Origin of the sequence: Psychrobacillus psychrodurans, from assembly GCF_050209195.1 — a bacterium.
Classification (GTDB): Bacteria; Bacillota; Bacilli; order Bacillales_A; family Planococcaceae; genus Psychrobacillus; species Psychrobacillus psychrodurans.
The window spans coordinates 3,400,150-3,457,820 of record NZ_CP189791.1 but is presented as its reverse complement, the minus strand read 5'-3'; the positions used below and the strand labels follow the sequence as shown (position 1 = coordinate 3,457,820).

Annotated in this window: 62 protein-coding genes (2 of these 62 only partly in view); 41 read left to right on the top strand and 21 right to left on the bottom strand. The window is 36.2% G+C overall.

The window, feature by feature from the left end:
• The 4 genes from trhA to ACQCPR_RS17060 all read left to right on the top strand — a co-directional run.
• Window positions 1-507: the 3' portion of a PAQR family membrane homeostasis protein TrhA gene (gene trhA, locus ACQCPR_RS17075; RefSeq protein WP_090568695.1), read on the top strand. It extends 132 nt beyond the left edge of the window; 507 of the gene's 639 nt are visible here — the last part of the coding sequence; its start codon lies beyond the left edge, outside the window; the stop codon is at window positions 505-507.
• A 134-nt stretch (window positions 508-641) separates the two neighbouring features.
• Window positions 642-1,709 (top strand): 23S rRNA (adenine(2503)-C(2))-methyltransferase RlmN, encoded by a 1,068-nt coding sequence (gene rlmN / locus ACQCPR_RS17070; protein ID WP_090569160.1) that lies wholly within the window; start codon window positions 642-644, stop codon window positions 1,707-1,709.
• Window positions 1,710-1,946: 237 nt separating this feature from the next.
• Entirely contained in the window at window positions 1,947-2,558 is a 612-nt protein-coding gene (locus ACQCPR_RS17065; RefSeq protein ID WP_427137651.1) for an NUDIX hydrolase, read from the top strand.
• A gap of 475 nt (window positions 2,559-3,033) precedes the next feature.
• Window positions 3,034-4,140, top strand: a complete 1,107-nt coding sequence (locus ACQCPR_RS17060) for an HD-GYP domain-containing protein (protein WP_427137650.1) — start codon at window positions 3,034-3,036, stop codon at window positions 4,138-4,140.
• A 76-nt stretch (window positions 4,141-4,216) separates the two neighbouring features.
• Here ACQCPR_RS17060 and ACQCPR_RS17055 read toward each other — a convergent pair whose 3' ends face one another.
• Window positions 4,217-5,185 (bottom strand): sugar phosphate isomerase/epimerase family protein, encoded by a 969-nt coding sequence (locus ACQCPR_RS17055; protein WP_427137649.1) that lies wholly within the window; start codon window positions 5,183-5,185, stop codon window positions 4,217-4,219.
• A 199-nt stretch (window positions 5,186-5,384) separates the two neighbouring features.
• Here ACQCPR_RS17055 and ACQCPR_RS17050 point away from each other — a divergent pair, with 199 nt between their 5' ends.
• From ACQCPR_RS17050 to ACQCPR_RS17030, 5 genes are all read left to right on the top strand, one after another.
• Window positions 5,385-6,368: a LacI family DNA-binding transcriptional regulator gene (locus ACQCPR_RS17050; RefSeq protein WP_093495904.1), complete on the top strand. Its 984-nt coding sequence runs from the start codon at window positions 5,385-5,387 to the stop codon at window positions 6,366-6,368.
• A 124-nt stretch (window positions 6,369-6,492) separates the two neighbouring features.
• Complete coding sequence (locus ACQCPR_RS17045; RefSeq protein WP_427137648.1) at window positions 6,493-7,458, top strand: substrate-binding domain-containing protein; 966 nt, start codon at window positions 6,493-6,495, stop codon at window positions 7,456-7,458.
• Window positions 7,459-7,536: 78 nt separating this feature from the next.
• Complete coding sequence (locus ACQCPR_RS17040; RefSeq protein WP_090568712.1) at window positions 7,537-9,051, top strand: sugar ABC transporter ATP-binding protein; 1,515 nt, start codon at window positions 7,537-7,539, stop codon at window positions 9,049-9,051.
• Entirely contained in the window at window positions 9,044-10,018 is a 975-nt protein-coding gene (locus tag ACQCPR_RS17035) for an ABC transporter permease (protein ID WP_427137647.1), read from the top strand. Before ACQCPR_RS17040 ends, ACQCPR_RS17035 begins: the two co-directional genes overlap by 8 nt.
• 10 nt (window positions 10,019-10,028) lie before the next feature.
• The gene (locus ACQCPR_RS17030) at window positions 10,029-11,063 is read left to right on the top strand and encodes a Gfo/Idh/MocA family protein (RefSeq protein ID WP_427137646.1); all 1,035 of its coding nucleotides are present in this window, start codon (window positions 10,029-10,031) and stop codon (window positions 11,061-11,063) included.
• 97 nt (window positions 11,064-11,160) lie between these two features.
• Here the strand turns inward: ACQCPR_RS17030 and ACQCPR_RS17025 are convergent, their stop codons facing one another.
• Window positions 11,161-11,904, bottom strand: coding sequence for an SDR family NAD(P)-dependent oxidoreductase (locus tag ACQCPR_RS17025; protein WP_427137645.1), 744 nt, complete (start codon window positions 11,902-11,904; stop codon window positions 11,161-11,163).
• Between the two features lie 458 nt (window positions 11,905-12,362).
• Here ACQCPR_RS17025 and ACQCPR_RS17020 point away from each other — a divergent pair, with 458 nt between their 5' ends.
• Genes ACQCPR_RS17020 through ACQCPR_RS17005 form a run of 4 tightly spaced genes read left to right on the top strand, consistent with a single transcriptional unit; the run spans window position 12,363 to window position 14,371 of the window.
• Window positions 12,363-13,505, top strand: coding sequence for a GTP-binding protein (locus ACQCPR_RS17020; protein WP_427137644.1), 1,143 nt, complete (start codon window positions 12,363-12,365; stop codon window positions 13,503-13,505).
• Complete coding sequence (rpmG, locus tag ACQCPR_RS17015) at window positions 13,502-13,651, top strand: 50S ribosomal protein L33 (protein WP_090568728.1); 150 nt, start codon at window positions 13,502-13,504, stop codon at window positions 13,649-13,651. Before ACQCPR_RS17020 ends, rpmG begins: the two co-directional genes overlap by 4 nt.
• 54 nt (window positions 13,652-13,705) lie before the next feature.
• A complete protein-coding gene (rpsN, locus tag ACQCPR_RS17010; protein WP_090568730.1) occupies window positions 13,706-13,975 on the top strand; it encodes a 30S ribosomal protein S14 in 270 nt (89 codons plus the stop codon).
• Between the two features lie 42 nt (window positions 13,976-14,017).
• Complete coding sequence (locus ACQCPR_RS17005; protein WP_427137643.1) at window positions 14,018-14,371, top strand: hypothetical protein; 354 nt, start codon at window positions 14,018-14,020, stop codon at window positions 14,369-14,371.
• 166 nt (window positions 14,372-14,537) lie between these two features.
• Here the strand turns inward: ACQCPR_RS17005 and ACQCPR_RS17000 are convergent, their stop codons facing one another.
• Window positions 14,538-14,969: a MarR family winged helix-turn-helix transcriptional regulator gene (locus tag ACQCPR_RS17000; RefSeq protein WP_090568738.1), complete on the bottom strand. Its 432-nt coding sequence runs from the start codon at window positions 14,967-14,969 to the stop codon at window positions 14,538-14,540.
• Between the two features lie 117 nt (window positions 14,970-15,086).
• On the opposite strand from ACQCPR_RS17000, the gene ACQCPR_RS16995 reads away from it, so the two are divergent.
• Window positions 15,087-15,710 (top strand): NAD(P)H-dependent oxidoreductase, encoded by a 624-nt coding sequence (locus tag ACQCPR_RS16995; RefSeq protein WP_427137642.1) that lies wholly within the window; start codon window positions 15,087-15,089, stop codon window positions 15,708-15,710.
• A gap of 100 nt (window positions 15,711-15,810) precedes the next feature.
• Here the strand turns inward: ACQCPR_RS16995 and ACQCPR_RS16990 are convergent, their stop codons facing one another.
• Window positions 15,811-16,203 carry a rhodanese-like domain-containing protein gene (locus tag ACQCPR_RS16990; RefSeq protein WP_427137641.1) on the bottom strand — a complete coding sequence of 131 codons (393 nt, stop codon included), beginning with the start codon at window positions 16,201-16,203 and terminating at the stop codon, window positions 15,811-15,813.
• Window positions 16,204-16,223: 20 nt separating this feature from the next.
• The gene (locus ACQCPR_RS16985; RefSeq protein WP_090568747.1) at window positions 16,224-16,643 is read right to left on the bottom strand and encodes a MarR family transcriptional regulator; all 420 of its coding nucleotides are present in this window, start codon (window positions 16,641-16,643) and stop codon (window positions 16,224-16,226) included.
• A gap of 207 nt (window positions 16,644-16,850) precedes the next feature.
• Between ACQCPR_RS16985 and ACQCPR_RS16980 the strand changes: the two genes are divergently transcribed.
• Window positions 16,851-17,093, top strand: coding sequence for a hypothetical protein (locus ACQCPR_RS16980; RefSeq protein ID WP_427137640.1), 243 nt, complete (start codon window positions 16,851-16,853; stop codon window positions 17,091-17,093).
• A gap of 34 nt (window positions 17,094-17,127) precedes the next feature.
• On the opposite strand, the gene ACQCPR_RS16975 is transcribed toward ACQCPR_RS16980, so the two are convergent.
• Window positions 17,128-17,661 carry a dihydrofolate reductase family protein gene (locus ACQCPR_RS16975; protein ID WP_090568752.1) on the bottom strand — a complete coding sequence of 178 codons (534 nt, stop codon included), beginning with the start codon at window positions 17,659-17,661 and terminating at the stop codon, window positions 17,128-17,130.
• Window positions 17,662-18,066: 405 nt separating this feature from the next.
• On the opposite strand from ACQCPR_RS16975, the gene ACQCPR_RS16970 reads away from it, so the two are divergent.
• Both ACQCPR_RS16970 and ACQCPR_RS16965 read left to right on the top strand, forming a co-directional pair.
• Window positions 18,067-18,225, top strand: a complete 159-nt coding sequence (locus ACQCPR_RS16970; protein WP_427137639.1) for a hypothetical protein — start codon at window positions 18,067-18,069, stop codon at window positions 18,223-18,225.
• Between the two features lie 551 nt (window positions 18,226-18,776).
• Complete coding sequence (locus tag ACQCPR_RS16965) at window positions 18,777-18,947, top strand: hypothetical protein (protein WP_427137638.1); 171 nt, start codon at window positions 18,777-18,779, stop codon at window positions 18,945-18,947.
• A 71-nt stretch (window positions 18,948-19,018) separates the two neighbouring features.
• Here the strand turns inward: ACQCPR_RS16965 and ACQCPR_RS16960 are convergent, their stop codons facing one another.
• The 3 genes from ACQCPR_RS16960 to ACQCPR_RS16950 form a co-directional block, all read right to left on the bottom strand.
• Window positions 19,019-19,198 (bottom strand): DUF4357 domain-containing protein, encoded by a 180-nt coding sequence (locus ACQCPR_RS16960; RefSeq protein WP_427137637.1) that lies wholly within the window; start codon window positions 19,196-19,198, stop codon window positions 19,019-19,021.
• On the bottom strand, window positions 19,180-19,908 hold the full coding sequence (locus tag ACQCPR_RS16955; RefSeq protein WP_427137636.1) for a GIY-YIG nuclease family protein: 729 nt from the start codon (window positions 19,906-19,908) through the stop codon (window positions 19,180-19,182). The genes ACQCPR_RS16960 and ACQCPR_RS16955 overlap by 19 nt, the downstream gene beginning before the upstream one ends.
• Before the next feature lie 101 nt (window positions 19,909-20,009).
• Window positions 20,010-20,336 carry a nucleoside triphosphate pyrophosphohydrolase gene (locus ACQCPR_RS16950; protein ID WP_090568775.1) on the bottom strand — a complete coding sequence of 109 codons (327 nt, stop codon included), beginning with the start codon at window positions 20,334-20,336 and terminating at the stop codon, window positions 20,010-20,012.
• Between the two features lie 264 nt (window positions 20,337-20,600).
• Here ACQCPR_RS16950 and ACQCPR_RS16945 point away from each other — a divergent pair, with 264 nt between their 5' ends.
• The 5 genes from ACQCPR_RS16945 (at window position 20,601) to splB (ending at window position 25,621) form a co-directional block, all read left to right on the top strand.
• Window positions 20,601-21,041, top strand: a complete 441-nt coding sequence (locus ACQCPR_RS16945; protein WP_090568778.1) for an Lrp/AsnC family transcriptional regulator — start codon at window positions 20,601-20,603, stop codon at window positions 21,039-21,041.
• Between the two features lie 11 nt (window positions 21,042-21,052).
• The gene (locus tag ACQCPR_RS16940) at window positions 21,053-21,664 is read left to right on the top strand and encodes a LysE family translocator (RefSeq protein WP_427137635.1); all 612 of its coding nucleotides are present in this window, start codon (window positions 21,053-21,055) and stop codon (window positions 21,662-21,664) included.
• Window positions 21,665-21,746: 82 nt separating this feature from the next.
• Window positions 21,747-22,907 (top strand): TerD family protein, encoded by a 1,161-nt coding sequence (locus ACQCPR_RS16935; RefSeq protein WP_427137634.1) that lies wholly within the window; start codon window positions 21,747-21,749, stop codon window positions 22,905-22,907.
• A gap of 38 nt (window positions 22,908-22,945) precedes the next feature.
• Window positions 22,946-23,677 carry an MBL fold metallo-hydrolase gene (locus tag ACQCPR_RS16930; protein ID WP_427137633.1) on the top strand — a complete coding sequence of 244 codons (732 nt, stop codon included), beginning with the start codon at window positions 22,946-22,948 and terminating at the stop codon, window positions 23,675-23,677.
• Window positions 23,678-24,592: 915 nt separating this feature from the next.
• A complete protein-coding gene (splB, locus tag ACQCPR_RS16925) occupies window positions 24,593-25,621 on the top strand; it encodes a spore photoproduct lyase (RefSeq protein ID WP_427137632.1) in 1,029 nt (342 codons plus the stop codon).
• 123 nt (window positions 25,622-25,744) lie between these two features.
• On the opposite strand, the gene ACQCPR_RS16920 is transcribed toward splB, so the two are convergent.
• A complete protein-coding gene (locus tag ACQCPR_RS16920) occupies window positions 25,745-26,638 on the bottom strand; it encodes a LysR family transcriptional regulator (RefSeq protein ID WP_090568793.1) in 894 nt (297 codons plus the stop codon).
• Between the two features lie 119 nt (window positions 26,639-26,757).
• Between ACQCPR_RS16920 and hutG the strand changes: the two genes are divergently transcribed.
• Entirely contained in the window at window positions 26,758-27,741 is a 984-nt protein-coding gene (gene hutG, locus ACQCPR_RS16915) for a formimidoylglutamase (protein ID WP_090568796.1), read from the top strand.
• A complete protein-coding gene (gene gltS / locus ACQCPR_RS16910; RefSeq protein ID WP_090568799.1) occupies window positions 27,725-28,918 on the top strand; it encodes a sodium/glutamate symporter in 1,194 nt (397 codons plus the stop codon). The genes hutG and gltS overlap by 17 nt, the downstream gene beginning before the upstream one ends.
• A gap of 101 nt (window positions 28,919-29,019) precedes the next feature.
• On the opposite strand, the gene ACQCPR_RS16905 is transcribed toward gltS, so the two are convergent.
• Entirely contained in the window at window positions 29,020-29,433 is a 414-nt protein-coding gene (locus ACQCPR_RS16905) for a pyrimidine dimer DNA glycosylase/endonuclease V (protein ID WP_427137631.1), read from the bottom strand.
• A 438-nt stretch (window positions 29,434-29,871) separates the two neighbouring features.
• On the opposite strand from ACQCPR_RS16905, the gene ACQCPR_RS16900 reads away from it, so the two are divergent.
• Window positions 29,872-30,576, top strand: a complete 705-nt coding sequence (locus ACQCPR_RS16900) for a DUF421 domain-containing protein (protein ID WP_090568804.1) — start codon at window positions 29,872-29,874, stop codon at window positions 30,574-30,576.
• Window positions 30,577-30,800: 224 nt separating this feature from the next.
• Here ACQCPR_RS16900 and ACQCPR_RS16895 read toward each other — a convergent pair whose 3' ends face one another.
• Complete coding sequence (locus ACQCPR_RS16895; protein ID WP_427137630.1) at window positions 30,801-31,709, bottom strand: LysR substrate-binding domain-containing protein; 909 nt, start codon at window positions 31,707-31,709, stop codon at window positions 30,801-30,803.
• A gap of 157 nt (window positions 31,710-31,866) precedes the next feature.
• Between ACQCPR_RS16895 and ACQCPR_RS16890 the strand changes: the two genes are divergently transcribed.
• The 6 genes from ACQCPR_RS16890 to ACQCPR_RS16865 all read left to right on the top strand — a co-directional run bounded on the left by ACQCPR_RS16890 (window position 31,867) and on the right by ACQCPR_RS16865 (window position 38,101).
• Complete coding sequence (locus tag ACQCPR_RS16890) at window positions 31,867-32,943, top strand: extracellular solute-binding protein (protein WP_427137629.1); 1,077 nt, start codon at window positions 31,867-31,869, stop codon at window positions 32,941-32,943.
• Between the two features lie 39 nt (window positions 32,944-32,982).
• Window positions 32,983-34,743: an ABC transporter permease gene (locus tag ACQCPR_RS16885; protein ID WP_427137628.1), complete on the top strand. Its 1,761-nt coding sequence runs from the start codon at window positions 32,983-32,985 to the stop codon at window positions 34,741-34,743.
• On the top strand, window positions 34,706-35,794 hold the full coding sequence (locus ACQCPR_RS16880) for an ABC transporter ATP-binding protein (protein ID WP_427137627.1): 1,089 nt from the start codon (window positions 34,706-34,708) through the stop codon (window positions 35,792-35,794). The genes ACQCPR_RS16885 and ACQCPR_RS16880 overlap by 38 nt, the downstream gene beginning before the upstream one ends.
• 9 nt (window positions 35,795-35,803) lie before the next feature.
• Window positions 35,804-36,421: a metallophosphoesterase gene (locus ACQCPR_RS16875; protein WP_427137626.1), complete on the top strand. Its 618-nt coding sequence runs from the start codon at window positions 35,804-35,806 to the stop codon at window positions 36,419-36,421.
• Window positions 36,422-36,811: 390 nt separating this feature from the next.
• On the top strand, window positions 36,812-37,327 hold the full coding sequence (locus tag ACQCPR_RS16870) for a DinB family protein (RefSeq protein WP_427137625.1): 516 nt from the start codon (window positions 36,812-36,814) through the stop codon (window positions 37,325-37,327).
• Between the two features lie 99 nt (window positions 37,328-37,426).
• Window positions 37,427-38,101 carry an AlkZ-related protein gene (locus ACQCPR_RS16865; protein WP_427137624.1) on the top strand — a complete coding sequence of 225 codons (675 nt, stop codon included), beginning with the start codon at window positions 37,427-37,429 and terminating at the stop codon, window positions 38,099-38,101.
• Window positions 38,102-38,159: 58 nt separating this feature from the next.
• Here the strand turns inward: ACQCPR_RS16865 and ACQCPR_RS16860 are convergent, their stop codons facing one another.
• The 3 genes from ACQCPR_RS16860 to ACQCPR_RS16850 all read right to left on the bottom strand — a co-directional run bounded on the left by ACQCPR_RS16860 (window position 38,160) and on the right by ACQCPR_RS16850 (window position 41,725).
• Entirely contained in the window at window positions 38,160-39,011 is an 852-nt protein-coding gene (locus tag ACQCPR_RS16860; RefSeq protein ID WP_427137623.1) for an alpha/beta fold hydrolase, read from the bottom strand.
• A gap of 109 nt (window positions 39,012-39,120) precedes the next feature.
• Window positions 39,121-40,929 carry a sensor histidine kinase gene (locus ACQCPR_RS16855; protein WP_427137622.1) on the bottom strand — a complete coding sequence of 603 codons (1,809 nt, stop codon included), beginning with the start codon at window positions 40,927-40,929 and terminating at the stop codon, window positions 39,121-39,123.
• Between the two features lie 4 nt (window positions 40,930-40,933).
• Window positions 40,934-41,725 (bottom strand): response regulator transcription factor, encoded by a 792-nt coding sequence (locus tag ACQCPR_RS16850; protein WP_427137621.1) that lies wholly within the window; start codon window positions 41,723-41,725, stop codon window positions 40,934-40,936.
• Between the two features lie 275 nt (window positions 41,726-42,000).
• Here ACQCPR_RS16850 and ACQCPR_RS16845 point away from each other — a divergent pair, with 275 nt between their 5' ends.
• The 6 genes from ACQCPR_RS16845 to ACQCPR_RS16820 all read left to right on the top strand — a co-directional run bounded on the left by ACQCPR_RS16845 (window position 42,001) and on the right by ACQCPR_RS16820 (window position 47,829).
• A complete protein-coding gene (locus tag ACQCPR_RS16845; RefSeq protein ID WP_427137620.1) occupies window positions 42,001-43,377 on the top strand; it encodes an ABC transporter substrate-binding protein in 1,377 nt (458 codons plus the stop codon).
• A gap of 111 nt (window positions 43,378-43,488) precedes the next feature.
• A complete protein-coding gene (locus tag ACQCPR_RS16840; RefSeq protein ID WP_427137619.1) occupies window positions 43,489-44,385 on the top strand; it encodes a carbohydrate ABC transporter permease in 897 nt (298 codons plus the stop codon).
• Between the two features lie 14 nt (window positions 44,386-44,399).
• Complete coding sequence (locus tag ACQCPR_RS16835; protein WP_427137618.1) at window positions 44,400-45,281, top strand: carbohydrate ABC transporter permease; 882 nt, start codon at window positions 44,400-44,402, stop codon at window positions 45,279-45,281.
• 14 nt (window positions 45,282-45,295) lie between these two features.
• Window positions 45,296-46,210 carry a dihydrodipicolinate synthase family protein gene (locus ACQCPR_RS16830; RefSeq protein ID WP_427137617.1) on the top strand — a complete coding sequence of 305 codons (915 nt, stop codon included), beginning with the start codon at window positions 45,296-45,298 and terminating at the stop codon, window positions 46,208-46,210.
• A gap of 18 nt (window positions 46,211-46,228) precedes the next feature.
• Window positions 46,229-46,927 carry an N-acetylmannosamine-6-phosphate 2-epimerase gene (locus ACQCPR_RS16825; protein ID WP_427137616.1) on the top strand — a complete coding sequence of 233 codons (699 nt, stop codon included), beginning with the start codon at window positions 46,229-46,231 and terminating at the stop codon, window positions 46,925-46,927.
• A gap of 11 nt (window positions 46,928-46,938) precedes the next feature.
• Window positions 46,939-47,829 carry an ROK family protein gene (locus ACQCPR_RS16820; RefSeq protein WP_427137615.1) on the top strand — a complete coding sequence of 297 codons (891 nt, stop codon included), beginning with the start codon at window positions 46,939-46,941 and terminating at the stop codon, window positions 47,827-47,829.
• Between the two features lie 167 nt (window positions 47,830-47,996).
• Here the strand turns inward: ACQCPR_RS16820 and ACQCPR_RS16815 are convergent, their stop codons facing one another.
• Together ACQCPR_RS16815 and ACQCPR_RS16810 are read right to left on the bottom strand one after the other, a co-directional pair.
• Complete coding sequence (locus ACQCPR_RS16815; RefSeq protein WP_427137614.1) at window positions 47,997-48,140, bottom strand: hypothetical protein; 144 nt, start codon at window positions 48,138-48,140, stop codon at window positions 47,997-47,999.
• 170 nt (window positions 48,141-48,310) lie between these two features.
• Window positions 48,311-48,853 (bottom strand): NADPH-dependent FMN reductase, encoded by a 543-nt coding sequence (locus ACQCPR_RS16810; protein WP_093495936.1) that lies wholly within the window; start codon window positions 48,851-48,853, stop codon window positions 48,311-48,313.
• A gap of 688 nt (window positions 48,854-49,541) precedes the next feature.
• Between ACQCPR_RS16810 and ACQCPR_RS16805 the strand changes: the two genes are divergently transcribed.
• Complete coding sequence (locus tag ACQCPR_RS16805) at window positions 49,542-50,177, top strand: 3D domain-containing protein (protein ID WP_269915805.1); 636 nt, start codon at window positions 49,542-49,544, stop codon at window positions 50,175-50,177.
• Window positions 50,178-50,347: 170 nt separating this feature from the next.
• The gene (locus ACQCPR_RS16800) at window positions 50,348-51,103 is read left to right on the top strand and encodes a 3D domain-containing protein (protein WP_427137613.1); all 756 of its coding nucleotides are present in this window, start codon (window positions 50,348-50,350) and stop codon (window positions 51,101-51,103) included.
• Window positions 51,104-51,231: 128 nt separating this feature from the next.
• Here the strand turns inward: ACQCPR_RS16800 and ACQCPR_RS16795 are convergent, their stop codons facing one another.
• Both ACQCPR_RS16795 and ACQCPR_RS16790 read right to left on the bottom strand, forming a co-directional pair.
• Window positions 51,232-52,257: a FecCD family ABC transporter permease gene (locus ACQCPR_RS16795; RefSeq protein ID WP_090568878.1), complete on the bottom strand. Its 1,026-nt coding sequence runs from the start codon at window positions 52,255-52,257 to the stop codon at window positions 51,232-51,234.
• Window positions 52,257-53,297, bottom strand: a complete 1,041-nt coding sequence (locus tag ACQCPR_RS16790; RefSeq protein ID WP_427137612.1) for a FecCD family ABC transporter permease — start codon at window positions 53,295-53,297, stop codon at window positions 52,257-52,259. Before ACQCPR_RS16790 ends, ACQCPR_RS16795 begins: the two co-directional genes overlap by 1 nt.
• A gap of 122 nt (window positions 53,298-53,419) precedes the next feature.
• Here ACQCPR_RS16790 and ACQCPR_RS16785 point away from each other — a divergent pair, with 122 nt between their 5' ends.
• Window positions 53,420-54,412, top strand: a complete 993-nt coding sequence (locus tag ACQCPR_RS16785) for an ABC transporter substrate-binding protein (protein ID WP_090568884.1) — start codon at window positions 53,420-53,422, stop codon at window positions 54,410-54,412.
• Between the two features lie 39 nt (window positions 54,413-54,451).
• On the opposite strand, the gene ACQCPR_RS16780 is transcribed toward ACQCPR_RS16785, so the two are convergent.
• The gene (locus ACQCPR_RS16780) at window positions 54,452-54,955 is read right to left on the bottom strand and encodes a hypothetical protein (RefSeq protein ID WP_427137611.1); all 504 of its coding nucleotides are present in this window, start codon (window positions 54,953-54,955) and stop codon (window positions 54,452-54,454) included.
• Window positions 54,956-55,097: 142 nt separating this feature from the next.
• Between ACQCPR_RS16780 and purU the strand changes: the two genes are divergently transcribed.
• Window positions 55,098-56,006, top strand: coding sequence for a formyltetrahydrofolate deformylase (gene purU, locus ACQCPR_RS16775; RefSeq protein WP_427137610.1), 909 nt, complete (start codon window positions 55,098-55,100; stop codon window positions 56,004-56,006).
• A 639-nt stretch (window positions 56,007-56,645) separates the two neighbouring features.
• Here the strand turns inward: purU and ACQCPR_RS16770 are convergent.
• Window positions 56,646-57,671 carry the 3' portion of an acyltransferase family protein gene (locus ACQCPR_RS16770; RefSeq protein WP_427137609.1) on the bottom strand. Its footprint extends 21 nt past the window's final position, so only the last 1,026 of its 1,047 coding nucleotides appear in the window; its start codon lies beyond the right edge, outside the window — the gene reads right to left on this strand; the stop codon is at window positions 56,646-56,648.

The window sequence follows — 57,671 nt, the reverse complement described above, 5'->3', positions numbered from 1 at the left end:
CATGTTGTAAGTTTTACATTGTTTGGTTCTTCGATGATCCTTTTATATTTGTCATCTACACTTGTCCACGGTTTTCCAGCAGGACGCGTAAAAGATTTCTTTGAGATCATGGATCACTCAGCTATCTACTTTTTTATAGCAGGTACTTATACACCGTTCTTATTTCTTGCTATTAAAGGTACATTAGGTTGGACATTGTTTGGTATAGTGTGGGGGCTTGCAATTGCGGGTACTGTGTTTAAAGCTTTTTTTGTGAAACGTTTTTTGCATACTTCTACCTTATTATACGTCGTTATGGGCTGGTTATTGGTATTTGGATGGAAACCACTTTTGGAGAATGTATCTTCCCAAGGGATTATACTTCTAGCAATTGGGGGAATCCTGTATACAGTAGGAGCTGTTTTCTACGTGTGGCGTGGATTTACCTACCATCACGCAGTTTGGCATGTATTTGTTCTTGCAGCATCTATACTGCATTTCTTTGCTGTCATGACATTGCTACCATAAAGTAGTAAGCGTTTAGACAATGGGTTTGTAGAGAGTTGTTTCAGCAAATGTTATAATAGTATCTAAATGTCTGGCACCAGGATTAGTACTGGATGGCCTTTAAAGTTAGTATGAGGGAAGAGATGAGGATAGTTATGAACAAAAAATCTATATATGGATTAACATTAAATCAACTGATTGAGTGGCTTCATGAGCATGGCCACAAAAAGTCGAGAGCGCTAAAGGTTTGGGATTGGTTATATAGAAAACGTGTCACTAATTTCGCCGACATGACAGACGTGCATGAAGAATGTATTCAATTATTGCAAGATAACTATACAATACAAACGTTAACTGAGCACGTAAAACAAGAAGCAGCCGATGGAACGATGAAGTTTTTGTTTAGACTACAGGATGGAAACTTAATCGAAACAGTTATGATGAGACATAAATACGGCATTTCCGTTTGTGTGACGACTCAAGTCGGCTGTAACATCGGTTGTAGTTTCTGTGCAAGTGGCTTACTCGCAAAAAGTCGTGATTTATCAAGTGGAGAAATAGTGGAACAGATTATGAATATCCAATTGCATCTCGATCAATTGAAGCAAAAAGATATCGTGAGCCATATTGTCGTAATGGGGATTGGGGAACCATTTGATAACTTTACAAATTTGTTAGACTTCTTAAACGTAGTTATCGATCATAAAGGGCTAGCGATAGCTGCAAGGAAAATAACTGTTTCAACAAGTGGAATTGTAGGTAAAATCTATGAATTCACAGATACGAAGATCCCAGTAAATCTAGCGATATCCTTACATGCACCAAATAACGAACTACGAACTAGAATTATGAAAATTAATCGAGCTATGCCAATTGAAAAGCTAATGGAATCTCTAAAATATTATTTAGCAAAAAACAACCGTAGAATTACGATTGAATATATTCTACTTAAGGATGTAAATGATACAAAAGAGGTAGCTGAAGAGCTTGCCGATTTACTTAATGACATAAAAGACCAGCTTTACGTCAACTTAATACCTTATAATCCTGTCGATGAACATAGCCAGTACCAAAGAAGTGAACAGGAATCTGTGTTGTCATTCTATGACACGCTGAAAAAGAGAGGCGTCAACTGCAAAATTCGTCAAGAACATGGAACAGATATTGATGCTGCCTGTGGACAGCTGAGAAGCAAACAGCTTAAAAAGGAAAAAGTGCGTTAATTAGCGTACTTGTTTCCAATATTAATAAGAATAGCATTGAAACCTAGTATACAATTTTGATTAAGAGCACTCAGATTTAGAACATATATCTGAGTGTTTTTTATTTTGTTTGATACTTCACTTTAGTTAAGAAAAAAAGAAAACGATAACTTTATTTGACGAAGTGTGCCATTTAATTTATGGATAATAAATTTAATGATACGATATTAGAATAAACTTATCATTGGGGGAGATTCCGTGTTTTTGGATAAGCTAAAGAAGGAACTGCATTACAAACAGCCGCTTTTTATAGGAGAGGATACAGCGCTACGTTTTGCTGTTTTAATACCACTTGTGCAAGTGGATGGCGAATGGCATGTTTTATTCGAGGTGCGTTCACTAACCATGAGAAAGCAACCAGGGGACATCAGCTTTCCAGGTGGGCGAATCGATCCTACAGATGCATCTCCAATGGAAGCTGCAATAAGAGAAACACATGAAGAGCTAGGGGTCGATCCGAAATGTATTCAAGTTCTTGGACAGATGAGTGCATACATTTCATCTCCATCTTTTGTTGTCTATCCCTTTGTTGCAACGATTGACCATCATAAAATCGAATCTTTTAACAGACATGAGGTCGAGGCGGTATTCACTATTCCAGTCAGCTGGCTTAAAAACCATGAGCCCTACATGCACACTGTCTCTGTCCAGCCGATGCCACCTATGGATTTTCCATATGACAAAATTGTCAACGGTGACAAATACCAATGGAGGCCGAGAGATATAGAAGAATGGTTCTACGACTATGAAAAATACACAATTTGGGGTCTAACTGCGAGGGTGTTAAAGCATTTTGTAGAGACAATTTAATTATAATATTTCAGTATAAAACGACCATTATTGTGAGATTAATAGAGCCCGTGTAGTGACGACATCACTATCACGTGCTCTTTTCTTTTATATGTAGAAGTTGAAGAATCACTCAGATGCTACGAGTTTATATGTTCGAGTCGTTTAAAATTAATTGTTTCAATTAAACCCTCAAATAATTATTTGATATTTAATTCATTTATTCGTTTTTTAATAAAAATCGATTTAATAGATTTGAACGGAAAAGCTCCGCCTAGAGCATAAATAAACGCTGTTCGGATTACTTTACGTATAAAATGGACTTACTTATTTATGAATTTTATTAAATTTTTTTAGGCCTAGATGCCTAATTCTATTCTTTTTTATCTTTAAATATAATATAATAGGACTACTATTAATTATTACCTTTAGTATGTACAAGTTGCAAAAATTAAGTACAATTGACTCATTATGCTTAAAGTGGGGAGTTTGGGCGATGCGATTAGTAAAAATAGATAAGTACAAGCCAGGAATGAAATTGGGTAAACCAATATTGAATGACAATGGTAAAATTTTGTTAGCAAAGGGAGTAGAACTGATAGATCGACTCATCCCAAAATTGAAAAAGTATAATGTTTCAACCATTTACATAGAAGACGAAGTATCTGAAGGGATAGAAATTGTTGAGTCTATACCAGAAGCGTTACGTGTGGAAGCTTTACATACAATTACCGAGGGGTTTCAAGCACTGACGGACTTGAATCAGTCAAACTCAAATCTTCAGGGAATGATGAAATCAAGTAGAGCAATACGTAGCTTTCAAAAGGTTTTTAAGGATATAGTTGCATCACTCACGGACAATCAACATGCATTAAATTTATTGGCTACAACAAAAGTACACGAAAACTACGTATTCAATCACTCATTGAACGTTTCTATATATGCGTGTCAGCTTGCACTCGAAAATGGGTTACCTCTTAAAAATGTGGAAGAAATCGGAATGGGAGCTATGCTACATGATTTAGGAAAAGTACATGTTCCTTTAGAACTATTAAATAAACAAGGTGAATTAACAAATGAGGAAAATGCCATATTCAAACAACATTGTGAAAAAGGTTTTGAGGTACTACGAAAAATTCATGAAATTCCATTAACAGTTGCTCATTGTGCATTTCAACATCATGAAAGAGTAGATGGTACTGGCTATCCTAGGGGATTAAAAGGTGACGAAATTCACAAGTATGCGAAAATAGTTAGTGTTGCAGACGTGTTTGATACAGTAACAAATCCAAGAGCCTTCAAACCGGCAGTGTTGCCACATCAAGCTCTCGAGATTTTGTATGCGGGAAGTGATACGCAGTTTGACACACATCAAGTTAACTTGTTTAGAGAATGTATCGCCATTTATCCTCCGGGCTTAACCGTTACATTAAATGATGGTCGTACAGGTATTGTTTCAAAATATAATTATAATTCAGCTGGTCGACCAGTGATCAGAATTACCAATAATGAAGTAAATGAAAATGTTTCCCCGTATGAACTTAATCTAGGAGCACGGGAAAACCTGATGCTTGAGATTGTAATGGCAGATGCGTTGATTTAGGTGGTGTGTTTTAAATAGGGCACCAGGTTCTTATTGAGTTTAAAATTGTGGCTAGAACCCGGTTCCCTTTATGGCTTTACGTCCACCACATCTGACTGATAGAATCTTTCACGATAATGGGTTTTAAGTTTTCGACTGCTTTTGTGAACCCCTCTTCGATCGACATTAATCCATCCTCATGTTCAATACTTACTACATAATCATATCCATATAATCGTAGAATACTAATGATGTCGGCCCATGTTTTTTGATCGTGTCCAAAACCAACAGATCTAAAATACCACGCGCGGTCACGCATATTGGCATAATCGGTCATATCCGTAAGTCCATTTCGGTTCATATTTTGCTGATCTATAATTGTATCCTTTGCATGGAAATGATGGATGGCATTCTCACGTCCGAGAATTTTTATGGCCTCAACTGGGTCAATGCCTTGCCACCACATATGGCTAGGGTCAAGGTTAGCCCCAATCATAGGTCCGCATGCTTCTCTTAATCGCAATAGTGTTGCAGGAGTATGTACAGAGAAACCACCATGTAGTTCTAAACCGATCTTGACATTAAGTTTTTGTGCTAAATCATTCTTTTCTTTCCAGTATGGTATAAGTTTTTCTTCCCACTGCCATTTTAATATTTCTTGGAAATCATGTGGCCAAGGTGCTACTGGCCAATTAGGATAGAGGGCATTTTCATGATCACCCGGACATCCCGAGAATGTATTTACTACAGGCACATCTAGTTTTGATGCAAGATGCATTGTTTTTATAAATAATTCATCAGCTGGCCCAGCAATTTTTTTCTGTGGGTGGAGAGGATTTGCATGGCAGCTTAACGCGCTAATGATTAATCCATGATCACTGATCTTTTGCTTAAAGCTCTCCAATTTCGTATCATCGTTTAACAATTCATCCACTTTACAATGATCATCGCCAGGATATCCACCAGTACCTAATTCAATTGCTTCTATGCCCTTAGAAGAAACATAACTTAACATGTCTTCAAAACTTTTATCGGAGAAGAGTACCGTAAAAACACCTAATTTCAATGAGAAAACCTCCTTTATTTATCAGAATATACTGTAATGTAAACCGTTACATTATTACCTTATATAAATTGTTCAAGTAAATCAATAGTTATTTCTAATGAAAAAATAATTATTGACGCATAATTCGGAATATAATAACATGTAAATGTAAACGATTTCATTTTCATTTTATGAAATCAGAGAAAGTGAGACTACGTAAATGACAAACATTCAGCAGGTGGCTAAACAAGCAGGGGTATCTGTAGCCACAGTATCAAGGGTATTAAACGGTCAAAATACTGTAACTTCGAAAACAAGAATTAAAGTAGAAGAGGCTATAAAAGATTTAAATTATGAGCCTAGTATGTTAGGGAGGAATTTAAGAAATTCAGAAAGTAGAATTTTTTTAATACTAATTCCGAGCATTTCTAACCCGTTCTATTTAGAAATTATTAAAGGAATTGAACATGTGGCGCTAAGTCAGAATTACAATATCCTATTATGTGAGACTGATTCAAATCCGGAAAAAGAAAATATTTACTTTGACCTTGTTAAGAAAAAAATGGCAGATGGAATTATTTCAATGGATCCAGCAGTTAATATTGAAACTTTAAAAGAGCTAGCAGAAAAGTATTCCATCATTCAATGTAGTGAGTATAACGTTGATAGTGGGATACCTTACGTATCGATAGATAATGAAGAAGCATCTTATCGGGCGGTCAAGCATTTGATACAAATAGGTCATAAAAAAATTGCTCTAATGAACTCCGATGAAAAATTTTTATATGCAAGACAGAGGGAGATGGGTTACCAACGAGCATTAGAAGAACATGGTATTCCTTGGAATGATGATTATATTATTTATACAAAACAACTAGGATTTGAACATGGACAACAAGCTGTGAAAAAGATTTTAGCAATACAGGATCGTCCAACAGCAATATTTGCTGTATCGGACCTTTTGGCAATCGGAGCACTCAAAGAAATAAATGCATCTGGATTACATGTACCAAATGATGTAGCGGTAGTTGGTTTTGACAAAATTGATTTTTCTAGTATGACAAACCCAACGCTCACTACGATTGCTCAGCCTATGTATAAGATGGGTACTGTGGCTGGGGAAATGTTAATCGATAAGATCAGAGGTAATGTCGTGGATAGTGTCATATTGAACCATGAACTAGTTCTTCGAGAGTCTACGTGAGAATATACAACTAAGGTTATTGCTCTGTTATTAAATGGATATTAATAATAGAGCGTTGCCCTTAGTTTCACATGTAATCGATTACAAAAAGGGGAGCTTTCATAAAAACAAAGGGGGAATGGTGTTGAAGAAGTTTCTGATCATATGTTTATCTTTAGTAACAGTTTTTAGTTTGGCAGCATGTAGTGATAATAAGAATTCTGCAAATGGAAAAGAAGACGATACTCTAAAAATCGGTATTTCTTTACCTTCAGCAACACATGGATGGATGGGAGCACTAATTGATAGTGCTGAAAAGCAAGCTAAAGCACTTAAAGAAAGTGATGGCATTGAATATGTAATGACGAATGCAGCTGACCCAAATAAACAAGCAAATGATGTAGACGATTTAATAGCACAGGGTGTGGATGTTATTGTCATGCTCCCAATTGAGTCTGCAGCACTTTCACCTGTAGGACAAAAGATTAAAGATGCGGGAATTCCTTTAGTAATAGTGGACCGTGAGCTTGAAAATGATGCAGCTACAGTTGTTGTAAAAGGCGATAATGAAGGTATTGGAGTAAATGCGGGTAAATATTTTGTAGAAAAGTTAAATGGAAAAGGAAAAGTTGTGGAAATTTCCGGACCACCAAGTTCAGTTACAGAACAACGTGGATCAGGATTTAAAGATGCGATGGAAAGTGCAGAAGGTATGGAAATAATTGCTTCACAAAGTGGTGACTTTTCTACTGAAAAATCGCTAGAAGTGATGGAAAACATTTTACAAGCACATCCGCAAATAGATGCAGTATTTACACAAGACGATGGAATGGCACTTGGTGTCTTACAAGCTATCAAAGAAGCTAAGCGAACAGACATCCAATTTGTAACAGGTGCTGGTGGCGGAAAAGCAGTATTTGAAGATATCAAAGCAGACGGTTTTATAACAGCAACCTTCCTATACTCTCCAACGATGGTAGAGGATGCAGTGAAGATTGCGGCAGATATTGCAAAGGGTAATGATCCAGAAGAATCTATGGTAGTCAAAGAAGCTACTCAGGTAACAAAAGAAAATGTGGATGAGTTCTATGATCCAGAATCTAAATTCTAAATGAATATTAGGAAATACAATAGTTGTGCAAACAGTTGTTGTATTTCCTCTTTTCCTATATTAGGAGGGATAAATACCATGACTAAAAATCCTTATATAACAATGAAGAACATGAAGAAGTCATTTAATGGTGTACCCGTATTAAAGAATGTGACTCTTCAAATTGAAAAAGGAGAGATTCATGCATTGTTAGGTGAAAACGGTGCAGGTAAATCCACTCTGATGAATATTCTAGGGGGAGTTCATCAGCCTGATAATGGCTCTATCTACATAAACGATAAGGAAGTCAAGATGAGCAATCCAAGAATATCACAGGAGCAAGGGATTAGCTTTATCCATCAAGAACTAAATATGGTAACAGATCTCAAAGTGTATGAAAATATGTTTTTAGGTTCTGAACTTCGAAACAAAATGGGATTTTTAAAAGTAGAAGAGATGTGCCAGCAAACACATGATATCTTAGCTAAGCTCGGTGTGGACATAGACCCAAAGGAATACGTAAGAAACTTAGCAACTTCCTATAAACAACTGATAGAAATATCGAAAGCCCTGCTTCATAAATCCACCATTATAATTATGGATGAACCTACAACCTCATTAGCTGAACATGAAGTGAATCGATTATTTGAGTTAATGAAGAATTTAAAGAAATCAGGCATCTCGATTATTTATATTTCCCACAAACTAAAGGAAATCAAAGCAGTTTGTGACCGTTATACCGTATTACGTGATGGAGAAATGATTAAAAGTGGAGATGTAGAACAAGAAGATTTAGATGCAATAACTAAGCTAATGGTTGGAAAATCAATTTCACAAAATCGATTTGTACATGAACATACATTTGGCCCAGTATTGCTAGAGGTGAATAATTTAACTAGCGTTGGTTTGTTTAAGAACATTCATTTTAAAGTGAAAAAAGGAGAAATAGTAGGCTTTACTGGTCTAGCAGGGGACGGCCGGACAGAACTTTTTGAAAGCTTATTTGGATATCGAAAGAAATACACTGGTGAAATAAAGATCAATAACCGGTTGATAAAAATAGATCACCCACGAAAAGCGGTAGAAGCAGGAATAGGTCTTGTTCCAAAGGATCGCAAGGAAAATGCAATCATTAAAGATTTAAGTGTGATTCATAATATGAGCTTGTCATCAATAGGGAATTTTGAGAAATCAGGATTTATTCTTGATAATGCTGAGAGAGATAAATTTCAGTACTATAAAGAGCTGTTGAACATCAAAGTTCACAACCCACGTATTACAATCGATAAGTTAAGTGGTGGTAATCAGCAAAAAGTCATCATCGCCAAATGGCTTGAAGTCGGAGCGGATATACTAATCTTCGATAACCCTACCCAGGGAATAGACGTAGGGGCAAAACAGGAGATTTATCAACAAATTGTGGCATTAGCTGAACAAGGGAAATCGGTGATTATATTGTCCTCAGAGGCACCTGAGGTAATGAGAATTTGTCATACGATTAATGTGATGTACCAAGGGGAAATAACAGCACGATTTAACGGAGAAGAAGCAACGGAAGAAGAAATTATGCATTATGCAACCGGCTCGAAAAGGGAGGCCGCTAAAATTGGCTAATACAAATGTAAAAGAATATAGTCCGCAAGTTTCAAATGCAAAAAGTCGTCTTACATGGCTGTGGTCAGAATATAGCGTCATTATTGCTTTCATCATTATTTTTATAGCATCTACTATTATGAATCCTAGATTTCTAGATATTAATAACCAGCTAAATATACTAATGCAGGTTTCTATAATTGGAATTGTTGCATTGGGTATGACTGTCGTTATGCTTTCTGGTGGAATCGACTTATCGGTCGGATCCGTGCTTGCGCTAGTCGGTGTCATCACAGTTTTAGCGTTAAATGCGTCAGGAAGTATACTTGTTGGGATTTTTACTGCATTAGTTGTTGGTTCATTTGCAGGATTCTTAAATGGATTAATGGTTGCAAAAGGCAGGATTGCTTCGTTTATTGCTACATTAGGAATGATGGCGGCAGCACGCTCCATTGCGTTATATATTGCAGAAGGTGGAAGTGTTTCAGGAGAGGTTAAGGGGTTTACTGCCATCGCGAATAATGACTTATGGATATTTGATTATCCAGTTTTAATTTTCTTTGCCATGACCGCGTTGGTATATATTTTGATGCACAAAACGAGATTTGGAAGATATGTGTATGCACTTGGAAGTAATGAAAAAGCTGCTATGCTTTCTGCAATTCGAGTGGACCGTATTAAAATTGCTGTGTATAGTTTGGCTGGGTTATTGGTAAGTGTAGCTGCTATCATTGAAACATCACGCTTAAATTCTATTTCATCCTCAAGCTCGGGAGTTCAATATGAGCTCGATGCGATTGCTGCCGTTATAATAGGTGGAACAAGGATGACAGGTGGTCGTGGGAAGATTATAGGGACACTTTTCGGAGTGCTCATTTTAGGAATTCTAAATAATATGATGAATTTAATGAATGTTTCTCCGTACCTACAAGGATTTGTAAAAGGCCTAATCATAATTATTGCTGTAGTATTCCAAAAAAGAGAGTAGGTGTGATCATATGGGGTTAAAAGTAGGGATTATTGGGTGTGGGTCGATTACTAAATTGCGACATGCACCAGAATATAAAGCAAATCCATTCGTGGATGAAATCTTTTTTTATGACCGAAACCCTGAACGTGCAGAGGCGTTAGCAGTCATGTTTAATGGGACAGTAGTACAAAGCGTGGATGAATTATTTACAGATCCCACGATACAAGTAATTAGTGATTGTTCTTCGAATGAATATCATCATATATTTTCCACTAAAGCACTATTAAATGGGAAGCATGTTCTGTGTGAAAAGCCAATTTCCCTTACAATTGAACATGCAAAAGAAATACTTGATGCCCAAAAGCAATCCGGGAAAAAATTTATGGTAGATCATAATCAGCGATTTACTCGCGCGCATCAAAAAGCGAAAGAAATCATTAAAAGTGAAGAACTAGGTAAAGTGCTGACTTTTAGAACAACTTTTGGACACTCGGGACCGGAACAATGGGGAATAAATAAATCAAATTCCACATGGTTCTTTCAAAAGGAGCGTTCTGGTCTTGGTGTTGCTGGAGATTTGGGAATCCATAAAGTGGATTTATTGCATTACTTATTAGATGATGAAATTGAGCAGGTAAATGCCTTCCAAGGAGCACTCGACAAAGTCGATGAAAATAACGAACCGATAGAGGTATGCGATAACATCGTATGTAGTTTAAAAACAAAAAAAGGTCGTTTAGGTACTGCTGCGTTCTCTTGGACATATTATGGTGAAGAAGATAATAGTACCATTATCTATTGTGAGAAAGGCATTTTGAAAATTTATCATAGTGAACAGCATCAATTAGAAGTGATTACAAAAGATGGAGAGAAAATACAATATCAACTAGAGAATATCCAAACAAATAACAATCAAACAAATAGTGGTGTAATCGATGCATTTATCGAATGTATTCGATTTGACCAACAGCCGCTTGTCACTGGAGAGGATGCATTATCTTCGCTAAAAGTCATTTTAGGTATTATAGAAGCGGCTGAAACGAATGCGGTTGTGAAGATATAATGCGCAAGGGTTAAATTGAATTTAACAACAAAGCCGTTTTCTGACTGAACAGAGAACGGCTTTTATATTATAAAGAAGATGTTTTTTGTGAACCTAACTATTTCGCAGTATAACCGCCATCAACGTGAATAGTAGTACCAGTTACGAAGTCGTTTTCTGCTAGGAAGACAACTGCGTGAGCAATTTCTTCAGGGTTACCAAGACGACCCACTGGATGTTTTGCTACTAAACCATCATAGAAATCACCTAATGATTCTTTGTTTACTAAACCTGATTCGATGAATCCTGGAGCTACAGCATTTACGCGAATGTTGCGATCAGCATATTCTAATGCAACTGATTTTGTGATTAAGTTAACTGCACCTTTGCTAGCTGCGTAAGGGATTGACGTTGGTTCCCCAACAGTACCTAAAATCGAGGACGTATTAATAATTGCACCGCCACCAGTTTTTAACATTTCACGAAGTGCATACTTAATACCATAGAATACACCATCTTGGTTTACGGCAATAACACGTTTGTATTCTTCATCTGTTAATTCGTGTGTAGGTTTCTGAATACCGATACCAGCATTATTGAAAATAATATCTAGTTGTCCAAATTGATCAACCGCTGTTTTTACAAGGTTTTCAACAGATTGCTCGTCTGCAACGTCTGTACGAACGAATAATACATTTTCAACCGTTTCTTTTAATTGTTGTTCTACAGCTTTACCAGAATCCTCGTTGTAATCACCAATAACAACTTTTGCTCCTTTTGCTAAAAAAGCTTTTGCAGTAGCTAATCCTATACCAGAAGCTCCTCCTGTTACAACCGCTACTTTATCTTTTAAGTCAGTCATGATAAATCCCTCCAATTAGTTTATATAAAAATTAATAACAATCTAATTGTATTCCTCTTTTTAAGATATTTCAAATTAGAGAATCCTAATTATAAGATAAATATTAAAACATTAGCACTTGGTGAAGATCGAGATCTTTTGCAAATTAGTAATTTGAGTAAAGCAGATGTTTGTAGTTTTAGGTTATTGACCTATCTCGAACTATCTTATAATACCCAACAACCTAGTCCTTCAATCATGTATTATAATTAAGGTTTTTACCTGTTTAGTTTCCATAGGAAATGAAACACCAGAATACTAAACGAGTTGATAGCACTATTTTTTGAACTAATATTAGTATCAAATTTATTAAAGCTTGATAATAATACTTGCAGTTTATTTGGAAACAATATAATATTTAAATCGTAATCATTACTATTTATAATTCGATACAATTGTGTTGAATGGTTAGGAGAAAAATGGAGAATAGAATACCGGTAACAATATTAAGTGGATATTTGGGTTCAGGAAAGACAACTTTACTGAATCATATTTTACAAAATCGTCAAGGGCTTAAAGTAGCGGTCATCGTAAATGATATGAGCGAGGTGAACGTTGATGCTTCTTTGGTAAAACAGGGTGGTTTTTTACGTACGGAGGAAAAGTTGATTGAAATGCAGAATGGGTGTATTTGCTGCACTCTTAGGGAGGATTTGGTAATCGAAGTGGAGAAGTTGGCTCAACTTGGAGATATTGATTACATCGTAATTGAGTCCTCCGGTATTAGTGAGCCTGTTCCGGTAGCTCAGACATTCACTTATATTGATGATAGCCTGGGCATCGATTTATCAAAGTTTTGTAAACTAGACACTATGGTTTCTGTCATAGATGCAAATAGATTTTGGCAAGATTTTTCTTCTGGAGAAACGTTGCTAGATCGTAAGGAAGCAGCGACTCATGACGATGTACGAGAAATAGCCGATTTACTTATTGACCAGATTGAATTTGCGAATGTATTAATTTTGAACAAGGCTGATTTAGTTGATGAAGAGACAATAGGCGAGTTAAAAGCTGTCCTTAAAAGCTTGAATCCAGATGCGAAAATCATAGTGACAGTAAACGCAAATCTTGCTTTAAACGAAGTATTGAATACAGGCTTATTCGATTTTGAAACATCCAGTCAAGGAGCGGGGTGGATTAAAGAGTTAAACGAAGAACATGTGCCTGAAACCGAGGAGTATGGTATTGCCTCTTTTGTCTATCGAAGTCAAAGACCTTTTCATCCAGAGCGCTTAATGAATTGGATTATGGATTGGCCAGTTGAAGTGATACGGACTAAAGGATTTTTATGGCTAGCAACTCGGGATGATACTGCTGTACTGCTATCTCAAGCTGGGCCATCTCTAGGCATAGAGGGAGCAGGAAAGTGGGATATGGAGTATGGCGTCAAGATGACAGAACTAGTATTTATCGGAATAGATATGGACCAGCAACAAATCACATCCGACCTAAACCATTGTTTGTTGACAGAACAAGAGTATACGCAGGATTGGACTAGTTTTTCTGATCCACTACCCGCTTTTGAAATTGCTATTCAGATTAAAGAGGAGGAAGTAAGATGAGAGTAAATATCACGTTGGCCTGCACAGAGACAGGTGATCGCAATTACATAACGACCAAAAACAAAAGGAACAATCCAGAGCGTATTGAATTAAAGAAATACTGTCCAAGACTTCAGAAGGTGACACTTCACCGAGAAACAAAATAAAAAATTTTACGTAATTTTAAAACGTAATCATTACGGTATAAAGGAGAGGGTAAAATGGCGAAAAAATCAAAAGTGGTTAAAGATAAAAAGCAACAGAAAATGGTAGCCCATTATGCAGAGCTTCGTAAAGAACTGAAAGATAAAGGGGATTACAGGGCACTAAGCAAGTTGCCGAGGGATTCTTCACCTTCACGCTTGAAAAACCGTTGTGAATTGACTGGTAGACCGAGAGGTTATATGCGCAAATTTAATATGTCGCGTATTGCTTTCCGAGAGCTTGCACACAAAGGGCAAATCCCTGGAGTTAAAAAAGCAAGTTGGTAATGGAGTATTGAGGTATTATGTACTAACAGGGAGGTGAGGGAAATGAACGAACGATTAATAGAGTTTCTCTTAAGAAGTGAAGTCGCAAATCTCCCAAAAGAAAAACAAAGCCTTTATAAGTTTATTGTCGATGCAGAAGACAGCTTAGTCGATATAGCGGAAACAGTCGATGAGTTTCAACAGTTGTTAGTGAAACACTCTCCATATGAACAGGCAGTACACCACTTCAACATACCTTTCAAGGAGATTGTATACATGATGGATGAAATTGAAACGGAGCTTAACATGAAAGTTAGCAAGCGATGTGAAAAAGTAGAATGGATAGATTATACGGACCAATTTTCTCAAAGTGTTACAGCTGATAGCAGCAAACGCATATATTTGTTTATCAATTAGTGGAGTTAGTTATTTTCAAAATGAATGTCAGGACAATAAATAAATTCCCTAAATAACAAGAAGTGAAAAAGAGACCTGAACGGTCTCTTTTTCATGAAGTTATGTGTTTCAATCCTAGAAAATCATTTCGTAGTGAGATTTATTAATCCTTCATTTTAAACTTGTGCTATGGATAAAATAGTTTTGTTTGAAGAATATCCATAGCACGTTCAATATCATCTAAATCTTCTTTGGAAGCATTCTCTAGTCGCTTTAGAAAACGAGATTCTATAGTTGCAAAAGCTTCGTTCATCATGGCTTCTCCATCATTAGAAAGACGAATATATTGTTTTCGTCGATCTTCGGTATCATTTAATTTCTCGATTAAATTTTTCTTACTTAACTTGCTGAGCTCACGACTTGTGTTCGGCATAGACATGTTTTGACAATCGTTAATTTCACTTGGCGTAACAGGTTGACTAACTGAAATATATTCAAGAATGCTATATTGAACCTGCGAAATGGAGTCTGACTTCGCATTTTTTGTTAGTTCATGTGTTACTCGATGAACAGAAGATGTAAATGATACTAGTTTATAAAAAAGAGCATTTTTGTCCATTTCTCTCACCTCTTATAGACAAGGTAACAAAAATGTTATCGAAAAACAATTATCATTTGATAATTAAATTTCTTCGTGCTATTATTTTGTTATCAAATGATAACAAAGAGGTGCGCTATGAAGATGCTGTTAATTTACACTTATCCAAATCACAAAAGTTTAAACTATGCATTTTTACAAAAAGTTATTGAGGGGAGTAATGAAAATGCCAATATAGAGGAGTTGCAGGTTTTAGATTTATATGAAGAGAATTTTGATCCTCTACTAGTGTTTAACGAGCAAAAGCGAAGACGTGATATGTATACTGATCCAAGTATTGAAAAATATAGGAAACAAATTATGTGGGCAGACAAAATTGTTTTTATCTATCCAATATGGTGGGGGAGACCACCCGCAATGCTATTGGGATACATAGATCAATTATTTTCCTCTAATTTTGCTTATAAAGATAAGAAGGGACTTTTTCCAGAAGGACTTTTAAAAGGAAAGTCTGTAGTATGTGTGTCTACCATGAAGGGACCAACTAATTATCCATTTCTTTGGTTAAACAATTCTCACAAAATTTTAATGAAAAGAGCACTATTTAATTTTGTTGGTATCAAGAAAGTGAAGTTCTTTGAATTTGGGAATATGGAAAGTCCGAAGGGAAATCAAAAGAAAAAGTTAGAAAAGGTTTATAATTATTTCAAAAAGATTGAGCATGAAGAAAACCGAAAACGATTTGTTACCGAGAAAATCTGAGCAATTTAAAGGAGATTCCTCAAATCTCCTTCAACATCCACCTAAAACAGCATTCATCTCATATCCTCGAGAAGGATTTCAATTCTAGTTTTAACTTGGTTCAACACCCACATTGGTCAGATATGATAGTATCCTGAGCAGTTTCTGAAACAGGAAAGTTCATTTCTTGCCAAGCTGCAATACCCCCGGTTAACTCTTTAACTTTATAATCTCTTTCTAATAACACTTTCGCTACTTTGGCGGCAGTATTGCACCAGACATCCCAGCAATACACAATAATTTCCTTGTCCTTTGGAATTTCACTTAAGCGATTTTGTAATTCTTGTTCTGGTATAACATTCGCATCTTTAATAGTTAGACTTCTTACATGGGATGGTCCGTTTCTAACATCGATTAAAAAGTATTTTTCGGTATCCATTTGGTGGGATTTCAGAAAATCCATAGGGCTTATAGTTGCTTCGAGACGTGCATTAAAATAATCTAGTGCGTTCATATTTGATATCCTCCTATTTTCTACAGTGAGCTCCAAACTTTTACAAGGAACTCTTTAAACAATTGTTTCTCTTGCTGAGTTAAAGGGGCTAAAACTTCTGATTCTATATGGCTCAAAAACTCCCAACGGGAATCCAGTACTTCTTTGCCTTTTCCAGTAATTACAAGGCTATATGATCTTCTATCATTAGGATTTTTTGTCCTCTCAACAAATCCTAGGGTTTCCATATGATCAATATGACTCACCATGGTTGTGCGATCGATCTGTAGGTTTTCGGAAATGTCTTTTTGTGAGGAGTAAGGATTTCCCTCAATAAATAAAAGTACTCCATATTGTCTGGCGTTAATATTAAAGTCGACAAGCCCTTCGGCAAACTTACTTTCCATTTGTTGCAAAACCTTTCCCAGTAGAAAACCATAAGATTTATTCCATTTATCCAATCTAAATTTCACCTCCCACATTAATCACCTTAACATATAATCAGTTTAACTGATTAATTTATGAAATACAAGTATTTAAATTTTATGATCTGCAACCGGACAATTAAAAGTAGGAGAAGTTTATGTGAGAGGAAACTAAGTTATACTGTAGGAAATTAGATTAAGTACTGAAATTCATAATTTCGGTATTGAACAGGAGTTATAAAGGTGAAAGAATTTAAAGTAACTTACTTTTTTGATGAAAGCCATTATATAAGAAGATTTATCTATGTTGAGTCTCAAGAAAAGGCGGTAGAGTTAATTCAACAAGAACGGGATGAATATATTTCATTTATCGATAGCAGGGGGATATACCATGAACTGAACACCAGCAGAGTTAGAGTAACTCAAATATCGGAATATCACAGAATAGATAAAACAAAGAAAGCATCAGGGTCTGATAAAACCTGATGCTTTCTTCGTTTTGCTATCTTGTCTTTGTTGTTTACCTTTTTACTTCATAATGCAACTCAGCAAACTGATTAAAACGATTGATGCTTTTTAAGGTAAGCTCTAATTCAAAATCAACTTCCTTAAACAATGGGATCCCTTTTCCGATTAATACCGGAGACACTGTAATAATTAGCTCATCCACTAATTTTTCATTGATAAATGAGTGTATTAGATCTCCACCACCCACTACCCAAATACTTTTACCTTCTTTGTTTTTCAATTGATTCGTTAAATCGACAACATCTCCACTGAAAAATTTGACGTTCTCATTATCCTGACTTAAGGTTCTGGAGAAAACATAGCATTCCTTACCCACATAAGGGAAGCTTTCCGTTTCTTGTTCAAGGAGCCAATCATAAGTGCGTCTGCCCATAATAACCGTATCTACTGTGTCGTAGAAGTCAGAATATCCATTATCTCCTTCACCATCTACCTTAAACAACCATTCCAAAGAGTCATCCTCTGTGGCGATATATCCATCTAAGCTTGTTGCAATGAACAATACTAGTTTTCTTTGATTTGTCATAATAATCTCCTTTTAATTTGATGTCTCGAGAGGCCAGACCAAACAGGTCACAGATATGATAAGAGAATTTCTTTCAATATGTGTTGTTGAATAGGTGGCACAAAATGTCTGGTAAGTTCTTATGTAAAAGAAGTATAAAGGTAACCTGGTTAAGTTACAACTCAGAAAAAAATCCGAGTAGTGTGGAAGTGGAGTCTAACATAGGGGACTTACAATATAGGATAGTATAAATGAAAATCGCGTTCCATAAATATCTAGCTTCATCAAGGTTCTGATTGAATCTTGACCTGTTACTGGTTTTGGGATATAAGGAAAATGCTTGAATCATGCAGGTTTTAATAAAAAATGTTAGAAGTGAATTTTTTAGGGAAAAGAAATATTAATAAGAAAAATAGGAAGGTGAATATGATGAAAAAAGAGTCGAACCATGAAAAGGATTCAAATCAAAAAGATCTAACTGTTGAGCAAGGAAAGCCCAATGAGTTAAGTAACAAACAAAAAGAAGAACTTCAAGTAAATGATGGACAAAATGATCATCATGTGGATGAGCGAGGCGGAAATTAGTGTAGAAAGTTTATATGATGAAATCCAGGTCTTCATGTGGCATGCTAACTTAAAAGAATCAAACAATAAAAACACCTTTTATTTAAGAGCAGGTATACAATATCTAATCATTAATGGAAGGTGTTTTTTCTATGGGGAGAAAACCATAAGGGATACGGTCGAATCAATTTTCACAGTCATGGAGGATTTAAAATTAAAATAATAGTCATGATAATGACAGAATTAACGCTTGTTTACTATTTGTGAATGCGTATTTTTTATGTGAAGGCACCGTGTATTTAAGTATAACCTGTGAACAATTGCTAGTTTCTAAGTAAGGTCTAACATAGGAAGTATGTTTAAATCCAAAGGTTAACACTACATATGCCCAACGGTTTTTCGACTAGACGTGAGCATTTAGAAGCGGTAAATTACCCTACTATGCTTTCATTAAAATCCTGAGAAGAAAAAATATTTTTTTCTATGAATAATGACTTTTTCTATTTGTAACCAATAAGTGCTTTGACATTAAAAAGAAACATGAAGGTCAGGATGGAAACTTATATGGTTTTGTGAATGGTTCCTACAGTGAAATTCCAGTTGCCCAATATCACGATTGGACACCAGAATATATTCTAGAACGTGGAATTAAGCTTCTAGAATTTATGGAAAAACGGTGGAATTTAGAAATAGAAGATAAAGAGAAGCTTCTTCATTTAGATTTTATGATTATTACAGTTTAAAAATTAATAGAAATACAAATATTCGTGTTTTTTACTATGAGGGCATGAAAAAAACTTTCAGAAAGCAGCTCTTAAAGCTGCTTTCTTTTCAATTCATCTAAAGTTTTTCCATTTTTATTTTTCCAATCTACCCAACCATTAGAGGGACTTTGGTTAATGAAAGTTGAAGCTGCTGATGGCGAGTTAAATGGATAATCTTTTAAAAATATAACTCTGTTATTATCGTCTTTTCCTAAGATACCATCATCCAAGAGTTTTTGAATTTTTCATTGTGTTTATCCAACTTTGATTCAAATCCTGGAGAAGACTGGCTAGCCATTTTAGAGCCTTGATATACAATAAAGCCGTCTTCCGTCCATTTGCCAAAAGCTTCTGAATCACGACGTGAACAGTAGAATAACTCTTCATCGTTATCTTGAGTTGTACTAATACCATTTGACTTACCTCGATAACTTTCAAAGAGTGGATAACCAAGTGTTCCTAGTAATAGAGTGATGGTTTCGAATACATCCAAAAGGTCTTCTTTTCTCCACTCTGGAATAAATGGGTTTGTAGGTATGGTTTGATTAATGGCGTAACGTCCTGCTTCCTCTGCTACAGTATAAGCTAAATGCTCTAAAAACTTCACGTCCGCTTTAGTGAACTGATTTTGATTATTGTTAGTCACTACGAGTACTGCAACGTCCCAAAAATCTTTACCAACATTATGTTGTTTTAATCTTTCATATCCAACTTCAGCCTCTCCTATGTATACCTCAGTTCTAGAAACTTCTTCATTGTCTCCAAACAAAAAGTAAAGTGCCACGTTTTGAACTTCAGGTCTCTCTTTTATATCTTTTAATAAACTACGAGGGATTAAGATTGCTTGTACAGTCCTGTTAGTTACTTCTACAAATTTAACTCCACCGGGATTCCCATCAGGGAGAAAAATTTGAATAGTTTTACCTCTGTTTTGTTTCATCGTACTTTCTCCAATCTTCAGAATTAATAAAAGTTATATTTGCATCCGCTGACAGTTTTGATAGATCTTGAATAAGATTCTTCGATGTAATAAGTCGTAACTTATTCATCCTCCACCTCTATCAAATAAATCCCTTCCTCAAATCCACCGCGTTTTTCTTTCTTCGCCATGCGAATTTTCTCTAGGTCTTCATAAGTTGCTTCATGAATAGGAAGTGCAGCATGAATTAATTCCAAAATGTCGGCTAGTTCTTCTAAGGCATCTTGGTGGTTCATCGTTTCTTGGAACTCCTGTACTTCTTCATATAGTTTTTTCTTAATTTCTGTTAAATGTTCGGAAGGATCTAGTTTACGTGTAGTGAATTTGCTACCTGATTTTTCGATTACCTGTGGTATGAGGTCACGGACTAATTTGTTATAAACTGGCATTGAATATCCTCCTTTTTCTTTTATTATAGAGAAAATTGGGGTTATTTGAAAGGAATCCTCAATCAGTGACCTTAAGCTGACATCCGACGATAGATAAAGTCTCTTTAAATTTGAAAGTTTGCAATCCAATTTTGGAGTAGAAACTTTAATTAGTAAAGTAAAACTAACAAATACTTTATTTTATATGGAGTTTATTAGGTTTTATTTACTAAATATAATCATTCTGTACAATAGACTTAAACAACTATGAAGGATGATGAGGCAGTGGATATAATCGATGCGAAAATATTAGAAGTATTAAAGTTAAATGGGAGGTCAACTGCTTCTGATATTAGCAAGCAAGTGAATCTCTCCATTCCGGCGGTGTCGGAGCGGATTAGAAAATTAGAAGAAGCCGACGTAATTGAACAATACACAGTGAAAATAAACCGGGAGAAAATGGGCTTAAAATTGTTGGCGATCATCTTTGTGAATATTGACCATGCAGCGAATATCCAGCAGTTTAGAGAAGCGATAGTTCCATTTCCCGAGGTGATGGAATGCCACCATATGGCAGGGGAATATGATTATATGCTAAAGGTGTTAGTAGAAGATACTGCACAATTAGAAGCATTCCTAAGTGAACAGCTGAAGTCGATACAAGGAGTTCGCAGCTCTAACACATTGATTGTTTTGTCTACATTAAAAGAGAAGTTCAATAGATAGGGGACTAACGGATGATTTGGAAAGGATTTCGTTTTGGTATGTTTCTGCAAATTGCTGTTGGGCCTATCTGTCTGTTTATTTTTCATACTGCCGCTACTTCTGGATTTATGGCAGCCGAAACAGGTGTGTTAGGGGTAGTCGTCATAGATGGTCTCTATATACTTGCAGCGATCTTTGGATTAGGAAGGATTCTGCAAAATTATCCGGAGATGAAAAGGGTCATTCGTTATTTTGGAGCAGCAGTTCTCATGTTGTTTGGTTTCAGTAATATAGTAGGGGGATTAGGGGTTTCTTTCATACCAACCTTAGATTTCCACGCTGGGCAAACGATCGAAATAGTGTTTGTTAAAACGCTCGTATTAACGCTCTCCAATCCGTTGACGATTCTTTTTTGGGCAGGTGTTTTGTCTACGAAACTTATAGAAGAAAATTTGCAGCAACGAGATATGTATTTGTTTGGACTTGGTGCAGTGCTTTCTACTTTCTTATTTCTAACGATTATATCTATTTTAGGCACGTTTCTATTTCTATTTTTAGACCCAGTTGTTTTAAAGCGATTAAATATAATTGTTGGAATTGTATTAGTAGCATTTGGAATTCGAACAGCAATCAAAAAAATGTGAAAAATAGCGACTTTTTTGGAAACTAAATAAAAAGCATGGCGACTTCTGTATAATATAGGTACTAATCCCAAGGAGTGTTTTCATGCAAATAAAACGCGGACAGAAGGTTAAATTAGAAAATATAACACAGCTGGAATGCTTTGTACGATGGTCGACACCGAAAAAACAAATGGAGTTAGATATTTCATCCTTTTTACTGCAAGCAGGGAATCGTTGTGCACAAGATGAACATTTTATCTTTTATGGGCAGCCACAAAGTCCAGATAAATCAGTTTCATATGCAAAACAAACAGCCTTAGATGGTTCGATTACTATTCAATTAAATACAGTGCCAGATTCAATTGAAAAAATTGCTATTGCTTTGACTATTCATGAAGGGGACGCACAAAATTTGCGTTTTCAGGAAGTGGAAGGAATAGAACTTCTTATACGAGATGCTATAACTGGAAATATTTTATACACTTATTCGTTTGGTGAGGACCTACAACAGGAGACAGCGATAGTTGTTGGTGAGCTGTATAGGCATCAAGGGCAGTGGAAATTTAATGTGATCGGTAGTGGATTTAATGGAGGATTGGAGGCATTATGCTTAAATTACGGATTAGAGATTGAAGAAAGCGCAGGTAGTGTACAGAATGATATACCGCTTCCTCCTCCTGCGGAAGCACCGATTAAACAAAAGCCAAACCTAGAGAAGATGAATATAAATCTTAAGAAAAAGGAATCCATATCGATCGCAAAGTCCAATAAAATTATTGCGACTTTGGAGTGGGCAAATCCTAAAAAAGATTTAGATTTATATTGCTTTTATGTATTGAAAAATGGTGAAACTGGAAAAGTGTACTATCGTTCAATGGGGAATGCTAATCGTGAGCCTTTTATTACGCTTGATGGTGATAGTCGAGCAGCAGGGAAAGAAACTATTGTTATTCATGATCCTTCCAAATTGAAATATGTATTGTTTGCTGCTTATAGTGCAATTAGCAATGGCATCGGAAGTTTTAAAAGTATGAAGGCGCAAGCTGTCGTAGATAACCAATTGGGTCAACGGATCACTAGCCCATTATATGAGAAGAATCGCCTAGCCTACTGGGTAGCGATTGCGCATATTGATTTTACAGACGCTGACAATATTAATGTCAGCCATGTTGAAAGGTATTCAAAATCTGGTTCTGAACGTTCACCAGAGCTATATGTTGATGGTTTGTTTGAAATGGATCGTGGAGTAATAGAGTTTAAATAATGATTATCCTAGAGATTCATGGAAAGAGGCTAAAACCTATGGAGTGTAGAGTGATTGGTATGTGGGGAGGATTCCCGAAAAAGAATGGTCCTTGTTCGGGGTATTTAATTCAGCACGAAGAGTTTTCGTTATTAATTGATTGTGGTAGTGGAGTCTTACCGGAATTACAAAATTATATAGATTTGAATGATATAAATCATGTCATTCTAACTCATTATCATTATGATCATTACAGTGATATTGGGGCGTATTTATTCTCAAGACTGGTGAATACCCAGTTAGGTAGAGTAGCAGAAGAATTATATGTTTATGGACCAGAAGACGAAGGGATTCAAAAGCAGGTGGAGGATGTTGCTTATTCCAGGTTTATTTCATTTAACGAAACGAATCAGTTAGACATTGGGCCATTCACCTGTACATTTATGCGGAATATTCATCCAGTAGAGACGTATAGCATAAAAATTGTATGTGACAACAAAAGCATTGTATTCACATCAGATACTAGCTTTATGTCAAATTTAATTTCATTTGCAGCCAATAGTGATTTACTTATTACGGAATGTAGTTTATATGAAGGAATGGACGGAGAAGGTTCAGGACATATGAATTCTAGAGATGCAGGAATGCTAGCATATCAATCAAAAGCAAAAAGAGTGTTATTAACACATCTTCCACACTACGGTGATTTAGACGATTTATTAGTAAGTGCGAAAAACCAAGGAAATCAACATATTAAGTTAGCAGAGTCAGGAATGTTAATAGAATTATAAAAGCTAATAGAATGTATGCTTTTAGAGTCATTTTTTTCAATCCGCTTTAACTTTATCATACCTAAATAGTGTTGATACGAAGCTTAGTGTAGAAACAATAGAAATTTAGAAATCGCGAGTAGTAATTTATCTTTTTTGTCTTCCACTGGGTCAGTCTTTTAATACCTAACATTGTCATATAAGAATAGTGGTAAGGATTGATAAAGTATTGCATTTTCTCTAGTAGATGTTGTCATAAGATTCTTTTTCAAGCGATGGTCTAGACAATCATTATTGTTGCTTTCACTGTATAACTTACGTATTTGTTTAATACAAAAAAGTTTCTGTAAACAATGAACTTAGATTCATAATATAAAAAGACTGGAGACGCTAATAACCACCCCTACAACTGCTAACCGCAGAAAGAGCGGTTGGTCCTTTGGCAGAAAATAACCGTCAAACCTTTGCTGAGGGACGGTTTTTTTTTAGCGAAGAAAATAATCAATGTCACAACGATTGAAAAAGCTGCTAAAATTACAGCACTTAGCTGTATTAACAAGCTGATTGCTTCGTAGGTGGTCGATTGGTCACCTCCTAAAAGGAAGTGACCAACCGCCCACTCTACTATGCAATTGTGTCTTTATTATCACTTAAGAAAAGGAACGTTCTGTATTATATCGAAGATCATATTAAATAAACTATCCAGGAAAGAAACAATAAGTAATGTTTCCTTTCTGGATTTTTTGATCCTTCGCGAGAAACATTCGAGTTAGTTTGAACAAACGTGAATATCTAAACTTTCGTGTTTGTTTGCTACACAGGGACAAACACAGGGACAAACACAACTTTCATAATTTCTCACTTTTAAGACAAGCTATAAAAAAAGGAGAAAGGTGATCGAATGTATAATAATTATGGATTAGGTAATTTAGCAGTATGAACAAACCTTTCACACCACAGCTTGTTTATTTTGAACCCAATGCACTAGATTATCCGCTTGGAAAAGAACTGAAGGAAAAGTTTGAGAAGATGGGAATTGAAACACGCTTTACGACGTCGCACAATCAAATTCGAGATTTACCGGGGGAAACGGATGCTCAAAAATATCGTATCGCAAAATCCACCTTAGTCGTTGGTATTCGAAAAACGTTAAAATTTGATACGTCCAAGCCTTCGGCAGAATATGCAATCCCGCTTGCGACAGGGTGTATGGGACATTGTCATTATTGTTATTTACAAACGACGATGGGCAGCAAACCGTATATTCGAACTTACGTAAACGTGGAGGAGATTTTCGAAGCGGCGGATCGCTACATCGAAGAACGAGCACCTGAGATTACTCGGTTTGAAGCTGCGTGTACATCCGATATTGTAGGGATTGATCATTTAACGCATTCATTAAAAAAAGCAATTGAACATATTGGTCAAACAGAATTGGGTAGATTACGTTTTGTGACGAAATTCCATTTTGTCGATCATTTATTAGATGCCAAGCATAATGGGAATACCCGATTCCGTTTTAGCATAAATGCTGACTATGTCATTAAAAATTTCGAGCCGGGCACATCTCCTTTGGATAAAAGAATTGAGGCAGCAGGGAAAGTGGCAAGAGCTGGCTATCCGCTTGGCTTCATCGTTGCTCCCATTTACCTTCACGAAGGTTGGGAGGATGGCTACCGCAACATGTTTGAACGGCTTGATGAAGAATTGCCAAAAGATGCAAGAGATGATATTACATTTGAATTCATTCAACATCGGTTTACAAAGCCCGCGAAAAGAGTGATTGAAAAGAATTATCCAAAGTCAAAATTGGAGTTAAATGAAGATGAAAGACGCTACAAATGGGGTAAGTATGGAATTGGTAAGTATATTTATCAAAAGGACGAAGAGGATGAAATAAAATCTCGTCTATACGGCTATATGGAAAAGTACTTTCCGAATGCGAAGTTAGAGTATTTTACTTGAGCAATCATAAAAAGCGTAAGGCTTCTGGGAACAGAGGCTTTACGCTTTTTTTGTTGTCCCTGTGTAAGAAACATTCGTGTTAGTTCAAACAAACACGAGTGTTTGAACTTTCATGTTTGTTTGCTACACAGGGAGCACATTAAAATACTGCTTTGTCTTATTTATAAACGTATGAATAGCAGGTGATACGTAGCGGTTTTTTAAATATGTTAAATAGACAGTTCTTTCCAGTGCAGGTGAATTGATAGATTTTTTTACAAGTGTATTATCTGGGAGGGCTTGAAGATAGTTTTCTGGAATTAGCGTTATTCCGATACCTTCTCGTACCAGACTTAAAGCTGTTTCAAAGCGTTCAATCTCGTACTTGATGGTAGGGATTATATCTTCCATTTCAAAAGCATTCAACACATCTTCTCTTGTTTGGAAACCTTCACTACTAATAATGAACGGCTCTCCTACAAGGTCTTTTAATGTTACTGATGAATTATTCGTTAACGAATTGCTTTCATGGAGTACTAATACAAGTTTTTCATTATATAAAGGAATGGTTTCGATATCGTTCTCTTGAATAAATTGATTTGTTATGATGGCGTGAGTCTTGTAGTTTCGTAACGATTTTTTTACATTATCACCACTTAGAACTTCGGTTAATTTTATGCGCATATTGGGAAAATCATCATTGTATTGAAGAATCACCTTTGGAATCCAATGCTTTACTGACTCAATCATTCCAAGTTGTATTTCCCCACTTCCTATATGCTTTACTTCATCCATTTCTTTTTTTACCCTGTCCATCTCTAATAAAAGTTGAACTGCTTTACTATATAAAATAGCTCCTGCCTCAGTTAACTCAATGCTTCTCGTATTACGATCAAGAATTTGAAAGCCTAAATCACTTTCTAAACTTTTTATGGCATTACTAAGGGATGGTTGAGATATATGCAGTTTTTGTGCTGCTTTAGAAAAGCTCTTATAGTCGACAATCGTCACAAAATACGTAAGCTGTTTTAAATCCATAAATATCACTCCTATCATTTATAGTTATAAACTATATATCTATAGTAATTATATATTAGAACTAATAAATGTGTTGATTTATAATTGATGAAAATATAAATTCATAAATTTCAGAAAGGATGAATGGTTTGCTAAAAAAAGTAAAAGAGGATATTTGGTTAGGTCGGACCGATCATCTTGAGAATAGAACAAGTTTCCGGTATCACCAAATTGTTGAATTGGAACAAATAGAAAAGCTTGAATCCTTAAACGAAACTTGTGTAATTATCGGCTTTGAAAGTGAAGAGGGTGTCCGTAGAAATAAAGGTCAACTAGGAGCTGCAAAAGCACCTAACGCATTACGGTCAGAATTGGCAAAGCTACCCTGGAAACTTTCTAAAGAAAAACGTCTTGCAGATATAGGGACAATTGAGTGTATTGGAAATGACTTAGAAAAATCCCAAAAACAACTTGGGGAAGTAGTTAACGAAGTTCTAAATAAAAAAATGATCCCGATTATTCTTGGCGGCGGTCATGAAACCGCTTACGGACATTATCTCGGTGTTCGAAATCATATTGGAGAAGATGCAAAATTAGGGATTATCAATATTGATGCACACTTTGACTTACGGCCATACGATGTACAGACTTCTTCGGGGACGATGTTCAGACAAATACTTGAACAAGATGAAAATAGTAATTATTTCGTTCTTGGTATCCAACGATACGGGAATACACAAGAGCTATTTGACAAGGCAGATGAATTAGATGTTACCTATATTTATGAAGAGGAAATGCATCGTGGACAGTTTGAACAAGTAAATACAGCTTTAGAGAAGTTCATCCAAAAACATGACTATATTATGCTGACATTATGTACAGATGTACTAAACGCTGCATTTGCACCTGGTGTAAGCGCTCCATCACCGTTTGGTTTGGATCCGACTATTGTTCGTGCGATTATCAAGGCAGTAACTTCCCATGATAAGGTGTTGTCTTTTGATATTTCCGAAGTAAATCCGACCATGGATGAAAATAATCGAACTGTAAAACTTGGAGCATATTTAACAAATGAAGCAATTACATCATTTTTAGGAGGAAGAAAGAATGACACTAGCTCTTGACCAAATTACAACAATCTTTCTTTCCATAGCACTTTTGGTACTAGGTACATACCTAGTAAAGAAGGTTGGATTTTTAAATAAGTTCTGTATACCCGCTCCAGTTGTAGGTGGATTACTATTTGCATTCCTCGCTACAATAGCCAAATCGTTTGGTTTGTTTGAAGTTACTTTGGATACATCTTTACAAGGATTGTTTATGCTGACCTTTTTTACTACAGTTGGCTTAGGCGCAAGTTTTAAACTCGTTAAATTAGGTGGAAAGTTACTAGTTATTTACTGGCTAGCTTGTGGATTTTTAGCGCTTGCACAAAACACAATTGGTGTGTCTATGGCATATTTGTTTGACCTTCACCCTTTAATAGGAATGATGGCTGGAGCAGTTTCAATGGAAGGTGGACACGGTGCAGCAACTGCATTTGGACAAACTGTTGAAGACTTGGGCATTAATTCGGCACTTTCTATCGGTGTAGCAGCTGCTACGTTTGGTCTCGTTGCAGGGGGACTTATTGGAGGGCCAATTGTTAAATATCTTGTTACAAAGTATGATCTGAAATCAACGGAAACGGATGATGATACACCACAGGTTGATCTTGAGGAAAATAATAAAGCAATCAAAACGAATACATTTTTCACACAACTACTGCTAATCACTTTCTGTATGGCACTTGGTACATACTTAGGAGGCTTGTTCTCCTCAGCAACAGGATTTGTTCTTCCAGGATACGTTGGGGCTATGTTTGTAGCAGTTATCGTGAGAAATATTGTAGATAAGGTTAATCCTAAAACCGTAGATATGAAAAGTATCGGTTTAGTAGGTGACATTTCTTTAGGTATCTTCTTATCCATGGCACTAATGAGCATTAAACTATGGGAAATAGCGGATTTGGCGCTTCCTTTAATCGCAATCGTCATTGTCCAGGTTATATTCATTGTTCTTTTCGGTATCTTTGTTTTGTTCCGTCTATTAGGAAAAGATTACGATGCTGCTGTAATGGTAGCAGGATTCACGGGACATGGCTTAGGTGCAACGCCTAATGCAATGGCGAATATGGCTGCTGTAACCGAAAGATTCGGCCCATCGAAAAAAGCATATCTAGTCGTACCAATTGTTGGAGCATTCCTCATAGATGTGTTTGCAATGCCTATTATTATTACGACAATTAACTTATTCCAATAAAAGATAAACTATCCCCTGCTCGGATTGCTGAACAGGGGATAGTTTGCACCCTGGGCAATAATCATTCATGAAAGTTTAAATAAACGTGAATGTTTAAACTTTCATGTTTGTTTGCTACACAGGGACAAAAATTCATAAGTCTTCCTTAAAGCTTCATAGCGCTCCGCATCAAAATCCTTCTGTCCGCGCATAAATTTTTCTTTTAGATTGAAATAGCATATCTCGAAATATTCTTCGTTATGATGGTGCATGAATGGATTCGTTATTACCTCAAAAGCTCCATCTCCAAAGTAACGCTCCATTTTATCTATCGTGCGAATATTAATATTGCGTGAACGCATTTCATGCAAAACAAGTTGCGTATAAGTAAACAAATCATCTTTCGGATAATCGTAAATATAGTTAATCAAAATATGACGGTCTTCCTTTGCAAAAATACTATTCAATTCACGCCACTGTGCCAACAGTTGGGATTTCGGCAAAACGTTTAGTAAACTGTGGTGCCATAAACGCAAAAAATCACCTCCTGTTCAATCTATTGTAATGATAACAAAATACTTTCACTTTTATGTTCATAAAACCTTCCAGTATTGATTGAAATCGATGAAACACTTTAATTTCCCTATTACAATAAAATGACAACAATAATAGTGGTTATTTTATTATCAGTTCATAATGATTATTTAAAACCGTGATTGTATGTTCTTCATTGTAAAAATTGGATATTGCTTCTTTCTTTTTTCATCTACTGAATACTACCTATAGCATTTTGAGGGAACATACCTTGTCTAATTCTTCGATTTGCTCTTCCTTTATCCATTGTTTTATTCCATAAAAAAACATAGCTAAAGGAGAATTAAGTTCCTATCTTTAAATTTATCCCCTAATTATGATTAATAGAATGGCATCCGCACAGACTAAGTAGTAGCTTCTGTAAGAAAAGGATGTGTCACATGGATTTTTTTCAAAGTCAGGAAACGTTAACTACTATTGAATGGGTTCTTCGAGCGGTTGTTGCATTTGTCTTTTTAATCATTGTTGCTAAAGCCTTAGGCCAGCGTGCCATCTCTCAGTTAAGGCTTTTAGATTTTGTGATAGCATTAGTCATTGGAAATATAATTGCCCATCCATTATCTGATGAGAATCTAGGGCTAAAAGGGTCTGTTACTACAACAACTGTATTGGTCACCTTATATCTGGGTGGGATCTTTCTAATACTTAAATGGCCATGGTTTAGAAGACTAGTAACGCCTCCTCCAATCGATCTTGTGAGGGATGGTGAGATTATATATAAAGGGTTAAAAAAGGCGAGAATCTCTATTGATGTTTTACTAGAGGAGCTTCGGGAGGAAAAGGTAGAGGACGTAAAGAAAGTGGCATTAGCTATTTGGGAGGCTGACGGGAAAATTTCTGTATTTTTGAATCCACAATATAATCCAATAACCCCTGCAAACTATCAGATGGTAACAGAACCTTTTGATTTACCAAAGCTAATAATAAAAGAGGGTAAACTAGAATCTAAGGAGTTAAAACAAATTAATAAGGACGTGGAATGGGTAGTATCTAACTTAAAAATTCAATATCAGACCGATATAACAAACGTTCTGCTTGCTACAATAGATAAGAAAGAAAATTTGAAGGTTTTTTTATATAAGTAAATTGAATTGGACCCTGTGTAAGAAACATTCATGAATGTTTAAGCCTTTGTAATTTGTTTGCTACACAGGGAGAAAATTCAATTCACGCCATTGTGCCAGAAGTTGGGATTTAGGCAAAACGTTTAGTAAACTGTGGTGCCATAAACGCAAAAAAACAAATTTCGGAAACCAAGTACTAAAACAATTAAGACTAGTGTCCAAGCTTAATGAGAACCTAGTACCTTTTACTGTACAGGGACAACCTCTGGAAAAGACTCCTTTAGGAATTTTAGGAAATCTTCCATCATCGGACTAAAATGCTTATTTTTTCGGTAGATTAAATAGATATATCGCTCGTTTACATAGTTAGGTAAAGGTTGGGAAAAGAATCGACCTTCTTTTATTTCTTTTTCTACACTTAACTTCGGAAGGATAGCGACACCAATGTTGAGCTCTACTGCTTCTTTAATCGTTTGAATTGAACCGATTTCCATGATGATATTGAGTCGGATGCCGTTTTCGAGCATCCACTTTTCTGCTAATGTGTGACTTACTGCCTGCTTTTCATGCAAGATGAAAGCGTACTGGGATAACTCAAATGGCTTTATATTCTTTTTGATTCGCAACGGATGATCTTTATGCATGATGAGAACAAGTTCATCTTCCATGATTGGGATGATTGTTAACTCGGGATCGTATAGCTTTCCATAAGCAATAACGCCGAGGTCCAATTTATAGTTTTTAACCTCTTCTAAAATAGTAGGTGCTTTATGTACGACTAACGAAATATACATACGATTATGCTCTTTTTGAAATTGTGCTAAATACGGCGGCAAAATATAAGATGCTGTCGTTTGACTGGCGCCAAGCTGTAATTTACCTCGGTTATTATTTTTATAGTCATTCATTACTTGTTCAGCCTGTTCAGAAAGCTGGATTATTTGATGAGCATAATGATAAAATGCTTCCCCGGCATCGGTTAGAATCCAACGTTTCAACTGAGGCTGTTCAAATAACTCCACACCTAACTTATCCTGCAACCCTTTTAAATGGAAAGTTACAGTCGGTTGTTTTATTTTTAATAACTCCGCAACAGTACTTAGCTTTCCGGTTTGCACTGTTAAGACGAATACGTTTAACTGTTGTAAATTCATCACCAAGCCACCTACTTTCTTTGTTTAATATAGATAAAATCTATGACTATATCAATATAATTCAGTATTATTTAATAAATCATTTACATTCCCTACATATTCTATTAATCGCCTTCCGTTACTCTAAGGGTAACAAAAATTGAAAAGAGGTAGAGGAATGAAAAAACATTATTGGTTATTATCTGGATTAGCAGCGTTAATGTTAGCAGGATGTTCGTCAGATGAAGAGAGTAAAACTGCTGAAGAAGCAAGTGCAGAAGCTCCGGAGTCAACAGAAGTCATGGAAGAAGGTCAAACAAAACAAACAGAACCACTTGTAGTGTATTTAAATGACTTTGATGAATTAATCGAGCCTTTATTTGAAGAAGCATCTGGCTACGATATTGAACTAGTTAGTGGTAATGGTGCAGAAGTACAATCACGCATTGAGGCAGAAAAATCTAATCCAAATTGGGATGTTGTGTGGATAGATGGTCAAGGCTCTTTTGCCAGATGGGAAGAGGATGGTATTTTACTAGAAGATATATCGTTAGAAAATGAAACAAACTTAAATGAATTTGGAGAATCACTTGTACCGTCATCGAAAGCATTTTACCCAACAGGCGCACATGCAGCAAGTGTCATCGTCTACAATACCAACGAAATATCCGCTGAGGATGCTCCTAAAACATGGGAGGACTTAACAAACTCTAAGTATAAAGGTGTTGTAGGTATGGCAGATCCTGCAGTAGCAGCACCTGCATATCCATTCGTCGCTTGGTTTTTTGAAGATTTAGGAATGGATGGCGGGAAGGAATTCTTCACAAAGTTATTTGATAACGGTACAAAAGTATATCCAAAAAATCCGAACGTTGTTGAGGCATTATTAAGTGGAGATTTAAAAATAGCAGCGCTTCAAGAATCTAATGCTTACAAAATGAAACAAGACGGTGAGCCAATTGAAATCGTATGGCCAAAAGAGGGAGCACCAGCTTCTGTACGTTATGCAGCTATTAGTAAAGAGACTGACCAAGAAGAAGTAGCGAAAGCATTTATTTCCTTCCTATTAGAAAAAGAAACACAGGAAGAAATGATTTCAGCTGGTACAGAAGGTTACTTTACATCGCCGGTGAAAGAAGTTGCGAGCCCAGAAAATCGTCATCAGGAAGCACCATTATTTATAGCTGATCCAGCTAATGCTGCCAAAAATGAAGCAGAAATTAAAGAATGGTTCGCCGACCAATCTGTTCAATAAAGCTTATGGAAATCTTAAATAAAGAAGGTACAATTGCATATGCGTAATTTCTTTCAAAATAAGCACACTGCTCCAGCCATGCTGGGGTGGGGTGTTGTCCTTATATTATTTATCTTAATTTTACTTCCACTTTTAGCAGTTCTCATCCAAATATTTTTACCTGGTATTTTTTTTGGGAAGCTTGATTTTGCAGGCTTCGGGCTTGTATTTGAGATTTTCGAAAGGAAACTGTGGAGTAAATCACTGACGAATTCTCTTATGTTAGCGACAGGCACCGCTGTTTTAGGTACTATACTCGGTACAGCATTAGCAATAATGCGTACATCGAGAGCATTTAAAACGAGATTTGCGCTTGATTTTACTGCGTGGGCATTATTGATATTACCATCTTTTATCATGGCGCAGGGGTGGGTTTTGTTTTCAAGTGGTAAAGGTATCGCAGCTCACGTATTTGGAATGGAGTGGGTAACTGATTTAGTGTTTCAACCAATAGGTCTCATATTCATAATGACTCTTTGTAAATTTCCATTTGCTTATTTAGCTGTAACTGCTGCACTAGAGTGGAATGTTTCACAATATAATGAGGCAGCACGTCTAAATGGGGCTTCTGGCTGGCATGCATTACGAACAGTGCAAATCCCATTAATGATTCCAGCATTATTATCTGGTGCTGCACTTATATTCATGGATACTATAGGAGACTTTGGTTTGCCAGCTTCTCTTGCTGCTGTCTATAGTTTTCCAACTCTTTCTTATTCCATTTATACCTCCTTATACACTGCACCGATTCGCTTTGATATGGCAGGGATTTTATCTTTTTACTTAGTGGCAATAATTGTTATAGTTATGCTATTTCAATTATTTATTCTTCGAAAAGGTGATTTTTCATTCATCACTGGACGTGCAATTCGAAAAGAGCCGTTACAAACAAAAAATAGCTGGTTCTATGACGTTATTAATAGTCTTTTTTTAGTAGTAGCACTTGGTATACCAATTGGCAGTAGCTTACTGGTTTCATTTATGGATAAGCTTGGAGAAGGTGTGTCGCTAAGTAATTTTACGTGGCGACATTATACGGAGCTACTTAACATAGATTCTACGATTTTTATAGGCCTAAAAAACTCCATAGTTATTGCGGCTTTTGCAGGTATGATTGGTCTTGTTGTTGGTGTTTGTATTGGGTATGTATTAATATTTACCGACTTCAAATACCGCGCAATGATCGACTCACTTTCGGTTATATCACTTGCTGTACCTGGAGTAGTACTAGGAATTGGCTATATTTTCATTTGGAATCAACCATTTTTAGAAAGCATCCATCTACATTTATACGGGACACCCGCCATATTAGTTCTAGCTAGCATAGCAGGGGCTATTCCAATTGCTGCTCGACTTATGATTAGTTCCATGACGAAAATCCCTTCCAGTTTATTGGCTTCTGCTTCAGTTCAAGGAGCATCATTATATTATCGGATTCGAACAATACTGTTGCCATTGATGCGTGCTTCCTTGCTCACTGCAGGCTTAACAGCATTCGGCACGAGTATTTTTGATTTGGCAATTACATCAATTTTATATCCGCCAAATTTTGTTACATTACCAGTAGCGATTAATAAAGCATTTGAAGATTTAAATTATGGATTTGCAACAGCTGCAACCATTACGAGTGGCACACTGATCATTGTTATTATGATGGCATTTAAATGGTTCGTTGAAAAAGGGTTTAGCCTTATGCTACGAGCAATAAAAAAGGAGAAAAAACATGTCGTTACAGATTCAAAATGTATCAAAGAAATTTAATCAATTTCATGCGGTCGACAAGGTCAGTTTTGCTGTCCAACCAGGAGAAATCGTCAGTATCTTAGGCCCATCTGGATGCGGTAAGTCTACTCTTTTACAAATTGTCGCGGGATTACAATCATTAGACGAAGGGGAAATCACCCTAAACGGTGAGGTTATTTCTTCGTCACATTTCACATTACCCCCTGAAAAACGCGGTATTAATATGGTTTTTCAGGATTATGCATTATGGCCTCATATGACTGTTCGTCAAAATATTTTTTATGGCTCAAAGGTTCGAAAGGTGAACAAGCAGGAACAATCAGAGAACCAAAAATTTTTATTTAATCTACTTCAATTAAACGGACTGGAACATCGCTATCCTAGCGAACTTTCTGGTGGTCAGCAGCAGCGTGTAGCAATTGCACGAGCATTATCAACAAAGCCTGAGTTGTTACTACTCGATGAACCATTGTCTAATTTAGATATGCAGCTACGTTTTGAAATGCGTAATGAATTATCTTATTTATTGCGAAAGCTTGGTACTACAGCTCTACACGTCACGCATGATCCAGTAGAAGCGTATGCTTTGGCGGACCGTATTTTAATGCTTCGGGATGGTAAAATAGAACAATTTGGTACACCTATGGAAGTGCGGCAAGCCCCAGCATCTTTATGGGTAGCTGGCTTGCTCGGGATGAATAACCGTCTGCAAGCAGTAGCTATAAATAACAATACAGTAAGAATTGGTGCATCCATCCTGCATGGAATCGGCACACTTACGGTGAATGAGGATGTCATTGTAGTAATGGATCCAGAAGCGTTGAAATTAGAAGAACAACAAATAGATTCACAACAGAATACTTTAAATGGACGTGTGACACATTCTATTTTTGAAGGACATCGATGGCGTATTATGTTGGAAACAGCAGGCGGTCGTTTAACTGTACTCCATGATGTGTCAATAGAAGTTGATAGGGATGTAATGGTGTCCTTCGATCCAAGCGATACATTTTTATATAAACAACCAGAACAGGCAGCTACTCCTTTTCTAGTAAATTCAGGAAAGTAGGTGGATGTTTTGGCACGTATTTTGGCTATTTCGGATATTCACGGACATGTCGATGCACTTCATGTATTACTGAAGTACGCAAATTACCAATCTAGTCGAGATGAATTGTTTTTAGTAGGAGATTATATAGATAAGGGTCCAAATAGCGAGGAAACATTAAAGGCAGTGGAGCATTTAGTCCTTGAGGGGGCCTATGCCATTATGGGAAATCATGAGAAATGTGCACTCGATGATATCGCTATTGGAAAGACTGCATGGATAAAATGGAAAACCTTTTTACAAAGCCTTCCACTTTATATTGAGAGGAAGCCATTTTTATTCGTCCATGCTGGTATTCGTACGGGAATACCCCTCCATGAACAAAAAATTACGGATTTGCTCACGATACGAGAACCTTTTTTCAATCAGCCAGTTCAAGAAGACATAACTGTCGTATTTGGACATACGCCAACTAACCGACTAGGCGTAAACGTTGGCTCTCTGTGGAAGCAACAAAAAAAAATCGGAATTGACACTGGTGCGGGTCAACAGCAATATCTTAGCTTAATCGACTTAACCAATAGCTTACAATACCGTATTCTCCTAGCAAATCAGTTAGATAGCCAAGTAGAGATTTTGTCATTTTAGCTTGACACTGCTAGATAATTTTAGGTAACAGGTTCCAATACAATTTATACTAGTGTTCAAGTGGAGAAACTTCAAAAATATAAACGCTTCTAAGTACCTAATACCCCGTTCACACAAGATTCGCGCCGTTGCAAACACGGACTACCTGAGCTTAGAATTTTTCATAAGAAACGAAAAGGTCTTCGGAATGTGATTATTCCGAAGGCCTTTTGTCGTCAATTCGAAAAATGAATGAAGTTAACATACCTGCAGTAAGTGCGTTCATTTAATACATTTCTTTGAATTTAAAGAAGGATTTATATAATAAAATATAGAATTGTAAAGTAGTTATATACACAAAGTATACAAACTTTTGAGTGATAGCTAATTTATACGGAGAAGAGTGGTTCTATGGAAAATCATCAATTGAGTAAAATGTATGATTATCATGTGTGGGCAAATCAACTAGTGATTCAGCACATGAAGAAGCTTCCAGAGAAAGTTTATAACGAGAATGTTAAAAGTGTATTCTCATCGATTTCAGAAGTTTTAATTCACCTTTATGGTGCAGATATTATCTGGCTGGAGACCATGAAGGAAAGTAGCTTCCAAAATACGGTTGAGATAGTTAAGCGCCGAAAATCGGAAGTAGCAGGAGCTTCGATAGATGAACTCGAAAAGTTCTATGCTGAGCTATCGAAAGAATTTTATAACTTTCTTGCAAATGAACAGAATCTCGAACGAATTATTATCACGGAGCATCCAAAATACGGTCGATGTGAATTTGTACTTAATGATCTCCTAACTCATGTAGTAAACCATGGAACCTATCATCGTGGAAATATAACAGCGATGCTCCACCAACAAGGGGAGCAGGGTGTACCAACAGATTATGTATATTATATCCTCGCATCCCAAATGTCATAACAATTAAAACACCATTCGAAAATCGTGTTTTAACGATATCTTTATTTTCAATGAAAATATTTAATCTATGTAGTAGATTTTTAAAAGGAGCTGTAGAGGTTGGTAGATTATAAAATTAAAACCTATGAAGAAGCTATACAAGTAATTGATGAGCTCGGGTTGCTACCTCTTGCTTCCTTAGTGCCTGGTTATCCCTCGTTGAATAGCATAACTTTAGAAGAAAACTGGCACTCTGATACAGAATTTGATCCTTGGATATGGAGGACTAAATTTTCGTCTGACGGCATTGCAGGTTACGGGAAATTTATTAAGAAGAAATCAATACTAGTATCTCCTAAACTTCTCCCATATCTAAAAATAATTTTGGGATCTGATAAATCGGTTGAAGACCGTTATTTAAGTGGAAATGTATCACGGGAAGCATATAGTTTATATAAGATTATTGTTCAAGAAGAGGGAATAGATACGAGAGCATTAAGGTCAAAAGCAGGACTAAAGGAAAAAGAGAAAAAGAAGTTATTTGAAAACGCATTAATAGATTTACAGGGAACAATGGATATTGTAATCTCGGGCATCCAAGAAAAAAAGAATGAAAATGGAGAAACGAATGGTTGGAGTAGTACCGCCTTTGAAACATATGATTCTTGGACAAGCAGAAATAAAATAGCTAGTATGGATATAAATAGAGAAGATGCCAAGAAGTATCTTTTGGCTCACTTTTCAAATGTAAGTAATAATGAATCCCTAAACAAATTCGAGAAAATTTTTAGGTAGACTGTCCCTGTGTAAGAAACATTCATGTTTGTTTAAATATTCGTGAATGTTTAAACTTTCATGTTTGTTTTCTGCACAGGGAGCGTTTCACAAAATCCTTTATTGTCGGGTTTATGTCATTACGTTCCTCAGTGACAAGGGTATAGTGATTGCTTTCAGTTGTAATTTTATGAATATTTTTTGCGTATAGCTGTGTTTCAACATACGATTCAGCCATAAAAAACGGTGGCATAGCACCGATGCCACCGGTTGAATGTACTAGTAGTATTGGACAATCTACCTCAGCAAATATCTCAGCTGGCTTGTAATTATAAAAGCTTTGGAAGTCTTGACGAACCTTGGTTTCATCTGATTTATGCTCCCAATGACCATCCACTTCTCCAACCTCATAGCAACAAAATTTTTCTAAATTCTCATCCCAAGCAATTCCAAGATTACTATAGATGTTTTTGATTTCTTCTAAATAGGCTTCGAGAGTTTCATATTGTTTATTAATACGACCAAGAGAAGGCTCCACAATTTGTCGTTGATGATCTGTACAGGTGCCGGCACCATCGAGTAAAATAACCCCTTTCACATTATTCTTTTTACTAGCTACATTAGCCACAATAAACCCACCCATAGAGTAGCCCATTAATATCGGGTTTTTTATATTTAATTCATTTATCAAACTAATAATATCCTTTGTATGCTGCTCGATTCCAGTATTTTCGGTAGTCACGGAGCTATTACCGCAACCTCTTAAATCTACAGAAATAAATCGATAGTCCCCTTTGAGTAATTCTGCATAGTAATGTAACTGTTTACTATTTCCTGCTAATCCATGAACACCGATAATTACACCTTGTGTTCCTTCATAATCAGCATAAGCTAAGGTCCCACCATTAACTTCGATTGAACAATTTTCCATTTGTATCCTCCTCGTAGAAACTATAAAGTGTTTTGTATACCATCTTTCTATAAATATAAAAATAGTATTTAAAACAAAATGATATCTTTCTTATTAATCCCTCTAGAAGTCATGAAAGAGCTGGAATTCGTACAGTTACAGTGGTGCCTTCTCCTAAAATACTATCAATTGTGACCCCGTATTTATCTCCAAAATAATACCGAATTTGTTCATGTACATTTTTGAGGCCAATGTGTTTTTGCATTAAAGTATTAGATGATTCCTCTAGGTAATCTCTTAGGTGCTGGACTTGCTTGGGATTTATGCCAACTCCATTATCCTGAATCATAATTAGGAGGTCCTTTCCTACAATAGTAGTAGAAACTTCAAGGGTGCCATGACCAAGCTTTGGCTCCAAGCCGTGAACAATTGCATTCTCAACTAGTGGCTGAAGAGAAAAATGTACTATTTGTATTGAATCACTATGGGGTGCTAAGTTTTCTAAATACTGTATCTTATCTCCGAACCTCATTTGCTGTACTTGGATGTACAAGCGAATATGGTTCAATTCTTCTTCCACTGTTATAGTCTCTTTACCACTTTGTATGGTGATTCGAAATAAGTGACCGAGTAACCCAATCATTTCAGCTATATCTCGTTGATTATTTATTATTGCTTTCATTTGAATGGATTCTAAGGCATTTGCTAAAAAGTGTGGGTTTACCTGACCTTTTAGTGCCCTATAATGGGCTAGCTGTTGTTGTGCTTTTAAGTATGCTGCTCGCTCAATATAAACCTGTAAATCAGAGACCATCTTACTAATCCCTTGATAGAGGCCACCAAATTCATCCTGACGTTCGCTCGATAGATTTACATCGAATTTTCCGCTTCCGATTTTTTTCACCTGCTTACTTAGAAAAATAATCGGTTTCGTAACACGTGAATATAAAATCATCATAAATAACATAGCCATAGCAAGGGAAAAGAGCGCCAACCACAAAATAACCTGACGGAGCAGGTTCGCATGTTTGGTCATTTCCTGTTCCTCAATATACTGTATAACTGTCCACTGTGAGTATGGTGAAGTAACGTAGTTAAAAAAAGACCTAACTCCGTCTACCTCAGAATAGAAGCTCCCTGTATCCTCTTTAGAGTCAGAAATGGCTATTTGAATGTTTGTTTTAAATGTTCTATTAGAGTTAATTTGATTAAGATCTGAAGCATACACAACCTTGCCGATATCATCGAGAATAACAAAATTTCGATTGCGATTCTCGGATAAGTTTAGTATATTCCGTAACGTACCTAAACGGATATCGATTAGTAAAACGCCTAACGGATTTCTCGTGCCGCTTTTATTAATGACTCTTGCAATGGATATCACTGATTCATCTGAGTTAGGACGGTGAAATGGTTTGTGGGTTCCAAATAGTACTATTTTCCCTTTTTGTTCCATCGTTTGTTGGTACCATTCCTCGCTCGAAAGGTTAGTCACATCGTAAACAGCTCTTTTAAAACTCGAATAAAATACTCGATTATCTAAAAAAATTTGTACACTGTCAACATTCTCGATTGTCATTTCAATGCTGCTGATGAAGTTTTCAATTGCATTCTCGTATTCTAGACTTTGAACATAGTCTTTCTCCGAGTCGGTTTTTCCCCAATTTTCTAATGCATTTTGAAGTCTACTATCCATATGGGCAGTAAGAGCACCAATTTCAACGCTGCGCAAGTACTGATCGAAATTGAATGATAAGTTGTTGAGAATTAGGTTTGAACTATTTTGATATTCATTTTTTGCTGATTGTATAGAAAAGATATAAATAACAACGGATAGAATTAGTAGTGGAATAGTAATGGTTATAATCATTAGGACAAAGATTTGATAATTAACATGTTTAAACTGAAATAGTTGGAAGAGTCGTTTTAATTGGTTCATCACATTATATCCTTAATTGTTTTCTATATTCCGTAGGTGTCATATGCGAGACACTTTTAAATAATTTTACGAAGTGTTTATAGCTTTTATATCCACACATAAGAGAAACGTCCGTGATGGAGTATTTAGAGTTTTTCAGACATTCGAGAGCATATCTAATTCTAATTTCACTTACGAAAGTCATGTAGTTAATGTTTAATTTTGTTTTAAATAATCGGCTTAAATAAGATGGATTATAAAAGAAATGCTCAGCAACCATATTAAGTGTCAATTCCTGATTGATATGTTTTTTTATATAAGATTCAATTTTCTTAAAAAGTTGAATATCTTCTTGATTAAGAGATTCCATCTTATCCAAAATTAGCGACGTCCCTAGACCTATGGAATTATCAGGATTTCCTAAGGTTTCAAGTTGCCTATCGCGGATTTTTTCTATGCAATCCACAATAACTGAAAAACTCTTTTCATACTGTAGTGGCTTGAGTAAATAATCATGAACACCACCGTAGTGAATGGCTCTTTGTGCATACTCGAACTCGCTATGGCCAGTTAAAATAATGAATAAGGTTTCGGGTAGCTTTGTTCTTAAGTGACCGATCATTTCAAGCCCATCCATTACCGGCATTCGAATATCTGTTATTACTAAGTGGGGCAATTCAAGTAAAGCTGTATCTAATCCATCCTTACCATTTTCTGCTTCCACAATTGTTTGAATACCTAATTTCTTCCAATCGAAGTAGTGCTTTAATCCAGAACGAATGACAGGTTCATCTTCAACAATCATCAATTTGTACATCATATTCCTCCAAAACGATTAAATAGTAGTGGTTGTATCAGAAGATTTTTACTATGCATTTTTTGTATTTGCTTTAGTGTACACGATAAAGAATATTTTCCCAATACCAATTATACGAAAATTCCAATAATTATATATTTTTAAAACATACATGTCAGAATAGATGGATGAATGTAAAATACAAAGGATTGTGAAGTTCAGTATTTGACTTTAAGATTAAAACAGGAAATGAAAGCGCTTACCTATATTTCCAGAATTGTATTAGGGGGAATACTATGCAAGGTTCAAAAAGAAGGTTCATTTTATTTATTGCAATTGCATTTGTCGTTTCAATGTTTTTGGCTGCATGTAGTGAGGATGCTGGAGATGATGGTGAAAAAGAAAAAGATTCAGCAAAAGTACCGGTATCTAGTGATGACAATTCAGTTGAAATAACATGGTGGAACTTTCCAAACTTCCAAGCCTTAGATGGGGAAGTAGGGAAGTATGAAGAAGAAGTTATAGCTGCTTTCCAGGAAAAAAACCCTGATGTTAAAGTGAACTTAGAAATGTTAACTTTTGAAGGTGGCCCAGAAAAACTGAATGTAGCAATTGCTACGAATACTGCACCTGATGTCATTTACGATGCTCCTGGAAGAATTATTGACTGGGGTAAGAAGGATTTACTTGCACCATTAAATGACATGATGCCGTCTGAGGTTATGAATGATATCTCTCCGGCATTATTAAAGCAGTCGATGGTTGGTGAACAAGTATATATGTATCCATTTAATACAGGACCATTCATGATGGCTGTTAATAAAACGTTATTTGAGGAAATCGGTGAACTTGATCTGTTACCTTTAGATCGACCAGATCGTACATGGTCTGTTGAAGAATACGAGAAAGCTTTAAAAGCAGTTAAGGAAAAAGCTCCAGGCATTATTCCTTCTGGGTTCTATGCAAAGAGTGTAGCAGGAGACCAGGGAACACGAGGCTATATTACGAATTTAGGTGCAAGTAGATTTTTAAATGAGGATTATAGCGAAGTAGCTATTAACTCTGAAGGTGGAGTGAAAGGACTTGAATGGGTTGTACAGGCTTCAAAAGATGGTTTAGTTGCACCAGGTGCTGCATCACTTGAGGCGGGAGACCATAATGATTTATTCCTTCAAGGGAAAATGGCGTTTGCTATTAACTATTCTGCTGTACTAAAATCACTGTTTGCTCCAAATAAAACAGAAGACTTTGAAGATGTTTTGCTACCTTATCCAACCCCGGATGGATCAGATCCGAAGCTGGAGCCATTTCTTGGTGGGTTAGCTGTCTTTAATAATGAGGATGACAAGAAAATAGAGGCTTCTAAGAAACTAATTGATTTCATCGTGAACGATCCAGAGTGGGGAGAGAAAAATCTTATCCAAACAGGTGGATTATCAGCCCGCAACTCAGTTACTGGTCTGTATGAAGGTTCCGAGTATGATTATTCAGAGTTAGCACGTAAGTTTATAACAGATCCACCAACTACCGCAGATGGTTACGCGGAGATCCGTACTTTCTGGTTCCCTGCGCTGCAAGAAGCAATTCTTGAAACAAAAACACCGAAGGAAGCATTAGAAGAGTTTGCGGAAAAAGCAAATGCAACGATTGAAAAAGCAAAAGCTGCAGATTAAAAATGTGTGGAGTAAGTAAGGTATCAATAGTGGAGTAAATAGATAAAAAAGGAGCAGCATCTTTGATGTGTTGCTCCTTTCTAAAAAGAACTAGATTGGAGTGGAAGAAAATTGTTAGCAACTATTCGTAAGCCAAACAAACACAAAATGCTCGATTGGTTGATGAGTTATTTGTTCTTGTTACCAGCGTTAACATTTTTCCTCATTTTCGTCGTATATCCTATGTTAAGAGGAATATACATGAGTTTTTTCGATTATAGCATTACAAGCTTTGAATTCATTGGATGGGCTAATTACGTAACGCTTTATAATGATGAAACCTTCCATAAGTCGCTTATAAATACTATTGTATTAGTTGCTGTTGCTGTTCCTATAGTTATTGGCTTTTCTATTTTTGTTGCAATGGCAATTTACAAGAAAAGTGAATTTATCCGGTCATTTTGTAGAGGTATATTTTATCTGCCTGCTGTAACCTCCGTAGTAAGTGTCACAGTCGTTTGGGGGTGGATCTATCATCCGAATTTTGGATTGCTTAACTATGTGACAAATTTTTTTGGGATGGAGCCAATATCCTGGCTTGGGGATCCTAAAACAGCGTTAATGGCCATAACGGTAATATTAATCACCACATCAGTCGGTCAGCCCATCATTTTATATATCGCTTCTTTAGGTAATATTCCTACTAGTTATATAGAAGCTGCCCAAATCGATCGAGCAACCCCTAGTCAAATTTTCCGGAAAATCATATGGCCATTACTAATGCCGACAAGCCTATATGTAATTGTCATAACAACGATCAATTCATTCCAGTGTTTTGCTCTTATACAATTACTCACTTCTGGTGGACCAATTCATAGTACATCCACCGTAATGTATGGTGTTTACCAACAGGCATTCCTCCTTGGTAACTTCGGTATTGCATCAGCTATGGGGGTCATTCTAGCAATCATCATTGGAATAATTTCAATCATTCAATTTAAATACTTAGGTAATGATGTGGAGTATTAAAAGGAGGAAACGTCTTGAGAATAATATCTCCGATAAAGATTAAGAAGAAAAATAATGTGAGTAGACATCTGAAATGGTTACGTGAATTAAGTGCGTTTAAAATAATTTCAACAATTATATTAATCCTCTCGGGACTATTCTTTTTATTCCCGCTTTACTGGATTGTTACTGGGTCCTTTAAGTCGCAAGTTGTAGCAATTACAATCCCACCAGAATGGTTTCCACTCAACCCTATACTTGATAACTGGGTGACCTTATTTAGCAATCCAGTTTGGCGCTGGACATTTAATAGTTTCTTTATCGCTAGTGCGGAGATGATTGCTGTATGTTTTGTAAGTGCAACAGCAGGCTTCGTGCTCGCTAAAAAGGTATTTCCTGGTCGTAAGCTTATCTTTATCGCACTAATCGCTGCTATGGCACTACCTAAGCAGGTAATTCTAGTTCCATTGTTCACGATGCTAGCGGATTTGGGCTGGGTAGATACATATAAAGGGCTAATTATTCCAGCAATTGGCTGGCCGTTTGGAGTTTTCCTAATGAAGCAATTCTCCCAGACAATACCAAATGAACTTTTAGAAGCTGCCAAAATAGATGGTTGTGGGGAAATAAGGTCCTTTTTCCATATTGTAGTTCCAATGCTTAAACCAGCTATTGGTGCTCTAGCAATTTTCACTTTCATGTTAAGTTGGAATGATTATTTTAGCCAACTTGTAATTACACGTTCAACAGATATGATGACGTTACCTTTAGGCATCGCAACAATGCAAGGTGAATATAAAACAGATTATGGTGTAATGATGGCGGGTGCAGCACTAGCCTCTGTTCCTATGATTATCATTTTTATGCTTTTCCAAAAGTCGTTTACCCAAGGAATTACAATGGGCTCTATCAAGTGAAGAGGTGGGAGATTATGTTACTAAATAAATTTAAGGGAATAATACCTGCTTTTTATGCTTGTTATGATGAAGCAGGGGATATTTCACCAGAGAGAATTACAGAACTAAGTCAGTATTTATATGAAAAAGGGATACAGGGTCTCTATGTTGGTGGAAGTTCGGGAGAATGTATATATCAATCACTTACTGAAAGAAAAGCGACATTAAAGTACGTTGCGGAAAACCTGCAAGGGAAGCTTACGCTAATTGCGCATGTTGGAGCACCATCCACTAAGGAAAGTGTGGAATTGGCAAGGTATGCAAGGGAATTAGGCTACGATGCGTTATCGGCTATTCCTCCAATCTATTTTCAGTTACCTGAAAGCGCGATTGAAAAGTACTGGTTGGAAATTATGAATTCTACCGACTTGCCATTTATTATTTACAACATTCCCCAAACAACGGGCTATAATCTTTCCGTTTCATTACTAAAAAGGCTATTGAAGAATGACAAGTTAATCGGAGTGAAAAATTCTTCTATGCCAGTGATGGATATTGAACGATATAAAACAGTAGCACATGAAGACTTTATAGTATTTAATGGACCAGACGAACAATATGTGTCAGGTAGATTAATAGGTGCAGATGGGGGAATTGGTGGAACGTATGGCGTGATGCCAGAGCTATTCCTAAAAGCAGAGGAATTTATTTCCTCCGGTAACTTCTCAGATGCTAGAGAAATTCAACATGATATTAACGATATTATTATTGCACTTTGTTCATTGAATGGATCGATGTATTCCGTTATTAAAGAGATTTTAAGAATAAGAGGATTAAATATTGGAAGTGTCAGGGGCCCGTTAGAGGCAGTGCATGGAGAAGATATTGAAAAGGTTGAAGGCATTAAGAAGATGATTGATCTATCCATAGCAAAATATCAAATGATGTAATGATGGGGGTGTGTGGAGATGAAAACTAAAGAGGAGATTTTAAAATATATCGAGCATGAACTCATTGTTTCTTGCCAGGCACTTCCTGATGAGCCATTGCATAGTCCTTACATTATGGCGAGAATGGCTTATGCTGCTATGTTGGGTGGTGCTAAGGGGATTAGAGCGAACAGCATTGAAGATATTAGAGAGATTAAAAAGACAGTTAATTTGCCAATCATCGGTATTATTAAAGGAATTTACGGTGAATCAGAAGTTTTCATCACACCGACAAGAAAAGAAATAGATTTACTCTATCAAGAGAAGGTGGATATTATAGCTATGGATGCTACTAACAGGATAAGACCTGATGGTAAAGTAATTAGCGAAGTTTTTCCAACTATTCGTGAACAGTACAGCAACCAATTGTTCATGGCCGATTGTTCTACGTATAATGAAGCAAAACAAGCCTATGATTTGGGTTTTGATTGTTTAGGTACGACACTTAGTGGTTACACAAGTTATACTCAAAGTACAAACCTGCCAGATGTAGACCTGATATCAAAACTAGCACTAGAGTTTCCTATTCCTGTTATTGCTGAGGGTGGTATTTGGACACCAGAGGAGCTGAAGTATGTATTTGAACTGGGTGCATACTCAGCAGTTGTTGGAACAGCTATTACGAGACCAAAGGATATTACTAAAAGATTTGTAAAAGCGATAAAGTCCGATGTTTAAGGATGAAGCCGATGGAAATATTAGCTATCGATATAGGTGGAACATCTATTAAGTTTTGTATCTCTGATGAAAATGGGAATATCTTTAATTTTAAAGAATATGATTCGGAAGCTAAAAAGGGAGCAAAGCATTTAATCGCAAGAATTATTCAACTCATTAAAATGAATTATAAAGACTTTCAAGCTATTGGTATTAGTACTGCAGGACAGGTTAACAACGAGGAGGGATCTATCATCTATGCAAATGATAACATTCCTAATTATACGGGTATGAAGGTAAAGGATATCTTCGAGATGAATTTCAAAGTCCCTGTAGTTGTTGAAAATGATGTGAATGCGGCCGCATTAGGAGAAAGAAATTTTGGTGCGGGTAAAAAGTATAAAAACTTTTTATGTTTAACGTATGGAACAGGTATAGGTGGTGCCGTTGTTTGTAATTCTGGTATCTATAGAGGTTTTAACGGTTCTGCATCTGAGTTTGGTCATATGATTTTGTATCCAGGCGGAAGAAAATGTACTTGTGGGTTTTTAGGTTGTTATGAAATGTACGGATCCACAACGATCTTAGTTAAAAAAGCGTTAGAGGTAGATAAAAAGTATGTGAGTGGTCGGGATATTTTTGAAGGGCTTGAACGAGGTAATACAGAATTGGAGAAAATTCTGGAGGGATGGGTAAGTGACGTTGTGTATGGACTAGTTTCTTTGACTCATATCTTCAATCCACCGGCAATTATTTTAGGTGGTGGCGTAATGGAGCAGGATAAATTAGTAACATTGATAAACAGTAAAGTTAAAGAACTAATAATAGAAAGCTACTCCGACATAGAGATAGTGAAGGCTTCGTTGGGTAACAAAGCAGGGTTATTAGGTGCGGTGTCTTTGATAAGTGGAATCCTGCGCTAGAAACAAACACGTTAGTTTAAACAAACATGAATGTTTGAACTTTCGCGTTTCCGTTGGCTTGAAATGAGCAAAAAAATAGCATTTGATGAGCGCGTCAAATAAATGCTTATTTCTGCCTGTCAAAAATCAAATATAACAACAGTAGCAATGTTTAGGGCTCCCTAAAATCAAAAAGTGACCAATCCTACTAAGCGGCCTACGCCATAACCTGCCATTACTAATACGAAACCGCCCATCACATAAATACTGACTTTAATGAACTCACCTTGTTGATTTATCTTTTTTAAGACTGATTTCACAATACGTTGCATGAACAACACCTCCTCGATTTATCCTATAAAATAATATCATATCAATATTACTTCAAATCAATTATTAAAAACAACAAAGTTTACGAAAACAACCTTTATATTTAATTTGAACAAATAATATTATCCCTTAAACTAGAAAACACCTCTTTTACAGAGGTGTTTTAGCATTATTATAAGTAGTTTTTCATCCATTCTTGGAAGTTAGCAATTACTGTATCGATAAATTCAATTGTTGATTTGTCTGTTAATTCACCACTATCATTAAATTTTGTATGCGCTGCTCCAACGTATACTTCGTTCATTGGTAGTAAAGGTGAATTTAGGCCACTCGCGAATAAAATATCACGTAGGTGCATTTGAGCTTTTACAGTTCCTAGAACACCCATAGAAGCTCCCATAATCATAGATGGTTTTCCATTCATTACTTTATCTACACGGCTCATCCAGTCAATTGCATTTCCTAATACACCTGGAATTGTAGAATTATATTCTGGTGTTACCCAAAGTACTGCGTCTGCTGCTTTTACTTTAGCTTTGATGTCTAATACTTCCTGTGGTGCATCTAACTCGATATCTTGGTTATACATTGGGATTGGCTTTAAGTCTAAGATTTCTAGCTCAAACTTATCTGCATAGCGTGCTTGTACATGTTTTGCTAGTTTTAAATTGAATGAATCTTCACGGATACTTCCTACGATTGCAACTACTTTCATGATGTGTTCCCTCCAAATTTCTATTTAATGGAAATAATTGATTTCCACTGTAAGTGTGTGACTTTTAGTTATTAACGATGACACGATCCATTTCTTAGCGGTGCCTCTAATTTGAGTAGCTGATTTTCATATTGTGCCATGTCTTTGCCTCAGTCCTTTGTTAGTATAGAAGGTTACTAAAAGTAAGTCAAAATATTTGGCTCGAGTTTTTCTATTTAGGTATTAAAGAAAATAAAAAGAATCTGTAGTGGTCTCATCTGGAAAAGACTGGATTTTATTTATAGTTACTTTTAATCCATAAAACTCTCAGTGCAATGAAGAAAAGTATCTTATACACTTCACACTTCGTTTTATGAAAATGCAGAAATGCAAACAGTTTCAGTGGTGACTTCTCCTATTCCTAATATTATCTTTATGAATTTCAATTATTTTGGTTCACTTCTTTTTATGAGTTAAAAAATTATTTTCTATATCTCAAAAAGATATTTCCATATAAACCCTCGTATAAAAAACATTTTTAGATGCACGTTATAACAGTCGACACAATTAGAATTTAGAAAATCTAGTAGACCATTTACTTTTGTTTGAAAGCAATCTATTGCCACTTGTAAACAAAATGGTTTGTATCACTCATTTTTGGGGCAATACATATAAGGGATTATTGAAAATGTAAGTTGGGGGTAAAACTTTGAAGATTAAAATTGCGATTTTTACATTATTTTTATTAAGCATGACTTTTTCTACTGCAAGTGCAGTAGAACCATTATTGGGGCAATATAATTTAGCGAATGAAGATATGGGTGAAAATCTTATCTATGAGGAAAGTTCTGTAGTTCTTCCGGATCCGTCTATTCATACAGTTGTAGATGGGGATAACTTATATGATATTGCGTCTACATATAATATTTCGGTTGATTTACTTATGGAGTGGAATGGATTAGCCGACCACGTGATTTATCCAAAAGACCAGCTAGTATTAAGTAGTGATACTACACTAGAAAAGCACCCAGATACTATACCACCAGAAGGGCCTGGAATAGAGATGACAGTGGAGGCAACTGCTTATACTGCCTATTGTTATGGCTGTATTGGAATAACAGCTTATGGTATCGATTTAAGATCTAATCCAGAAGAGAAAGTAATTGCAGTGGATCCGACGGTTATTCCGCTTGGTACTAAAGTGTGGGTAGAAGGATACGGAGAGGCAATTGCTGGAGATACTGGTGGTGCTATAAAGGGGAATAGAATTGATGTGTTTATTCCTACCTATGATGGTGCGATTGAATGGGGAAGACAGGAAATAACACTTAAAATAATGGAGTAGTTCTAAGATGTAAACTATATGTTTTAACGCCATTTTTCCAAACAGATTCTAGTTGTTTGGGAGGATGGTTTCTTTTTATTTTTTTAGAATGTTTGTTTTTGTAAGTTTTTGGGCAATACTTAGTCAAATTTAAAAGTGATTGAAAGATTGCTTGTAAGGAGGATTTAGTATTGAAAGCAAAAACGATGTTAATGATTTTAGTCATTACTTTTTCGATGAGTTCAGTAACGTATGCTGCTGACCCTTTTTTAGTCGCCACGAGTGATGGAGAAGGATCTGATATATTTAAAGCAGATATTGAGACAGATTTTATTTTTTTCGATGATGCATTAAATCTGGAACTAGCTTATGATATTCTTTTTGAGCCTGCGAAATATACAGTGAAAAAGGGTGATAATCTATTTCGGATTGCACTTGAGCATAGTATTTCATTGGAATCGCTAGTGGAATGGAATAATATTGAAGGGGATTTAATCTTTCCTGGGGAGGAGTTGCATGTAAGTGATAAGGGAATCCCTAAAACTGTTAATAAATTAGCAGCTGCTTCAACTGTAGCTAGAAGTTCTCCACCTCCTGATCCGGTAGAAGAACCGAAAGCAACCGTATCATCTTCTATAGTTGAACCAGCGAGTTCCGGAGAAGAGATGATTGTTACCGCTACTGCCTATACAGCTTATTGTGAGGGGTGCTCGGGAACTACTGCATACGGAATTGATTTGCGAGCCAATCCCAATCAAAAGGTAATAGCCGTCGACCCTCGTATAATACCACTAGGTACAAAAGTTTGGGTAGAAGGCTATGGAGAAGCGATAGCTGGTGACACTGGAGGAGCTATTAAAGGTAATAAAATTGATGTTTTCATTCCTTCATATGATAATGCTATTGCTTGGGGAGTCAAAGAAGTGAAAATTAAAGTTATCAATTAAACTCAAAAACAGATCAGTGATTATAAGCTGATCTGTTTTTTGTTTGATTCCCTATTAAAATACGTATGAACCGTATGGAAAGCAAAGTTGACGGTGTAAGAGTTTCCCTATTTACTTGTAAAATTACTTCATGTAGTTTTTATAAGCAAATAAATAAAATAAGGTGCACCAAGTACTGAGATGACAATCCCAACAGGTAATTCCATCGGTGCTAAAATAACTCTACCAAGTGTATCTGCTAGTAGGAGTAATAGTGCTCCCAGCAAAGCTGATAGTGGCAACATTTTGGAATGTGAGGCTCCAACTAAACGCCTAGCCATATGTGGTGCTATTAAACCGAGAAAAGTAATACCTCCTCCAACTGATACACAGACACCAGCTATAGCTACAGAGATAAATAGCAAAAAACGTCGTTCTTTTTCGATATTTGCACCTACACCTATAGCGATAGAGTCTCCAAGCTTTAACACATCCAATACTCTAGACTTGTAAAGAACAAGAGGAATTAGTACAACTAACCAAAGGAAAATCATCCACACAAACGTCCAATTCGTCCCCCAAATACTACCAGAAAGCCAAACTATAGCTTTCATAAAGTTAATCGGCTCCATTTTCATTTGAAAAATGGTTAGTCCTGCTCCAAATGCTGCATTGATTCCAATTCCGACAAGTATAAGTCTAACTGGTGTTACTCTTCCATTTTTCCAGGAAAGAATGTAAATAAGGAATGCAGCAGTAAAACCACCGATTAGTGCTGCGAATGGCATGATGAAAATAGAAAGCCATCCGGTCATAAATACAGTTCCTTGGAAAAAGAACATATAAAGAACGACTGTAAAGCCTGCACCGGAGTTGATACCTAGAATACCAGGATCAGCAAGTGGGTTTTGTGATATTCCCTGCAAAATAGCACCTGATATTGAAATTCCCAAACCAACAAGTAATGCCATGAATATTCGAGGTAAACGGAACTCGAATATAGTCAGTTCATTTTGGGGATTACCATATCCAAATAATGTGGCAATTACATCAGCTATCGGGATTTTCATATAACCTGCATTAATACTTATAAGGACGGCAACAATGATTAAAGCAAAGGTCATTATCATAAGAAATTTATATTTTGCTTCATTTTTAGATAAAGTATTTGTCATTATAGTCCTCTCCCTTCTTTACGCGCTAGATAGAGGAAGAACGGTACACCAATAAGGGCAGTAATCGCACTGACAGGCGTTTCAAACGGGGGGTTCACCATACGTCCAACGATATCTGCAGTTATCAATAATATCCCGCCTAATATAGCAGAGCAAGGAATTATCCAGCGATAATCGACTCCTACTAAAAATCTAGTGATATGAGGAATTACGAGACCTACAAATCCAATCATACCGGCAATGGAAACTGCAGCTCCTGTTAAAAGAAGTACGGCGATTGTCCCAAAAAATTGTATGTAACCAGTTCGCTGACCAAGTCCTTTTGCGACATCTTCTCCTAAACTTAACACAGAGATAGAACGAGACAGGATTAATGCTAGTATAAGCCCCACAACGATAAATGGGATTGCAAACAAAATATGCTGAGGCTGAATACTAGAAACACCTCCAGCATACCAATAGCTGATGTCCTTCGAGACATTAAACTTAATACCAATAGCTGTTGATAGAGAACTAAGTAGGGATGTAATGGCTGAGCCGACTAGCGCTAATTTCACAGGGGTAACCCCACCCTTAGCCATAGCGGAAATTCCAAATACTAAGCCAGCCCCGAGACCTGCTCCAACGAAAGAGAACACCATTAAGCCCAAATAACTTATACCTGGTAAAGCAGCAAGAGCAATGGCTATTAAAAAAGATGAACCAGACGTAACACCCATTATGGATGGGGAGGCCAAAGGATTTCGTGTCATCCCTTGCATAATTGCTCCAGAAACAGCTAATGCTGCTCCAACACAAATAGCAGCAATTGCACGAGGTAGTCGAAGTTCACGGATAATAACATGTGAAGAATTGTCTGGGTCAAAATGAAAAATGGCTTTCCAGACATCTTGATAACTTAAGTTAGATGCACCAAAATTTATGGACACAATCATACTAAGTCCTAGTAGCACAATGCCGATGATAATGACGGCGGAGCTAGTGAAAGGATTTTTAAATTCTTTTGTGGTTTTTTTGAGATTCTTTGATTTTGTATTCATATGTATCATTATCCCCATCATTCGCAAAAATAAATATTGACAAATGAAAGATTCTGTATTCTAATTGAAATCGAGAATCATTATCAATGAAGTAATTATAACATATGAAAAAGGAGATTAACATGAAAAATTTACTAGGTAAAAATAAGTGGCTGCAATTAGTTGGAGCAGGCGCGTTGGCTTTAACATTGGCAGCTTGTGGTGATGAAGACAAGACAGACAATCAAACTTCGACAGACCAAACAGAACAAAAAGCTGACACACAAGAAAGTGATACTCGTACATTGACGGATGCGATGGGCAATGAGGTAGAAGTACCAACTAACCCAAAACGTGTACTAGCTTCATACTTAGAAGATAATTTAGTTGCATTAGGAATAACGCCTGTTGCACAATGGAGCGTAAAAGACGGAGCTAGTATCCAAGGATACTTAAAAGAGGACTTAAAAGACGTTCCAATGATTCCGCATGACTTGCCATTCGAAGCGGTTCAAGAATATGCACCAGATTTGATCATAATGGACTCAGCAAGTATGGTAGAAGGCGGTAAATACGAGCAGTACAGTAAGATTGCTCCGACATATGTAATAGGTACAGAAGTAAATAATGACTGGCGCGATGAACTAAAACGTGTAGGGGAAGTATTTGGTAAAGAAGCAGAAGCCCAAAAGGCATTAGAAGATTATGATGCAAAAGCTGCGGAAGCTAAAGAAACGATTGAAGCTGAAGTAGGAAATCCTTCAGTAGCAGCAGTATGGCTAGTAGGCGGGAAATTCTTCGTAGTCGGAGAAAATCTATCTAGTGGCGCTGTAATGTACGGTGATTTAGGATTGAAGATACCGGCAGTAGTGAAGGAAATCTCAGCAAGTGCAACTGGTAACTGGAGCGAAATCTCTTTAGAAAAATTGGTTGAGTTGGATGCAGAACATTTATTCTTGATTAACAGTGATACAACAAGTGGTTCAGCTGCACTAAGTGATGCTTTATGGAATAGTGTACCTGCAGTAAAAGCTGGAAATGTATATGAGTTCTCACCAGATGAAAGCTGGTTATATACTGGTACAATCGCAAATGAACAAATTATCGATAATATTTTAAAAAGTATTGTAAAATAATTAAGCAAAAGTTATCTCCCAACTATTGTGAGATAGCTTTTATTTGTTTTTTAGTTCTTCTGCCAATTTAGAACTACGAAATCTTCTATGACGTTTTAATTCTTCTATTACTTCTCGTGTTTGATAAGAAAGTCGAACATGATAATAATTGATATGCTCTACTAGGGCGAAAAGATAAAGAAAAAGAAGCCAATAGAATACGTTTGAAAAATAGAATAATTGATAGAGTAGAATACCGAATCCCACACCGAGCAAGAGTATGTTCAGCTTCTTGAATGCCGTGAAAAATTTAAGTTTATTTTTGGGCAAAAAAGAGAAATTCCTACGCTTAGCTTGTCGCCATTTCAAAAACCAATAATAACTCCCTTGTAATAAAAGAAATTCCAATAAGAAAAAAGCGAACAAAGTGGCTAAAGAAGTTAAATATGGTTTTGTCCATTCATAAGTCTTTAAATACATTATCCACACCGTCGCAAAAACTATTGTTGCAGCCAATTCTCCTGTAAATAATTTAAATAGTTTTGTAGTTAGTTTCTGATACATTTATTCACCCCATTCGAACCAAAATAAAAGTCTAGAATCCCTAATATGATACTTTAGTTATTTAATCTACTAAAGGGTTGAGAAGATGTGCAGAATGTTGCATAATAAGAAAATTAATATTTAAATAATGGGAGCTGTTTAAATGTCAATCAACACACAAGCAAAAAGTAACTCGCAACAGCAAAACACCTATCTAGAAAACCGTGGACGTCTGCTAGTAAAATGTCCTGATAAGCCAGGGATCGTCTCTGTATTATCTACATTTTTACATACACATAATTCAAATATTATTGAATCTAACCAGTATTCAAGTAATCCAGAGAATGGTACATTTTTCATACGAATAGCGTATCATTGTGACACACTGCTTGAAACAGCATCTAAAATGGAAAAGGATTTCGAACAAATTGCTGCAGCGCATAATATGGAATATAGCTTTAACTATTTGCACGAACGTACACGTTCTGCAATTTTTGTTTCCAAGGAACCACATTGTTTAATGGAGCTTTTGTGGGAATGGCAAAACGGAGATTTGGATACCGATATTGTCGTAGTCATCAGTAATCATGAAGACGCACGACCATTTGTCGAAGCTTTAGGTATTCCATATTATTATATACCAGCAAACAAAGAAATTCGAAAACAAGTGGAAGCAGAACAAATTCGGTTAATGGAGCAATATAACGTAGACTTACTAATTTTGGCTCGTTATATGCAAATACTAACATCAGAGTTTGTGGGGCATTTTGAAAATCGTATTATTAATATCCATCATTCATTCCTGCCAGCATTTATCGGAGCTGGACCTTACGAGCGTGCTTACGAACGTGGAGTAAAACTAATCGGTGCTACTTCTCATTATGTAACAAATAATTTGGATGAAGGTCCTATTATAGAACAAGACGTGGAACGGGTAGACCATCGTGATGACGTAGTTGAGTTAAAGAAGATTGGCCGTACTATCGAACGACGAGTATTAGCGAAAGCTGTGAAATGGCATTTAGAAAATCGTATAATCGTGGAAGGTAACAAGACGATTGTGTTCCACTAATTAATATTATAAAGAGTTACTTCCCCACTTTTGACGTCGAAAAGGATATTAATGCTTTTGTACTGAAAGGAAAGTCGAAATAAGGAAATATTGACCAGGTATGAGTTGAATAGGATATCTATTCTGTATATAATGAACATAGACTATAGAGACTGGATACGCGAATATCCAGTCAGCAATTACGACCGCAGAAAGAGCGGTTGGTCCAAGGTCAAAATAACCGTCAAACCTTTAGCTCAGGGGACGGTTATTTCTTTTTTACAAAGAAAATGATTATGGTCACTACTATGGAAAAGGTTGCTATCAGTACAGCGCTTAGCTGGATCAACAAACTCATCATCTGGTATGTTGTCATGGCAACACCTCCTAACGAGAAAAGTGACCAACCGCCCACCCTGCTATGTAATTGCCAACTTATTATAACATAAAATCGAACTAATGTTCTATTTTAATGAATTCAAAACTAAATAATGTTGAAAAGCCCTGACAGATCAACGTATGTAATCTGTCAGGGCTTTTTTTCGCATTAGCGGCAGAGCATGACTTTCCTATGAGGTTCGCTGAAGCGAAGCCCGAATGGTTCAACTAAAAAAACAGCGGAGGATAAAATAATCCCCCACTGTTTGAAGTTGTATGTTTTTAGATTTGAATTAGTTTCTGCGCTCGAATATCTCCTAAGAAGAACTTTCCATATGGAATCATTTTTTGAATGACGATGGATGCTACTATTGGGGTGATTATTCCTAGTGTAGTAAAGCCAATAATGCCATATTGGAAATAATTATTCAGGATGATATCCGTAAAAATATGCAAATACATTATAGAAATCGAGTGTTTTTCAATTTTCGCCAACCAATCTAGCGATAGAATAGCGGTAACTCTTTGAAACAGACCAAGAATAACGACTATAAACGCAATAGGAATGACTAAGTCCAGCAGTAAATGTTCGTATCGCAGGAATTTCATACTTAGGTGATAGTCGATATAGCCAAGTTTGTCTGTTATTATCGCAGTGATTGCAATGATCAAAGCTCCTATCAACCAAGATTTCGTAATGTTCATCCAAATTGATTTTGCATAATAGCCAAGAGCAAAATAGACGATTGCCATTAGAACGACATCTAGGTTCCAAAGCATAGGAATTGTTTGTGAGGCTTCGTCTGGAGCACCGTTTATATATTGCATAGCGAAAATACTCTCTAGATGAGCAACGATATAAAAAACAATGAGTAGAACAATTTGCTTGACTCGACTTAAATACTTTGTCATCATCATGAATAATAAATACGTAAAGAAGAGTGTCGTTACAAACCAGAAAACTCCATAAGCACCACGTGCAAAACGGCCCGCAATAACTAACTTCCATAAATCTTGCAAGTACCAGGATAAGTCAAAGTTACCTCCAGCAAGCTCCATTCCATATCGAACAGTTGTAATAGCTAATAAGAAAAACAAGTAAGGAACTATTAGCTGTAGGAATCTCTTTTTTATAGAGACTTTTGTGTCTTGATCTTCTTTTAATTCTTTAAAAAATAACCCACTTAATAAGAAAAAAGCTGGCATATGAAACCAGTATATATATGTGATGAACGGGAAATCTAATTCACCTGGATAATGTCCGATGACAACTAAAATCATTAAGAATCCTTTTGTTACATCGACCCA

Coding starts and splice junctions, on each gene's coding strand:
- rlmN (WP_090569160.1), top strand. CDS start 642: ATGAACAAAAAATCTATATATGGATTAACATTAAATCAACTGATTGAG.
- ACQCPR_RS17060 (WP_427137650.1), top strand. CDS start 3,034: ATGCGATTAGTAAAAATAGATAAGTACAAGCCAGGAATGAAATTGGGT.
- ACQCPR_RS17050 (WP_093495904.1), top strand. CDS start 5,385: ATGACAAACATTCAGCAGGTGGCTAAACAAGCAGGGGTATCTGTAGCC.
- ACQCPR_RS17040 (WP_090568712.1), top strand. CDS start 7,537: ATGACTAAAAATCCTTATATAACAATGAAGAACATGAAGAAGTCATTT.
- ACQCPR_RS17030 (WP_427137646.1), top strand. CDS start 10,029: ATGGGGTTAAAAGTAGGGATTATTGGGTGTGGGTCGATTACTAAATTG.
- ACQCPR_RS17025 (WP_427137645.1), bottom strand. CDS start 11,904: ATGACTGACTTAAAAGATAAAGTAGCGGTTGTAACAGGAGGAGCTTCT.
- ACQCPR_RS17020 (WP_427137644.1), top strand. CDS start 12,363: ATGGAGAATAGAATACCGGTAACAATATTAAGTGGATATTTGGGTTCA.
- rpmG (WP_090568728.1), top strand. CDS start 13,502: ATGAGAGTAAATATCACGTTGGCCTGCACAGAGACAGGTGATCGCAAT.
- rpsN (WP_090568730.1), top strand. CDS start 13,706: ATGGCGAAAAAATCAAAAGTGGTTAAAGATAAAAAGCAACAGAAAATG.
- ACQCPR_RS17005 (WP_427137643.1), top strand. CDS start 14,018: ATGAACGAACGATTAATAGAGTTTCTCTTAAGAAGTGAAGTCGCAAAT.
- ACQCPR_RS17000 (WP_090568738.1), bottom strand. CDS start 14,969: ATGGACAAAAATGCTCTTTTTTATAAACTAGTATCATTTACATCTTCT.
- ACQCPR_RS16995 (WP_427137642.1), top strand. CDS start 15,087: ATGAAGATGCTGTTAATTTACACTTATCCAAATCACAAAAGTTTAAAC.
- ACQCPR_RS16990 (WP_427137641.1), bottom strand. CDS start 16,203: ATGAACGCACTAGATTATTTTAATGCACGTCTCGAAGCAACTATAAGC.
- ACQCPR_RS16975 (WP_090568752.1), bottom strand. CDS start 17,661: ATGACAAATCAAAGAAAACTAGTATTGTTCATTGCAACAAGCTTAGAT.
- ACQCPR_RS16970 (WP_427137639.1), top strand. CDS start 18,067: ATGATGAAAAAAGAGTCGAACCATGAAAAGGATTCAAATCAAAAAGAT.
- ACQCPR_RS16955 (WP_427137636.1), bottom strand. CDS start 19,908: ATGAAACAAAACAGAGGTAAAACTATTCAAATTTTTCTCCCTGATGGG.
- ACQCPR_RS16950 (WP_090568775.1), bottom strand. CDS start 20,336: ATGCCAGTTTATAACAAATTAGTCCGTGACCTCATACCACAGGTAATC.
- ACQCPR_RS16940 (WP_427137635.1), top strand. CDS start 21,053: ATGATTTGGAAAGGATTTCGTTTTGGTATGTTTCTGCAAATTGCTGTT.
- ACQCPR_RS16935 (WP_427137634.1), top strand. CDS start 21,747: ATGCAAATAAAACGCGGACAGAAGGTTAAATTAGAAAATATAACACAG.
- ACQCPR_RS16930 (WP_427137633.1), top strand. CDS start 22,946: ATGGAGTGTAGAGTGATTGGTATGTGGGGAGGATTCCCGAAAAAGAAT.
- splB (WP_427137632.1), top strand. CDS start 24,593: ATGAACAAACCTTTCACACCACAGCTTGTTTATTTTGAACCCAATGCA.
- ACQCPR_RS16920 (WP_090568793.1), bottom strand. CDS start 26,638: ATGGATTTAAAACAGCTTACGTATTTTGTGACGATTGTCGACTATAAG.
- hutG (WP_090568796.1), top strand. CDS start 26,758: ATGAATGGTTTGCTAAAAAAAGTAAAAGAGGATATTTGGTTAGGTCGG.
- gltS (WP_090568799.1), top strand. CDS start 27,725: ATGACACTAGCTCTTGACCAAATTACAACAATCTTTCTTTCCATAGCA.
- ACQCPR_RS16900 (WP_090568804.1), top strand. CDS start 29,872: ATGGATTTTTTTCAAAGTCAGGAAACGTTAACTACTATTGAATGGGTT.
- ACQCPR_RS16895 (WP_427137630.1), bottom strand. CDS start 31,709: ATGAATTTACAACAGTTAAACGTATTCGTCTTAACAGTGCAAACCGGA.
- ACQCPR_RS16890 (WP_427137629.1), top strand. CDS start 31,867: ATGAAAAAACATTATTGGTTATTATCTGGATTAGCAGCGTTAATGTTA.
- ACQCPR_RS16885 (WP_427137628.1), top strand. CDS start 32,983: ATGCGTAATTTCTTTCAAAATAAGCACACTGCTCCAGCCATGCTGGGG.
- ACQCPR_RS16880 (WP_427137627.1), top strand. CDS start 34,706: ATGTCGTTACAGATTCAAAATGTATCAAAGAAATTTAATCAATTTCAT.
- ACQCPR_RS16870 (WP_427137625.1), top strand. CDS start 36,812: ATGGAAAATCATCAATTGAGTAAAATGTATGATTATCATGTGTGGGCA.
- ACQCPR_RS16860 (WP_427137623.1), bottom strand. CDS start 39,011: ATGGAAAATTGTTCAATCGAAGTTAATGGTGGGACCTTAGCTTATGCT.
- ACQCPR_RS16855 (WP_427137622.1), bottom strand. CDS start 40,929: ATGAACCAATTAAAACGACTCTTCCAACTATTTCAGTTTAAACATGTT.
- ACQCPR_RS16850 (WP_427137621.1), bottom strand. CDS start 41,725: ATGTACAAATTGATGATTGTTGAAGATGAACCTGTCATTCGTTCTGGA.
- ACQCPR_RS16845 (WP_427137620.1), top strand. CDS start 42,001: ATGCAAGGTTCAAAAAGAAGGTTCATTTTATTTATTGCAATTGCATTT.
- ACQCPR_RS16830 (WP_427137617.1), top strand. CDS start 45,296: ATGTTACTAAATAAATTTAAGGGAATAATACCTGCTTTTTATGCTTGT.
- ACQCPR_RS16825 (WP_427137616.1), top strand. CDS start 46,229: ATGAAAACTAAAGAGGAGATTTTAAAATATATCGAGCATGAACTCATT.
- ACQCPR_RS16820 (WP_427137615.1), top strand. CDS start 46,939: ATGGAAATATTAGCTATCGATATAGGTGGAACATCTATTAAGTTTTGT.
- ACQCPR_RS16815 (WP_427137614.1), bottom strand. CDS start 48,140: ATGCAACGTATTGTGAAATCAGTCTTAAAAAAGATAAATCAACAAGGT.
- ACQCPR_RS16810 (WP_093495936.1), bottom strand. CDS start 48,853: ATGAAAGTAGTTGCAATCGTAGGAAGTATCCGTGAAGATTCATTCAAT.
- ACQCPR_RS16795 (WP_090568878.1), bottom strand. CDS start 52,257: ATGACAAATACTTTATCTAAAAATGAAGCAAAATATAAATTTCTTATG.
- ACQCPR_RS16790 (WP_427137612.1), bottom strand. CDS start 53,297: ATGAATACAAAATCAAAGAATCTCAAAAAAACCACAAAAGAATTTAAA.
- ACQCPR_RS16785 (WP_090568884.1), top strand. CDS start 53,420: ATGAAAAATTTACTAGGTAAAAATAAGTGGCTGCAATTAGTTGGAGCA.
- ACQCPR_RS16780 (WP_427137611.1), bottom strand. CDS start 54,955: ATGTATCAGAAACTAACTACAAAACTATTTAAATTATTTACAGGAGAA.
- purU (WP_427137610.1), top strand. CDS start 55,098: ATGTCAATCAACACACAAGCAAAAAGTAACTCGCAACAGCAAAACACC.